Annotated in this window: 38 protein-coding genes and 2 tRNA genes (1 of these 40 running past the window's edge); 15 read left to right on the plus strand and 25 right to left on the minus strand. The window is 31.4% G+C overall.

The window, feature by feature from the left end; all coding sequences use genetic code 11:
- Positions 1 to 4247 (minus strand): PKD-like domain-containing protein (locus BLU40_RS16265; RefSeq protein ID WP_175454820.1); only part of this gene is annotated, 4247 nt, incomplete at its 3' end.
- 481 nt (positions 4248 to 4728) lie between these two features.
- Between BLU40_RS16265 and pdhA the strand changes: the two genes are divergently transcribed.
- The 3 genes from pdhA (at position 4729) to BLU40_RS16280 (ending at position 7743) form a co-directional block, all read left to right on the plus strand.
- Positions 4729 to 5721 carry a pyruvate dehydrogenase (acetyl-transferring) E1 component subunit alpha gene (gene pdhA / locus BLU40_RS16270; RefSeq protein ID WP_090126192.1) on the plus strand — a complete coding sequence of 331 codons (993 nt, stop codon included), beginning with the start codon at positions 4729 to 4731 and terminating at the stop codon, positions 5719 to 5721.
- The gene (locus tag BLU40_RS16275; RefSeq protein ID WP_090126195.1) at positions 5721 to 7379 is read left to right on the plus strand and encodes a pyruvate dehydrogenase complex dihydrolipoamide acetyltransferase; all 1659 of its coding nucleotides are present in this window, start codon (positions 5721 to 5723) and stop codon (positions 7377 to 7379) included. Before pdhA ends, BLU40_RS16275 begins: the two co-directional genes overlap by 1 nt.
- Positions 7380 to 7455: 76 nt before the next feature.
- The gene (locus BLU40_RS16280) at positions 7456 to 7743 is read left to right on the plus strand and encodes a hypothetical protein (protein WP_090126198.1); all 288 of its coding nucleotides are present in this window, start codon (positions 7456 to 7458) and stop codon (positions 7741 to 7743) included.
- 565 nt (positions 7744 to 8308) lie between these two features.
- Here BLU40_RS16280 and BLU40_RS16285 read toward each other — a convergent pair.
- Positions 8309 to 8560 carry a type B 50S ribosomal protein L31 gene (locus tag BLU40_RS16285; protein WP_090126201.1) on the minus strand — a complete coding sequence of 84 codons (252 nt, stop codon included), beginning with the start codon at positions 8558 to 8560 and terminating at the stop codon, positions 8309 to 8311.
- A gap of 118 nt (positions 8561 to 8678) precedes the next feature.
- Between BLU40_RS16285 and BLU40_RS16290 the strand changes: the two genes are divergently transcribed.
- The 5 genes from BLU40_RS16290 (at position 8679) to BLU40_RS16310 (ending at position 14023) form a co-directional block, all read left to right on the plus strand.
- The gene (locus tag BLU40_RS16290) at positions 8679 to 9716 is read left to right on the plus strand and encodes a glutaminyl-peptide cyclotransferase (protein WP_090126337.1); all 1038 of its coding nucleotides are present in this window, start codon (positions 8679 to 8681) and stop codon (positions 9714 to 9716) included.
- A gap of 61 nt (positions 9717 to 9777) precedes the next feature.
- Positions 9778 to 11307, plus strand: coding sequence for a hypothetical protein (locus BLU40_RS16295; RefSeq protein ID WP_090126204.1), 1530 nt, complete (start codon positions 9778 to 9780; stop codon positions 11305 to 11307).
- Positions 11307 to 11987 (plus strand): SDR family NAD(P)-dependent oxidoreductase, encoded by a 681-nt coding sequence (locus tag BLU40_RS16300; RefSeq protein ID WP_090126206.1) that lies wholly within the window; start codon positions 11307 to 11309, stop codon positions 11985 to 11987. The genes BLU40_RS16295 and BLU40_RS16300 overlap by 1 nt, the downstream gene beginning before the upstream one ends.
- 1 nt (position 11988) lies before the next feature.
- On the plus strand, positions 11989 to 12585 hold the full coding sequence (locus BLU40_RS16305; RefSeq protein WP_090126209.1) for a SprT-like domain-containing protein: 597 nt from the start codon (positions 11989 to 11991) through the stop codon (positions 12583 to 12585).
- A 10-nt stretch (positions 12586 to 12595) separates the two neighbouring features.
- Positions 12596 to 14023, plus strand: coding sequence for a DUF389 domain-containing protein (locus BLU40_RS16310; RefSeq protein ID WP_090126212.1), 1428 nt, complete (start codon positions 12596 to 12598; stop codon positions 14021 to 14023).
- On the opposite strand, the gene BLU40_RS16315 is transcribed toward BLU40_RS16310, so the two are convergent.
- The 5 genes from BLU40_RS16315 to BLU40_RS16335 all read right to left on the minus strand — a co-directional run bounded on the left by BLU40_RS16315 (position 14020) and on the right by BLU40_RS16335 (position 18313).
- Positions 14020 to 16431, minus strand: coding sequence for a TonB-dependent receptor (locus BLU40_RS16315; protein ID WP_090126214.1), 2412 nt, complete (start codon positions 16429 to 16431; stop codon positions 14020 to 14022). The two genes, BLU40_RS16310 and BLU40_RS16315, sit on opposite strands and share 4 nt — an antisense overlap.
- Before the next feature lie 113 nt (positions 16432 to 16544).
- Positions 16545 to 16625, minus strand: a tRNA-Tyr gene (locus tag BLU40_RS16320).
- Positions 16626 to 16669: 44 nt separating this feature from the next.
- Positions 16670 to 16742: transfer RNA gene (locus BLU40_RS16325), tRNA-Lys, on the minus strand.
- Between the two features lie 63 nt (positions 16743 to 16805).
- Positions 16806 to 17573 (minus strand): ABC transporter ATP-binding protein, encoded by a 768-nt coding sequence (locus BLU40_RS16330; RefSeq protein WP_090126217.1) that lies wholly within the window; start codon positions 17571 to 17573, stop codon positions 16806 to 16808.
- Positions 17573 to 18313, minus strand: a complete 741-nt coding sequence (locus tag BLU40_RS16335) for an MlaE family ABC transporter permease (RefSeq protein WP_090126220.1) — start codon at positions 18311 to 18313, stop codon at positions 17573 to 17575. The genes BLU40_RS16330 and BLU40_RS16335 overlap by 1 nt, the downstream gene beginning before the upstream one ends.
- Before the next feature lie 129 nt (positions 18314 to 18442).
- Between BLU40_RS16335 and pafA the strand changes: the two genes are divergently transcribed.
- Entirely contained in the window at positions 18443 to 20128 is a 1686-nt protein-coding gene (gene pafA / locus BLU40_RS16340; RefSeq protein WP_090126223.1) for an alkaline phosphatase PafA, read from the plus strand.
- A 72-nt stretch (positions 20129 to 20200) separates the two neighbouring features.
- Here pafA and BLU40_RS16345 read toward each other — a convergent pair whose 3' ends face one another.
- From BLU40_RS16345 to porU, 5 genes are read right to left on the minus strand one after another with little or no spacing between them, the layout of a single operon-like run.
- The gene (locus tag BLU40_RS16345; protein ID WP_090126226.1) at positions 20201 to 21268 is read right to left on the minus strand and encodes a 3-oxoacyl-ACP synthase III family protein; all 1068 of its coding nucleotides are present in this window, start codon (positions 21266 to 21268) and stop codon (positions 20201 to 20203) included.
- 32 nt (positions 21269 to 21300) lie between these two features.
- Positions 21301 to 21684, minus strand: coding sequence for a group III truncated hemoglobin (locus BLU40_RS16350; protein ID WP_090126228.1), 384 nt, complete (start codon positions 21682 to 21684; stop codon positions 21301 to 21303).
- Positions 21684 to 22166 carry a cytidine deaminase gene (cdd, locus tag BLU40_RS16355; RefSeq protein WP_090126231.1) on the minus strand — a complete coding sequence of 161 codons (483 nt, stop codon included), beginning with the start codon at positions 22164 to 22166 and terminating at the stop codon, positions 21684 to 21686. The genes BLU40_RS16350 and cdd overlap by 1 nt, the downstream gene beginning before the upstream one ends.
- A 16-nt stretch (positions 22167 to 22182) precedes the next feature.
- Entirely contained in the window at positions 22183 to 23328 is a 1146-nt protein-coding gene (gene porV, locus BLU40_RS16360) for a type IX secretion system outer membrane channel protein PorV (protein WP_090126234.1), read from the minus strand.
- A 35-nt stretch (positions 23329 to 23363) separates the two neighbouring features.
- Positions 23364 to 27182 (minus strand): type IX secretion system sortase PorU, encoded by a 3819-nt coding sequence (gene porU / locus BLU40_RS16365; protein WP_090126237.1) that lies wholly within the window; start codon positions 27180 to 27182, stop codon positions 23364 to 23366.
- Positions 27183 to 27349: 167 nt separating this feature from the next.
- On the opposite strand from porU, the gene gldJ reads away from it, so the two are divergent.
- Both gldJ and BLU40_RS16375 read left to right on the plus strand, forming a co-directional pair.
- Positions 27350 to 29056 (plus strand): gliding motility lipoprotein GldJ, encoded by a 1707-nt coding sequence (gldJ, locus tag BLU40_RS16370; RefSeq protein ID WP_090126240.1) that lies wholly within the window; start codon positions 27350 to 27352, stop codon positions 29054 to 29056.
- A 66-nt stretch (positions 29057 to 29122) separates the two neighbouring features.
- A complete protein-coding gene (locus BLU40_RS16375) occupies positions 29123 to 30379 on the plus strand; it encodes a UDP-N-acetylmuramoyl-tripeptide--D-alanyl-D-alanine ligase (protein WP_090126243.1) in 1257 nt (418 codons plus the stop codon).
- Here the strand turns inward: BLU40_RS16375 and BLU40_RS16380 are convergent.
- From BLU40_RS16380 to BLU40_RS16440, 13 genes are all read right to left on the minus strand, one after another.
- Positions 30365 to 31225 carry an N-acetylglucosamine kinase gene (locus tag BLU40_RS16380; protein WP_090126246.1) on the minus strand — a complete coding sequence of 287 codons (861 nt, stop codon included), beginning with the start codon at positions 31223 to 31225 and terminating at the stop codon, positions 30365 to 30367. The genes BLU40_RS16375 and BLU40_RS16380 overlap by 15 nt on opposite strands.
- Before the next feature lie 92 nt (positions 31226 to 31317).
- Positions 31318 to 32322, minus strand: a complete 1005-nt coding sequence (gene gap / locus BLU40_RS16385; protein WP_090126249.1) for a type I glyceraldehyde-3-phosphate dehydrogenase — start codon at positions 32320 to 32322, stop codon at positions 31318 to 31320.
- 25 nt (positions 32323 to 32347) lie between these two features.
- A complete protein-coding gene (gene pfkA / locus BLU40_RS16390; protein ID WP_090126252.1) occupies positions 32348 to 33334 on the minus strand; it encodes a 6-phosphofructokinase in 987 nt (328 codons plus the stop codon).
- Positions 33335 to 33627: 293 nt separating this feature from the next.
- On the minus strand, positions 33628 to 35505 hold the full coding sequence (locus tag BLU40_RS16395; RefSeq protein WP_090126254.1) for an alpha-amylase family protein: 1878 nt from the start codon (positions 35503 to 35505) through the stop codon (positions 33628 to 33630).
- Positions 35506 to 35509: 4 nt separating this feature from the next.
- Positions 35510 to 37627: a glycoside hydrolase family 97 protein gene (locus tag BLU40_RS16400; protein ID WP_175454821.1), complete on the minus strand. Its 2118-nt coding sequence runs from the start codon at positions 37625 to 37627 to the stop codon at positions 35510 to 35512.
- Between the two features lie 122 nt (positions 37628 to 37749).
- Positions 37750 to 39411, minus strand: a complete 1662-nt coding sequence (locus tag BLU40_RS16405) for an alpha-amylase family glycosyl hydrolase (RefSeq protein ID WP_090126257.1) — start codon at positions 39409 to 39411, stop codon at positions 37750 to 37752.
- A 3-nt stretch (positions 39412 to 39414) separates the two neighbouring features.
- On the minus strand, positions 39415 to 41835 hold the full coding sequence (locus BLU40_RS16410) for a glycoside hydrolase family 31 protein (protein WP_090126260.1): 2421 nt from the start codon (positions 41833 to 41835) through the stop codon (positions 39415 to 39417).
- A gap of 206 nt (positions 41836 to 42041) precedes the next feature.
- Positions 42042 to 43010: an alpha/beta hydrolase gene (locus BLU40_RS16415; RefSeq protein WP_090126263.1), complete on the minus strand. Its 969-nt coding sequence runs from the start codon at positions 43008 to 43010 to the stop codon at positions 42042 to 42044.
- A 161-nt stretch (positions 43011 to 43171) separates the two neighbouring features.
- Positions 43172 to 45034: a glycoside hydrolase family 13 protein gene (locus BLU40_RS16420; RefSeq protein WP_090126266.1), complete on the minus strand. Its 1863-nt coding sequence runs from the start codon at positions 45032 to 45034 to the stop codon at positions 43172 to 43174.
- Between the two features lie 82 nt (positions 45035 to 45116).
- Positions 45117 to 47423, minus strand: a complete 2307-nt coding sequence (locus BLU40_RS16425) for a glycoside hydrolase family 65 protein (RefSeq protein ID WP_090126269.1) — start codon at positions 47421 to 47423, stop codon at positions 45117 to 45119.
- 3 nt (positions 47424 to 47426) lie between these two features.
- On the minus strand, positions 47427 to 48083 hold the full coding sequence (gene pgmB, locus BLU40_RS16430; protein ID WP_090126272.1) for a beta-phosphoglucomutase: 657 nt from the start codon (positions 48081 to 48083) through the stop codon (positions 47427 to 47429).
- 1 nt (position 48084) lies between these two features.
- Positions 48085 to 49425 (minus strand): MFS transporter, encoded by a 1341-nt coding sequence (locus BLU40_RS16435; protein ID WP_090126275.1) that lies wholly within the window; start codon positions 49423 to 49425, stop codon positions 48085 to 48087.
- A 145-nt stretch (positions 49426 to 49570) separates the two neighbouring features.
- Entirely contained in the window at positions 49571 to 50590 is a 1020-nt protein-coding gene (locus BLU40_RS16440) for a LacI family DNA-binding transcriptional regulator (RefSeq protein ID WP_090126277.1), read from the minus strand.
- Positions 50591 to 50937: 347 nt separating this feature from the next.
- On the opposite strand from BLU40_RS16440, the gene BLU40_RS16445 reads away from it, so the two are divergent.
- The 4 genes from BLU40_RS16445 to BLU40_RS16460 form a co-directional block, all read left to right on the plus strand.
- A complete protein-coding gene (locus BLU40_RS16445) occupies positions 50938 to 53847 on the plus strand; it encodes a SusC/RagA family TonB-linked outer membrane protein (protein WP_090126280.1) in 2910 nt (969 codons plus the stop codon).
- Positions 53848 to 53858: 11 nt separating this feature from the next.
- Complete coding sequence (locus BLU40_RS16450) at positions 53859 to 55739, plus strand: RagB/SusD family nutrient uptake outer membrane protein (RefSeq protein WP_090126282.1); 1881 nt, start codon at positions 53859 to 53861, stop codon at positions 55737 to 55739.
- A 14-nt stretch (positions 55740 to 55753) separates the two neighbouring features.
- Entirely contained in the window at positions 55754 to 57070 is a 1317-nt protein-coding gene (locus BLU40_RS16455) for a SusE domain-containing protein (RefSeq protein WP_090126285.1), read from the plus strand.
- A gap of 88 nt (positions 57071 to 57158) precedes the next feature.
- Positions 57159 to 57671 carry the beginning of an alpha-amylase family glycosyl hydrolase gene (locus BLU40_RS16460; protein WP_090126287.1) on the plus strand. Its footprint extends 2778 nt past the window's final position, so the window shows 513 of its 3291 coding nt (coding positions 1–513); it begins with the start codon at positions 57159 to 57161; its stop codon lies off the right edge, out of view.

Consider the following 57671-nt stretch of genomic DNA (forward strand, 5'->3'; position numbering starts at 1 on the left):
ATGGTATACTCAATGTCTCCTGGTGCTGTGATCTCTGTTACATTTGCTGTTTTAACTGTTGTAAAGAAACCGTCTGTTCCTGGATCTAAATTGATAGGTACTGCAACACTTGAATCTTGAGAAGTTCCAATTTCATTAACATTAACAGTAGCCGTATTATCAATATCACCGTCACCTCCACCATTAGAATCTATATCAGCTTGTAAAACCGTATAAGAACCTTCATAAACCCAGACCTCACTAGATTCAAGAATACTATTATTATTAGAATCCCCACTTTGTAATACTAAACTAACAAGAGGATCAGTAACAGTAACTCCGGTTAAATAACCATCTCCTGTATTTGAAACTGTAACTGTATAAATAATAACATCCCCAGCTTCATCTATAGAACTAACATTAGCACTTTTAACAATCGTTAAACCTGTATTCGGGTTAATATTAACCGTTATTGTAAAATCACTTCCTAAACAACTACCTACAGAAGTTGGTGTCACAGTATAAACAACTGTTTGAACTATACCTGAAGTGTTAATTAAAGTATCTGTTATTGCTGACACTGTAGAAGCTACTAAAGTTTCACCTAAAACATTAGCATTATCTGTAGCATACCAGCTAAAAGTATTTCCTGAAATATTAACATTATTAGCTAATGCATCACTTAATGTATCTCCACTATTAATCGTATATGTATCATTAGAACCAATAGGTAAGGGATTAACCGTCACAACTCTATCTGCTGATGTGGTTCCACATAAGCCTGTTGACGTTGCTGTGATAGTTGCTGTTCCACTAAATCCAGCTGACCAGTTCATAACTCCTGTAGAACCATTTATTGTTCCTGCTCCTGCTGGTGATACCGAATAAACTATTCCTGTACTATTAGTAGCTGTTGCTGTATAAGTTTCATTAACTGCATCTTGACAAACTGTTGTTGCTCCTGCTGTAAATACTGTTGCTGCCGTTGATGGGTTTACTGTTACAACTCTATCTGCTGATGTGGTTCCACATAAGCCTGTTGACGTTGCTGTGATTGTTGCTGTTCCACTAAATCCAGCTGACCAGTTCATAACTCCTGTAGAACCATTTATTGTTCCTGCTCCTGCTGGTGATACCGAATAAACTATTCCTGTACTATTAGTAGCTGTTGCTGTATAAGTTTCATTAACTGCATCTTGACAAACTGTTGTTGCTCCTGCTGTAAATACTGTTGCTACCGTTGATGGGTTTACTGTTACAACTCTATCTGCTGATGTGGTTCCACATAAGCCTGTTGACGTTGCTGTGATTGTTGCTGTTCCACTAAATCCAGCTGACCAGTTCATAACTCCTGTAGAACCATTTATTGTTCCTGCTCCTGCTGGTGATACTGAATAAACTATTCCTGTACTATTAGTAGCTGTTGCTGTATAAGTTTCATTGACTGCATCTTGACAAACAGTTGTTGCTCCTGCTGTAAATACTGTTGCTGCCGTTGATGGGTTTACTGTTACAACTCTATCTGCTGATGTGGTTCCACACAACCCTGTTGATGTTGCTGTGATAGTTGCTGTTCCACTAAATCCAGCTGACCAGTTCATAACTCCTGTAGAAGCATTTATTGTTCCTGCTGCTCCTGGTGATACCGAATAAACTATTCCTGTACTATTAGTAGCTGTTGCTGTATAAGTTTCATTGGCTGCATCTTGACAAACAGTTGTTGCTCCTACTGTAAATACTGTTGCTGCCGTTGATGGGTTTACTGTTACAATTATTTCTACTCGATCACTCTCACAACTATTTGCATTTGTTTGACTAACATAGTATGAAGTTGTCCCTGCAACTGCCGTTGATGGTGTTGGAGCTGTTGAATTTCCTGTTCCACCTGATGAATTAGAATACCATAATAAGTTGGACCCACCTGCTGTTAAAGCCACAGCTGTATCTCCTTCACAATATGTTACCGCATTTACTGTTGGTGCTAATGGTAATGCATTTACAGTAACAGTAATTGAAGATCTATTGCTCTCACAACTATTTGCATTTGTTTGGCTAACATAATAAGTTGTTGTTCCGGTGGTTAAAGTCGAAGGTGTTGGAGCGGTTGTACTTCCTACTCCTCCTGTCGCATTTGTATACCATAATAAATTTGAACCACTGGCCGTTAAAGTTGCTGCTGTTTCATTTAAACAATATGCGACAGAACTATTAACTGTTGGCGCACTAGGTTTATCAACATTAATAGTAACTACTCCTGAATCATTTTTAGAATTCGCAGGACACAAAATTCCTCCCCCTCCATTGTCTCTTACCACATATGTAAAAGTAACATCCGTTAAAGGTGCTGCTCCATTATATGCAAAATTAATTATTCCATTTTCTGCATCTGTAATTGTTGCAGTCCCCATTGCTGGATCTACTGAAATTTGATCTAAAATTAAATCGTCTCCATCCGCATCAGAATCATTACCAAAAACGCTTATATCTATATCTACATTTTGATCTTCACATAGTGTCACTTCATCATTTGTAGCAACTGGAGCATTTGGATTCTCCAAACTTTCAGCCAAATCTGTTGTCATATAATAATGGTTTGTTCCACTAATTGAACTAGGAGTTACAACTGCACTCGCAATCAACCTCTCAATTTGACCTGTTGAAGATTTATACCTATTAGGGTAATGCACCTCAATAATATATAATTCATCTGCTCCAAGAGGCAACCCAAAATGCGCATATTCTGCTAATTGCGTACCATGACCATACGCACCACCAACATCTCTAATACCACTAACAACATTACCCTCACAATCTTTAATAACAACATTTGCTCCAAGAGCAGAACGATCTAAATGACCTGCCAATGTTCCATCCGCTGCTCTATCTTCTGCCACATGTACATATATATGGTTTAATTTAGATGTACCTGAAAGATTATTAATCCATAATTGATTTTGGCCTCCAATATTCATATAAATATCTAAATCTCCATCATCATCCACATCCACCATTGTAGAACCTTCTCCATTTTGATTTTTATTAAACTCTTCCGAATCTAAAGTAAATGAAAAAGCACTTCCAGAATTCACATTTCCAACTGGACTATTTATATTATTTATATATAAATAACTTCTATTATTTCCAGAGAAAAATAAATCAATATCACCATCGTTATCAATATCTCCACCTGTTAAACCATCAACATCTGTATTATTACCAATACTTAATGTACCAATAGGTAACAATGTCCAAACTCCAGGGCCATCATTTCTCCAAATTTTATTACCATCATTATCTGTCCAGACTGCATCTAAATCACCATCATTATCTAAATCCCAAAGCCCATTTGCCCCTTTATTACTATTTTTAGCTTGTGCTAAATCTTCACCATTTATAAAAAAACCTCCTTGATTTAAAAAGAAATCATTTTCATCTCGTTTTCTATTAAATAAATCTACCCAACCATCATCATTAACATCGGCTACAACACTATAATCACCATCGGTAGATTGCTGATTTATACCAAAACTAAAATCTCCTGTTTCACCATGACTAGAACCTGTATTTGCTGGAGTGGTTAAGTGAGTAAATAAATCATTGTGATTTGGATTTACATTAGTATGTGTAGTGTGATCTATTTGATTATTCAACATTATTTCAACACCATAATCATGATTATCAAAAAAGATATCTAAATCTCCATCTCCTTCCAAATCAAAAAAACCAGCTCCTTCAGCATTCACATGGTTTTCAACTTCCCAACATTTTGTTCCTGGGCATTCTGGATTATCCCCATTATTATTATCTATAATATACGCTCCAACTCCTCCGTATCCATCACCAAAAATCCCAGTAGCTGGGTCTTGTAAAAAAACTACCAATCCAGGAAATGATGTATTCACCATGAAATCTGAATAACCATCATTATTTAAATCTCCCCAAACAGCTTGACGTTCTCTCATACGATCGTCCAATTGTGGAGCCAAAGTTTGAGTTACATCCGTAAATGTATTATTCCCATTATTTCTATACAATTTAGACCCTTTAACAAAACCTGTTTCACTAGTACATACTAATAAATCTAAATCTCCATCATTATCAAAATCAGCCCAAGCATGTCCTCCATCCTTACTCCCTTTTGCATTTATACCAAAAGAACTGGCATCTTCAGTAAAAGTAGTTTGCGAAAAAATTGTTAAATTAAAAAACAATAAGCCTATTACCAATAAACTTATTTTCTTTCGAGTTGTAGTATTTCTTAAATCCATCTTAAGTTGAATTATTTTATGTAAAATCAATGCACCTCATAATATGACATAACTGTATATATAAATACAATTACACTTTAGCAATTATTATCCTTTGAGGCTCTAAATATTATCTTATAGTCTTAAACTATATGGGGAAATTTATTTTATCCGTGGGGACAGATGATAAAATTTCTAATACAAATATACTACAAAAGCTTTAAAGCCAAGACGTAAAGACTATTATATTTAATTATTTGCTATAAATATTTTATAAATGGTAACATTTAAATTATAAACGGACCTCAATTTAACTCCCGCCACACATCTACATAGCTAACTGTTTTTCAACTACTTAAAACTCCCTAATCTTTAATAACAGTTGAAAAACCAAATTAACTTACGAAAACGTTATAGTTAAAAAAAAACCAAGCATTTTTCCTTTCTTTAGTTCAAAATGCTATTTTTGCGAATCGACGTAAACAAATATTCTTTACTAAAAATGAAAAAATTTACAAAAAGCACTTACATCAATTGGTATAAAGACATGCTGTTTTGGAGAAAGTTTGAAGACAAACTTGCAGCTCTTTATATTCAACAAAAAGTAAGAGGTTTCCTACATTTATATAATGGTCAGGAAGCAGTATTAGCAGGTGCATTGCACGCAATGAAAGAAAATGACAAGATGATTACTGCTTATCGTAATCACGTACAACCAATTGGTTTAGGTGTTGATCCAAAAAGGATTATGGCTGAATTATTAGGTAAAGACACTGGTACCTCACGTGGATTAGGTGGTTCTATGCATATTTTTTCTCCAGAGCATAATTTTTATGGTGGACATGGTATTGTTGGAGGTCAAATTCCATTAGGTGCTGGATTAGCTTTTGCTGATAAGTATTTTGAAAGAGATGGAGTTACTTTAACTTACTTTGGTGATGGTGCAGCTCGTCAAGGATCTTTACATGAAACTTTTAATATGGCAATTAACTGGAAACTACCTGTAGTATTTATTTGTGAAAACAATGGATATGCAATGGGAACTTCAGTAGAAAGAACTGCAAATCATGATGATATTTGGAAATTAGGTTTAGGGTATGAAATGCCTTGTGGACCTGTTGATGGAATGAATCCTGTTGCTGTTGCTGAAGCTATGCATGAAGCTATTGAAAGAGCTAGACGTGGTGATGGACCTACTCTATTAGATATCAAAACATACAGATATCGTGGACACTCTATGAGTGATGCTCAGCATTATAGAACTAAACAAGAAGTTGAAGAGTACAAAAAAATTGATCCAATTTCACAAGTTTTAGACGTTATAAAGTCTAAAAAATATGCTTCTGAAAAACAAATTAAAGAGTGGGATCAAGAAGTAAAGGATAAAGTTGCAGAATGCCAAAAGTTTGCTGAAGAATCTCCATTCCCAGACAAACAATTGTTGTATGATGTAGTTTACGAACAAGAAGATTATCCATTTTTAAAACATAGATAATGGCAGAAATTATAACAATGCCCCGATTAAGTGATACAATGACAGAAGGAGTTGTAGCAGAATGGTTAAAAAAAGTTGGCGATAAAGTTGAAGAAGGAGATATTCTTGCTCAAATTGAAACTGACAAAGCAACCATGGAATTTGAATCTTTTAACGAAGGTTATTTATTACATATTGGATTACAAGAAGGAGAAACTGCCCCAGTTGATAGCTTACTAGCCATTATTGGTGAAAAAGGTGAAGATATTTCTGCTTTATTAACTGGAAGTGCTACTACAGCACCTGCTGTTACTGAAGAAACTCCTGCCGCACCAGTTGCGGAAGAAGTAACAAATTCAACAGAAAAAAAACCTGAAGAAGAAGCTTTTGTGGTGCCAGATAATATAACTGTTGTGACTATGCCTAGATTAAGTGATACCATGACTGATGGTACAGTTGCTTCTTGGTTAAAGAAAGTTGGTGACTCTGTTTCAGAAGGAGATATTCTTGCTGAAATTGAAACTGACAAAGCCACTATGGAATTTGAATCTTTTAACGAAGGAACATTACTATATATTGGTTTAGAAGAAGGAGGAAATGCTCCTGTAGATTCGTTATTAGCTATTATTGGTGAAGCAGGAACAGATGTTACTGCGGTTGTTGAAGGTTTTAAAGTTGTTTCAGCTCCCAATACAGAAGCTCCAAAAGCTACAACTGCAGAAGAAAAAAAATCTGTAGCTCCAGCTCCTATCGAAACTAAACAAAGTACAACTACTACTGCTACTAAAAAAGTTAGTGCAGTTAATTCTGAAAATGGACGAATTAAAGCCTCTCCGCTAGCTAAAGCACTTGCTGAAGAAAAAGGAATTAACTTAGCTAAGGTAATTGGTACAGGTGAAGGTGGAAGAATTGTAAAAGTAGATATTGAAAATTACAATCCTGTTGTTGAAGTAGATTCTAATCCATCAACTACTGCTGTTGCTGCTCCAGCTGGAGAAGTAAGTCAAACTGAGGTTAAAAATTCTCAAATGCGTAAGGCAATTGTAAAAGCATTAGACCATTCTCAAAACACAGCAGTTAACTTTACTGTTACTATGGATATTGATATGGATAATGCTATTGCATCTAGAAAGTTAATTAACTCTATACCAGATACTAAAGTTTCATTTAATGATTTAGTTGTAAAAGCTACAGCTATGGCATTAAAATCTCACCCACAAGTTAATACAGAGTGGACAAACGAACAAACTATTTATAACAACCATATTTCGGTTGGTGTAGCGGTTGCTATTGAAGATGGTTTAGTTGTACCTGTTATTCCTTTTACAGACACTAAGAGTTTAACTCAAATTGGTGCTGAAGTAAAAGATCTAGCAATAAAGGCTAAAAACAAAAAATTAACTCCAGATGAAATGTCTGGTTCTACTTTTACTGTTTCTAACTTAGGTATGTTTGGTGTAGACCACTTTACGTCTATTATTAATCAACCAAATTCTGCAATTTTATCTGTAGGTGGTATTAAACAAAAGCCTGTTGTTAAAAACGGAGAAATTGTTGTTGGTAATGTAATGACTTTAACATTAGCTTGTGACCACAGAACTATTGATGGTGCTGTTGGTGCTGCTTTTATGAATACTTTAAAACAGTATATTGAAAATCCAGTTACTATGATTGCATAGTTAAGCTGAATAAATAAATTTAAAAACCCATTGTTTTCGCAATGGGTTTTTTTATACCTTTATTAAAAAAATTAGAATGAATCCATATTTCTCTGCAATGAAGAAGCGTGAAAAATCAATTGAAAATCACAAGGCTTCGATTAGAAAAAAAACACAAAAAAATAAGGAGCTTTATTTAGGGCAAAATGGAAAAAATCAAAAAGAAGAATATACTTTCCCTAAAATGAATAATAGTCAGTTTCAAGAATTTAAGTCTAAATTAGAACAAGAAAGAAAATCTGAAAAGACAAAAACTCGAGTGATTATTATAGTTGTTTTTATAATTGCCACTGCTGTTATGATTTACGCGAAAAAATATATTTAATTTACAGTAACTAATTTTTAAGTTTAAACCCTCTTCATTAATTAATCGTAAAAGCTAAGCAATCATAGTAACTCAGTTTTAATCTAACGAGCCTAACAATACGCATAATTAATCTTCTATAGGATTTAGTTATTATCAAATTAGCATTACGTAGTATATTACAAGCTTTTCTAATAAATACAAGGAATATAATATGTTTATACTTTTCAAGTTAGGTTAATAACTAACTTTATACGCGTTTGATTTATTCAATATCTTTATTTTAAGATAATTTTGATTATTACAAAAAGCAAATGGATTTATATCCTTAAATGTGCTAAATTACAATCACTCAATTTATATATAAAGAAGTATTACTATTAATATAACAAACTCTAAGCCATTTAATAAACTCTCTAACTCCTAATCGCGTTAGGGATTGAAGCGGCATCCTTTTTTTTATGAAACAGCGTGAAATAAAAAAAAGATATAGCGTAAAGCCCGACCCGAAGGGAAACACCCAAATTATAGTCAAAAAAAAACCTCCACTAATTGTGAAGGTTTTATAATATTTTTAAAAGTAAAATTACTTTTTGAATTTAGCATATTTGTTTTTGAACTTGTCAATACGTCCAGCAGTATCTATTAACTTAGATTTACCTGTGTAAAAAGGGTGAGAAGTTCTTGAAATCTCTAGTTTTACTAAAGGATATTCAACACCATCTACTTCTAAAGTCTCTTTAGTGTTCACTGTTGAACGAGTTAAAAACACATCTTCATTAGACATATCTTTAAATGCTACCATTCTATAATTCTCTGGATGTATACCGTTTTTCATCTTAACTCGTTTTAATTCTGTTTTTATTTTTGAGACTGCAAATTTAACTATATTTTTGAAACTTCAAACAAATAATTTACTTTATTTACATAAAATTATAAAAAAAGCTATTTCAGTTATGCTAAACAAAACTATTATTAAATTATTTGCTATTGCCTTAGTGTTAAGTTCTTGCAACAGCGAATATAAGTTTATTTTAAATTCTCCCAAAAAAATTCAGTCTAATAAAGCTTTAAAAATTTCGATTTCTGAAAAAGATAACAAAGCCATTGATTCTGTAGTTTTTTCTATTGATAATAAAAAGGTGGTTTCGAATGGAAACTCGGTAGAAATAGACATTAACAATTATAAATTAGGAAAACATACGGTAAGCGCCTTAATTTTTTACACTGATAAAACTGAGAAAATATCGAATCCTATTTATTTTTTAGCTGATGCTGGTCCAGATGTTTATACTGTAAAAATAATTAACACCTACCCTCACGATCAAAAAGCCTATACGCAAGGTTTAGAATACCACAATGGTTTTTTATATGAAGGAACGGGTAGAAACGGAACATCTTACATTAGAAAAGTTGAGTTAAAAACTGGTAAGGTGTTACAACAAGAAGATTTAGATAAAGCTTATTTTGGCGAAGGTATTACCATTTTTAACAATAAAATACACCAATTAACTTGGCAAGCTGGTAAAGGAATTGTTTACGACTTAGATACTTTTAAAAAAGAGAAAGAATTTAAATACGCCAAAAGTATTGAAGGTTGGGGCTTAACACATAACGGAGAAAAACTGATTAAAACTGATGGTACTGAGCGTATATGGTTTTTAAATCCTGAAACGCATAACGAAGAAACTTATATCGAGGCCTACACAAATAAACGTAAAGTTGAAAAACTAAACGAACTTGAGTTTGTTAACGGTTTAATTTACGCAAATGTTTGGCAACAAAATTCAATTTTAATGGTTAACTCTATTAATGGAAAGGTTGAAGGCGTTGCCAATTTAAATGCCTTAAAAATTGAAATTGAAAAAACACAAAAATTAGTGGATCAAGATGAAGTTTTAAACGGAATTGCTTACGATAAAGAAAATAACCGTTTATTTGTTACCGGTAAACATTGGAGTAAGCTTTATGAAATTGAATTGATTAAGAAGTAGTTTTTGGTTGAAATTTTCTATTAGTTACTAAATAAATTTTTACATTTACAAAAACTCAAAAATGCGTAACAACATAACCTTGGTTCTAATTTTGTTTGTTGTTGTTTTTTCTTCTTGCAGAAAAGATTTCGACACGGTTTTAAGTTCTGGTAAACTTGCTTTTTCTAAAGATACCGTATACTTAGACACCGTTTTTACAAATATTGGCTCTAGCACCTACAATTTAAAAGTATATAACAAAAGTAGCAAAGCAATTTCTATACCTACATTAGGTTTAAAAAAAGGAGAAAGTTCTTTTTACCGTTTAAATGTAGATGGCATTGCTGGTAAAACTTTTGAAAACGTAGAAATACGAGCAAAAGATAGCATGTATATTTTTATAGAAACTACTATTGATTACTCGCAAATTACCGATCCCATTTATACGGATGCTATTGTTTTTGATAGTGGCAATAATTTACAAGATGTAAAATTAATTACACTTGTTGAAGATGCTTATTTTTTATACCCTTCTAAAAATGCTGAAGGCGTTATTGAAACTATAAAAACAGGTATAGATGGCGAAGGAAATGACTTGCGTATACAAGGTTTTTATTTAGAAGGAAATACTACTTTTACCAATGAAAAACCTTACGTTATTTATGGCTACTATGCCGTACCAGAAAACAATACACTAACTATTGATGCTGGTGCAAAAATTCATTTTCACTCAAATTCTGGTTTAATTGTAAATAAAAACTCTAGCCTTTTAATTAATGGTAAAATAGATAGCAAAGTTACTTTTGAAGGTGATAGATTAGAACCTTCTTTTAGCGATATTCCAGGGCAATGGGGTGCAATATGGCTACGAGCAGGAAGCAAAAATAATTCAATTAAAAATACTGTTATTAAAAATGCTTCCATAGGTATTATTATGGATTCTATTGGAAGTAACACTACTCCTACTTTAACACTAAAAAATACCGAAATTTACAACAGCTCTAACTATGGTTTACTAGCTAGAGAAACAAACGTTAAAGGCGATAATGTTATAATTAACAATAGCGGGCAAGTATCTTTGGCTTGTATTATTGGTGGTACTTATAACTTTACACACTCTACTTTTACAAATTATTGGAATAACAGTTTACGTGAATACCCAAGCGTATTAATAAACAATTATTATACATACCAAAATGGTGAAACGCAAATTGTACAAACAAGAGATTTAGTAGCTGCTAATTTTACAAATTGTATTATTGATGGAAATAGAGGCATTGAATTTTTAGTTGAAAAAGTTGAAGGCTCACTATTTAATTTCAACTTTAAAAACAATTTAATTAGATTTAACGATTATAATAACTCCTATACAGCTATTGCTGAATATAATTTTGAAGACTCAACACATTATTCGAACAATATTTTAAATGGTGAAGCTGATTTTAAAAACCCAAACAATAACGAATTAATTATTGGTAAAAACAATGAGGGAATTGGAAAAGCTTTACCTGAAGGAACCACAGAAAGCCCAATTGATGTTTTAGGAGTTACTAGAGCTAACCCTGCAGATATTGGAGCGTACGAACACACCATTTTTGAAGAAGAAGATTAATGAAAAATATAATAATTACAGGTACAAGTAGAGGAATTGGGTTTGAATTGGCTCAGTTATTTTCAAAAAACAATTACAATGTTTTGGCATTATCTAGAAATGCTGAACCTATCAACGCTTTAAACTTAAAAAACACAACGAGTTTATCTGTAGATTTATCAGTTGAAAATGATTTAAAAAAGGTTACTGATTTTGTATCAAAAAATTGGAAACAAGTTGATGTTTTAATAAACAATGCTGGTAAATTAATTAGCAAACCTTTTACAAATTTATCTTCAAAAGATTTTTTAGATGTTTATAATGTAAATGTATTTGCTGTTGCCGAATTAACTCGCCTATTAATTCCATTTTTAAAACCAAAAAGTCACGTTGTTACCATAAGCAGTATGGGAGGCGTACAAGGCAGTATGAAGTTTCCTGGCTTAGCAGCTTACAGTTCTGCAAAAGGAGCAGTTATTACATTAACCGAATTATTGGCTGAAGAATATAAAGAACAACAGATTGCATTTAATGTTTTAGCACTTGGAGCCGTACAAACAGAGATGTTGGAAGAAGCATTTCCTGGGTATCAGGCACCAATTTCAGCAAATGAAATGGCTGACTATATTTACAACTTTGCTTTAACTGGAAATAAATTTTATAACGGAAAAATATTAGAAGTTTCTTCAACAACTCCGTAATATGATTCAGCAACTTTCTCCGTTTTTACCTTCAAAATCTATTCATTTAGTTGAAGAAATTTTAACTAATAACCCAATTGAAATAAAAATAGTTAACCAAAGAGCTACTAAACACGGAGATTTTAAAAGAACTTTACAAGGTAGGTATCTAATTACTATAAATAATAGTTTAAATAAATATCAATTTTTACTTACTTTAATTCATGAAATTGCTCATTTTACAACCTATAAAAAATATAGAAATGTAAAACCACATGGCATTGAGTGGAAACGAAATTTTCAGCACTTAATGCTGCCTTTTATTCAACCAGAAATTTACCCTTTAGATATTTTACCACACTTGGCTAATTATTTAAAAAATCCAAAGGCAAGTACAGGTTCTGATGTTAACTTAACACGAGCTCTTTTAAAATACAATGCAAATTCAACAAAAAATTATATTTTTGAAATTGAACAAAACAGCATATTTGTTTACAATAAAAAAACTTATAAAAAAGGAAAAAAACGTAGAACTCGTTTTGAATGTTTAGAATTAAAAAGTAAAAAGCTATATTTATTCAATCAAAATGCTGAAGTTGAACTAATAAAAGAAATCTAATTATTTAGTTATGGAAAATGAAAACAACCCTCAACCTGTTGAAAACTCAACAAACAATACCGCTAATAATAACATTAAAGGTATTTGGGTTGAAACAAAAAAATTCTTTATTGAATTATTAGACATTAGACACGATACCGATAAGAAAGGTACAATACAAGATATTAAAGACAATATATCTATGAAAGGCCATACTGCTTGGGTATTAGTTTTTTCCATTCTAATTGCATCTATTGGTTTAAATGTTAGCTCTACTGCTGTTGTAATTGGAGCCATGCTAATTTCTCCACTAATGGGGCCAATTTTGGGTGTTGGTTTATCTATTGGAATTAATGATATTGATACTTTAAGACGCTCTCTTGTAAACCTTGGTGTAATGGTTGGTTTAAGTTTATTAACCTCAACACTATTTTTTATATTTCCAATTTTTCAAAATGAAACTCCAGAAATTTTAGCCAGAACTGCGCCAGATGTTAGAGATGTTTTTATAGCTATTTCAGGTGGTTTAGCCTTAATTATTGCATTAAGTAGAAGAAGTCAACAAACAAATACTATTGCTGGTGTAGCAATTGCTACTGCGCTTATGCCGCCACTTTGTACTGCTGGTTATGGAATTGCAACTTTAAACTTTGCCTATTTTGGTGGAGCCATGTTTTTATTTACCATTAACACTATTTTTATTGCTTTAGCAACCTTTGTAATTGTAAAATTTTTACGATTTCCAATGCTTAAATATATAAATTCTGCTAAAAGAAAACGTATTGCTAGGTTAGCTTCTTTTGTTGCAATTATTGTTTTTTCAGGTAGTATTTATTTGTTTTTAAACCTTTTCCAAGAAAATCAATTTAAACAGCACGCTCAAAATTTAATTAATGAAATTAAAGATAGTGGCATTAGTATTATTGACGAAGAAGATGATAATATAAATTACGAAGAAAAATCTATTAAGCTAATTGTTTACGGAAATAAGCTATCTAAAGTTGAAATAAATAAATGGAATGAAAAACTTATTGACCATAACTTAGAAGGCACAAAACTTAACTTTTACCAAGGTTTAGACGATAGTGATTTAAGAAATGAAGTTAAAAACCTTTCTGAATTATATACTCAAAACCAAAAAATTATTTCTTCAAGAGATGAAACAGTAAAAGAAAAAGAAGAAAAAATTAAACTTTTAATGGCTCAATTAACTAAATATGAAAAAAATGAAATTCCATTTATTCAAGTAAGTCAAGAAGCTAAAATAAACTACAATGGCCTAGAAAATATTAGCTATGCTAGATTAGTTCAAACAGATTTTAATAAAGTAGATACTCTAACCGTTTTTAACGCTAAATGGTACGATTCAGTTCCAAATACAGCCAATCAGAAAATTTTACTTCAAAAGTGGCTTAAAACGCGTTTAAATTTGGATACTCTACAATTAAATAACAACTAAAAGTCTACAATAAACCCAAATCTTGGAAGTACGTTTCCAGAATTATTTTCAATTTCTTCGAGATTGTATTTTGATGCGTCGGTAGAATTTATAATTTTATTTCCATTAGCATCTACCATAGGTATTAATAACGCTTGAGATTGCGATTCACTTGCATATACATTTTGTATATCTACATAAAAATTAAGCGACATTTTTTTCCAATACCAAGTTTTATCTACTCTAAAATCTAATTGATGGTATGTATTATAACGTTCAGTATTTAAGTTTGAATAATCTAAAATTCCGCTATTAGAAACATCATAATTTACAATTGTAGAAGACGCATCCAAATCGTAAGGTGTATACGGTTGCCCACCAACTAAACGAAACTTACCTCCTATTTCCCAATTTTTATTTAATTTTTTTCCTGCAGTTACCGTAAGTAAATGTTTATTATCCCAAGACGAGGCAATGTATTTATTTGCTGCATTTTGAAATTCACTTTTAACAAACGTATAAGACAATATTCCGTACAAACCATTGTACGATTTTTTTTGCGCCAATAACTCAACACCATAAGCTCTGCCTTTTGAAGTTGAAGTAACTTCCTCATTACCAACAACTCCAAAATCAGCTCCTAAGTTTGCCAAACTTATTTGATCTCTAACAGAAAACGGATAATTTTTATAAGCCTTATAAAATCCTTCAAAAGAAATTTTTGAAGTAGAATTTGGACTCAACTCTAAGCCAGAAACATAATGCGTAGCTGTAATATATTTTAATTCATTATTTTTATTTACCAATTCATTTGCCAAATTTCTATAACCTAAAATGGTATATGAAGGTAACTGATTATAAATACCTGTTGAAGCATTAAAATTCAGTTTATTATTTAGTTTGTATGTTAATGAAATTCGTGGAGAAAACTGATTGAATAAATTCTCCATTTCATTATTATAATCAACACCATCAAACCTAAACCCAGCAGAAATACCTAATTTTGAATTCAAATATTTTTTTGAAACTTGACCAAACACATTGTATTTAAGCATATTTAGTTTTGAAGAAAAATCAACAATAGAAACTCCATTTGAGTTTGCTATTTGCTGAAAAGTATTATTAATGTACTTAGCTGTTTCAAATCCAATTCCAACATTTAATTTGTAATTATTTTTTAGGGTTGAAGTATTTTCGAATCTAAACTTATTTTCAATTTCTTTAGATGAATAATTCAACAACAAATCTGTTAAAGCACCAGTATTATTAAAATATTTCTGAGCCTCATTACTCCATTTGTTTCTACTTAAAACATATTGCTGCGTAGATTTTTCGCTATAATGCTTATACACAAGTCCAACTGTATAATTCCATTGTTCTTGCACAGGAATATTACTTAAAATATATTTATTTCGCTTAAAAGTATCTTCATCTGTAACATCATCATTCACATCTTCATTTAACTTAAAATTATCTATAGCTCCCAATCCAATAATTGAAATTTCATCGGTTGCAGAAATTTGATGTTTTACTTTAAACTGAAAATCATTATAAGTAGGTAAAAATGGCAATTTAATTAGTTTAAATAAAAACTGAAGATAAGATTGACGCATAGAAGCCGTAAAAGTAGTGTTTGAGCCTATTGGACCATTTAACGTTACTCCAGCATCAGAAGTTCCTAAAGTAGCTCTAGTATCCAATTTATTTGGATTTCCATCCTTTTGGGTAAACTCTATAATAGAACTAAGCGCATTTCCTCTATTCGCTGAAAAAGCACTTGTATAAAAATCTACCTTCCTAATTAAGTCGGCATTCATAATACCAACAGGTCCACCTGATGAACCTTGTGTTTGAAAATGATTTATTACCGGCACTTCAATACCGTCTAAATAAAATTTATTTTCTGAAGGCGAACCACCACGAATTATTATATCGTTTCTAAACCCCGGATTAGAAGCAACACCTGGTAACGACTGTAAAACTTTTAAAACATCTCTATTACCTCCTGGATTTTTTTCAATTTCAGCAATTCCCAAAGTTTGTACAGAAAGTGGATTTTCAACAGACTTTTTAAACAACTTACTTTGTATAACCACTTCATCAAGTATTTCATTACTTTGAGAAAGCTCAATTAGTACATAAGGAGATTTTTCATTAGTAACCAAATAATCACTTGTAGTAATTGTATTATAACCAACTAAAGATGCTTGAAGCTTTACATAACCTAGAGGTACTTTCTGAATAGTAAACACACCCAACTCATTACTTGTAACTCCAATAGTTGTTCCTTCAATAATTATAGCCGCAAAAGATATTGGTTCTCTTGTTTGAGCATCGATTACTTTTCCTTTAACAACACCAGTAGACTGAGAAAAAACTATAACTGTTTGTAGTACTATTATTAAAAAAATGAAAAGCTGCTTCTTCATAATAAAACTTATTTTAATACAAATATAATTATTTTGTTTAATTTTTTATGAAATTTATTAGACAATTAGTTTTTACACATAAAAAAAGCCTCAAACAAATTGTTTGAGGCTTGTGGTGAGAGAAGGATTCGAACCTTCGAAGCTTGCGCAGCAGATTTACAGTCTGCCCTCGTTGGCCACTTGAGTATCTCACCATTAGTTAAAAACTAAAAAACTTCTCAAGCTAGAGAAGTTTTAGTGACCTGGCTGGGGCTCGAACCCAGGACCACCTCCTTAAAAGGGAGGTGCTCTACCAACTGAGCTACCAGGTCATTGTTTTTCCTTTTTAGCGGCTGCAAATATATAGGTTAATTTCTAACAAACAAACATTTTTTCTATTTTATTTCACTTAAATATGCTTCTCTAACTTTTTTAAATAAGTTAGAAGAATATACAAAATTTACAACTGCTTCATTTTCAGTTTTAAAAATCTCTTTATTGGATCCTTCCCAAGCTTTTACTCCATCTTTTAAAAAAATAATTTTTTCTCCAATTTCCATAACAGAATTCATATCGTGAGAATTTATTACAGTAATCATGTCGTATTCTTTTGTTATTTCTTGAATTAAATTATCGATTACAATTGCTGTTTGAGGATCTAAACCAGAATTTGGTTCATCGCAAAACAAATATTTCGGATTCATAACAATTGCTCTTGCAATTGCAACACGTTTTTGCATTCCTCCTGAAAGTTCTGCTGGAAACTTTTTATTAGAATTAGGTAAATTAACCCTTTCAAGTACCTCATTTACTCTTTTAAGCATTTCTAATGGCGTACTTCTTGTAAACATTTTTAAAGGAAACATAATATTTTCTTCAACAGTTAAAGAATCATACAATGCTCCACCTTGAAAAACCATTCCTATTTCTTTTCTAAGCTGCCTACGCGACTTTATATCTAATTCGGTATGTTTTCTACCATCAAAACAAATAACACCACTATTAGGCACGTGTAAACCAATTAGGCATTTTAAAAATACTGTTTTACCAGATCCGCTTTGCCCAATTATCATATTGGTCTTTCCTTTTTCAAAAGTTGTTGTAACCCCTTTTAAAACTTCGGCCCCATTAAAACTTTTAATTAAATTTTGTACCTCAATCATTATCCTAAAAGCATTTGAGTTAAGAAATAGTTTAATAAAATAATTACAATACTAGACCAAACTACAGCCTGCGTACTAGCTCTACCAACCTCTAAAGAACCTCCTTTAACATAGTAACCGTGATAAGCTGGCACTGTAGCTATAACAAAAGCAAATACAATTGTTTTTATTACCGCATACTTAATAAAATAAGGGTTAAATTCTAGCTGAATACCATAAATATAGTCTTCACTAAAAAATAAATCGGTTAACAAACCTGCATAATAACCTCCTAAGATTCCTAAAAACATTGCTAGTAAAACAAGTAATGGGTAAAAAGTTAATGCTGCAATTATTTTTGGCAGTACTAAATAGTTTAAAGAATTAATTCCCATAACCTCCAAAGCATCAATTTGCTCAGTTACTCGCATAGTTCCAATGCTTGATGTAATAAATGACCCTACTTTACCAGCCAGAATTATAGACATAAATGTTGGTGCAAATTCTAAAATTAAACCTCGTTTTGTAGCGAAACCAATTAAATATTTTGGTATAAATGGACTATCTACATTTAAAGCCGTTTGTATTGCTACTACTCCACCAACAAAAAATGAAATAAAAGCAATAATACCTATAGATTTTAAACCTAGGTCTTCTATCTCTCTAAACAAAGTTTCTCTAAAAACCGACCATCTTTGAGGCTTTTTAAATACTTGCTTTAGCATAATAAAGTACTTTCCTATATGCTCTAAATAATTCATTAACTATTCTTTTTTCGCTAAAATATTAAAATTAAACTATGTAATTTCTTTTTGTAACATAAATTTAATAGTAGCCCACAAAAAAAATATTAATTTTAAAGTCTTATTTTTTTAAAGTATACTATAAAAATGAAAAAATATATAATTCTTGTTTTAACGTGCTCGTTATTTATTCAATGTATTGCAATAAAATCTAAGTCATCCAATACCACTATTAAAACAAATTCTACTAAGGTTGTTATTAAAAACAAAACTACAAACCCAAAACTAATGATTGGTATTGTTGTAGACCAAATGAGATATGATTACTTGGTAAAATTTCACAACAAATTTGGAGAAGGTGGCTTTAAACGATTAATGAATGGTGGTTATCATTTTAAAAATATACACTTTAACTATATACCAACATATACAGCAGTTGGTCATACTTCTATTTACACAGGAACAACACCAGTAAACCACGGAATTATTTCAAACAATTGGTACGACAAATACGCAAAAAAAGATATTTACTGCGTAGATGACACAAACTATCAATCCGTAGGAGCAAAAAATGGAGGTCAAAAATCTCCTTACAGAATGGTTAACACTACCATTACAGACCAATTGAAATTAGCTCAAAATATGAAAGGTAAAACAATTGGAGTTGCTATTAAGGATAGATCTTCGATTTTACCCGCAGGCCATACAGCAAATGCAGCTTATTGGTATGAAGGAAAAGATGAAGGTAAATTTATTACTAGCTCTTTTTATATGAAATCTTTACCAAAATGGGTAAACGACTTTAACAACAGCGGTAAAGTAAATGACTACTTAAATAAAACTTGGAATACATATTACAATATTTCTACATATACCGAAACATTACCTGACAACAATCCTTATGAAATGATATTCAAAGGAAAAAACACACCAACATTTCCTTATAATTATGCTGAATTAAGAAACCTAAATGGGAATTTTAGTTTAATAAATTATTCGCCTTATGGAAATTCAATTACTACAGATTTTGCAATTGCAGCTATTGAAGGTGAAAATTTAGGAAAAAGTGAATTTACAGATTTTTTAGCTATTAGCTATTCAAGCACAGATTATATTGGCCATAAATTTGGTGTAAACGCAAAAGAAACAGAAGACATTTATATTCGTTTTGACTTAGAATTGAAACGTTTATTAGAATATTTAGACTCTAATGTTGGTATTGATAATTACACCTTATTTTTAACAGCAGATCACGCTGCTGTTCAAGTACCTTCTTACCTTAAAGATTTAAAAATACCTGCAGGATATTTTGATGGCCAAGATTTTAAAAGAGAAGTAAATTCTATTACTCAACAGTTTTTTGGTGCTAATGAATTGATAGAAAACATATCTAATTATCAAATTTTCCTTAATAAGAAAAAAATAAATGATTTAGGTTTAAACCAACACACGGTTTCACAAAAAATTGTAGATGAAATTATAAATTACAAAGATGTTTATAAAGCAGTTACAGCTTACACTCTACAAAATACAAGTTATAATAACGGAATACTTAAAACCTTACAAAATGGTTACAATCAAAAACGATCTGGAGATGTATTAATTATTCCATTTCCATCGGTAGTTTCTTATCCAAAAGCAGGCACAACACACGGATCGGGTTATAGTTACGACACTCACGTACCGCTAATATTTTATGGTAAAGGCATTAAAAAAGGTGAATCTCAAGAGTTTCACCCAATAATTGACATTGCACCAACATTAGCTCGTTTTTTAGATATAGAAAACCCGAATGGAACTACAGGAAAGCCAATTTTAGACATTTTTAAATAAAACATTACCTTAACAAAAAAGAGGTTAAACTTTAAAGTTTAACCTCTTTTATATTTCTATTTTAGAAAATGTTTAGTATCTATAAACTATTGCATTAATACTCATTCCTGCACCTACAGAAGCAAAAATAAAGACATCTCCTTTATTAATTTCGTGATTTTCAATTTCTCCCCTTTTAACTAAATCAAAAAGAGTTGGAACGGTTGCAACAGAACTATTACCCAATTCTCTAATACTCATTGGCATAATATGTTCTGGAACTTTTGATTTAAACAACCTATAAAAACGTTTTACAATTGCTTCATCCATTTTTTCGTTTGCCTGATGAATAAAAATCTTTTTCACTTCAGAAATATCTACACCTGATTTATCTAAAGCAACTTTCATTGCTGCTGGCACATTAAATAAACCGTATTCATAAATTTTTCGACCTAACATTTTTATATAACTCGTATCCGATGTATCAGCTTCATTATAAGATTTACCGTAATACAAATAATAACATTCATCTACCGTATCTGTTCTTACTGCGTGACTTAAAATACCTTCTTCAACTTCTTCTTTAGCTTCAATTATTGTAGCTCCCGCACCATCAGAAAAAATCATAGAATCTCTATCAAACTTATCAACTACTCTAGATAAAGTTTCAGCTCCAATAACTAAACATTTTTTTGCCATACCAGACTTAATAAAAGCCTCTGCTTGAATAACGCCTTGCACCCAACCTGGACAACCAAATAAAATATCAAATGCAACACAACTCGGATTTTTAATTCCTAATTTATGTTTTATTCTAGCGGCAATACTAGGCAACATGTCACTTTGAATACTATTAGCTTTAACTTCTCCAAAATTATGAGCTACAATTATATAATCAATCTCTTCTTGATCAATACCAGCATCTTCAATTGCATTTTTTGAAGCAAAATACCCTAAATCTGAAGTTGTCAAATCATCAGTTGCGTACCGCCTCTCCTCAATTCCTGTAATTGCTTTAAATTTTTCAATAATCACCTCATTTTCTTGTTCAAAAGGCGAACCATCTTCATTTAAAAAGTTATGATTTATAAAGTCTGAATTTTTTTTTATGACTGAAGGAATGTAGTTTCCTGTACCTGTAATAACTGATTGTATTTTCATTATTTTCTATTAGAAAACAAAAATAAAATGTATTAATTATTCTGTTCTGAAATTTTAATTTTCATTACGATGGCCACCGACTCTGCACGCGACTTTATTGCGTGTGCATTTTCACCAAAAAAAAGATCATCAACAGAACTCTTAAACCTTGACAACCAAATATTAAAGTGATTTTCAGTTATTGGATTTTTCTTATTCATTTCTAAGTGAGGCTGCATTGCATTTTTACGATACCCACCAGAATAAAATAGGATGTTATCCCAAAAATTTACTAGTACTTGTAAATGCTCCTCTAAAAGATCTGGATTATTAAATTCATTAAAAAAATGCTTAATCTCTGCATCATTCATTAACTTAACATAGAAAGTCTTAACAAGTAGATAAAGATCCTCTCTATTTTCGATATCTTTCTTCATTAAAGAAAAGATTTATCAAAAGCTATAGGCAGCAAATCTAATACTGAATTTGTTTTTATAATTTGTCCTTCTTCACCCATAAAATATACTTCTATTTTATCTCCTTGTTTTAATTCATATTCAGACAAAGTTTGCCTACATGCTCCACAAGGTGCCACAGGCTCTTTTAAAACTTGTGATGATGAACTAGCAGCAATTGCTAATTTTAAAACTTTTTTATTTGGGTATTGAGATGAGGCATTCCAAATTGCAACTCTCTCTGCACACATTCCTGATGGATACGCTGCGTTTTCTTGATTATTTCCAGTAACAACTACATTATCTTCCAAGAGTAACGCACAACCAACTTTAAACTTAGAATATGGTGCGTAAGCTGTTTCCTTAATATTTTGAGCCAAACTCATTATTTGCTGAACGTCTTCAGCTAATTCTTTAGTAGAATTAAATACAGTAATCTCTGTTTTAATTTCAACTTTTTTCATACAAAAAAATTATTGATTAATAATACTCAAACATATCTCCAAAATCAAACGCTAACGAAAAACGCAACGTATTTTCTAATGGATTTCCAATATCCGAAGCATTAAATAAATATGACATGTCTAACCTGGCACTCTTAAACTTAAATCCAGAACCTAATGTAAAATACTTTCTATCTCCTTTTACATCACTCTCATTAAAATAACCAGCTCGTAATGCAAAAGCATCATCGTACATATACTCTGCACCTAAAGCCCAAGTAAATTCTTTCATTTCTTCGCTAAATCCACCTGGCGCATCACCAAAAGATTTAAACATACCACTAAAAAAACCAACATCTTCTTGAATATATTGTGGGTCTTGATCTTCGTCTGCAATATTAATACTTGGTGTTGGCACTAATAACTTATTAAATTCTGCATTAACGGTTACACTATTGTAGTTATCTAAAATAAATTCGAAACCACCACCTAATTTTAAATTAGTTGGGATGTAATTTTCTTGACCATCATCAGAATATGAAACTTTTGGACCAATATTAGAAATATTAAATCCACCTCTCCATACTCCATTAAAGTCTCCATAATTATTTTCTTCAGATTGAAAATAACCCGAAACATCAACAGCAAAAGTATTAACTGGTTGAATTGATGAGTTTGCAGATTCAATTCCTAAATCAGATCTCATATAGCGTAAAGAAACACCCATTGAGTACAACTCACTTAATTTTATAGAGTATGAACCATCTAAAGAAAACTCATTTAACTTTTCTGTTCCTTCAGGAAAACCATTATTATCTGTTAATTGAATTTCACCTAAATTAAAATATTTTAAACTCGCTCCCCAAGCACTTCTATCATCAATTCTATTTACTAAGCTAAATCCACCTAAAAAAACGTCGTCAGTTAACTCTCTTAACCAAGGCGTATAAATTACACCAACCGAAAACTGATGTGAGTTAAATGCCATTTTTGAAGCATTCCAGTGTTGCGAAAATGCATCTGGCGATGTTGCTACTCCAATATCTCCCATCCCTCCTGCTCTTGCATCTGGTGCAATTAACATAAATGGAGTTGCTGTTGTAATTGGATTTGGGGCGTCTTGTGCATTTAATTTTACTACTGACACTAAAACTATTAGGGCTGCTATAATTACTTTTCTCATCAATTATTATTTTAACTTAACAAATATCTTAAATATTACTGAAGAATAACTAATTTTTCAGTTTTTTCTGCTCTTGTATTCGAGTTTAATGATTTTACTTTTAACTTATAAATATAAACTCCTTTTCCTATTCTAGATCCAAAATCATCCAAACCATTCCAACTTATGGATCTAGACAAGTTTCCTTCAGACTGTACAGTTTCATTTATTGTTTTAACCAACTTACCTGACACTGTAAAAATTTGAACTTGTACTTCTAACAATTCATTTGGTTTATTATGATTAAACCAAAATTCGGTATAATTAACAAATGGATTTGGATAATTTAATACATTAGTTAATTCTAAACCTCCATCTCCAACCACAAAAAAAGTTAACGTTGATTCTGTTAAATTATTGTACGTATCCCAAGCTTTTAAAGTTATTGTATGTAAACCTGGTTCTAAATCTCTTAATTGATAATTAACTTTCCCCTCGGTATAATCATTTAATTCTGTTTGATAATACTCATTTAAAATTATTGGATTCGATAAATCTCCATCTAAATAAGCTACAATATCGTGATCTACAGCTGTAATTGAAGTGTTTATTCCGTTTTCGTCCTCAAGAACCGCAATAAATAAAGGAGACTGATTGGTATTTCCTCCTTCAACAAAAGACAAATCGTTCATATACAATTGTACGGTTGGACCAACATTATCTTCTGGTGCATTTTCATTTACTCCTCCAACAACAACATCAAAACTATAACCAGATTTGTCTATTTTTTTATTATCTGCATAAAAACTTAATTTTCCCTTTCCGTAGGCAATTTTTAAATCTTTTGGCGCAACAAACTCAACACTAAAAACTCCATCTTTAACAGTAGCTCTACCTTTAAAAATAGTACTTTCAATCACATCAAAATCCATTTTAATACCAAAGTTACCATTATCTAAAGTTGTTTTTATATTTCCTTTATCAAAAACAGTAATTGCTAATTCTCCATTAAAATCATCAACTAAATTATTTGACACATCTAAAACTTGACCTTCAAATTTTACTTTAGACAAGGCTTTAATTGTATCTAATGACTGAGTTACATCAACATCATTCATTTTAGTTATAGATATATTTGGTTTTGGAACCGCCAATTTCATTGCTGGATCTCCTAGATAGTAAATAAAATAACGCTGACTAGTAGTAAATTTATTTTTAGTAATCATTAAATTTTCAGCAATTGAAAAGCCTTCATTATTAAATTCTAACAGTGGCTTTACCAATTCCAAATTAAATGCTTGCCCCACAGAAATATACACTTCTCTGGTAGTTGTAATTAATGATGAAGCTCCACCTGTTTCATTCCATAACACATATTCACCTGCGGTAGTTTTAGCAGGGTTATCAAATCTAGAAAACTCACAAGTTACAGTAACAAATAATGGCAATTTATTAGTATTGTTCCAACTTTGAATTTCAGAAACCTCTAAAATTCTTTCTGAAGCCCAACCATATACTCCGCCGTGCCCAAAATAATCTACAAGTAAAACTCCTTTTTCCACTTGATTAGAAATTTCTGTATTAACACTTGGATATATTGCTCCACCTGCTGAAATTTCTTGTTGATACGCATCTGCAAAAACCTTTTTTAAATTAAATAAAGGTTTATTTAACGTAATATCATCACCAATACTCTCCATATTAGATTGCAGTACACCCTCACTATCACTATCTAAATCATCTGCTACTAACATAATATTAGTTCTCCAACTTCCAAAGGATTCATTATTACTGTAACCTAAAATTTTATCAATTACTTTTTCTGCCTGATTTACATCTGTAACTGGAATTCTACCAGTTACAACGTCTTGCTTATCAATAGCATTCATCAACCCTTCATTTTCATCCATCATACCATAATAATCGTCTGTAACAAACGAACTTGCCAAATTAAAACTGGCAAAAGATTCATAAACAGGTACTACGTTATTATTTCCCGCAATCCTATCTTTATAATCGTAAGAAGCATCACCTAAAAAGCAAACATATTTTATTTTATTGGTGGTTGAATGGTCATACAAATTTTTAATAAAATCTCTAATTGCTGTTACGTCTGGGTTACCTGATGAAAACTCATTATAAATTTCATGAAGAGGAACAGCTATCGCATTAAGACCTGAGTTTTCTGTATGAAAATCGACCAGCCTTTGAGCCTGACCTAACAAATAGTCTTGTGTAACAACTAAGTAATCAATATTAACTAAATTATGTAAGTTTTGATTTTCTACTCTAGATTCATTTAATTTTTTTGGTTCAAAATAATCATTACTGTTCAAAACCAAATATTCTTGTAAAACACCACCTTCTGCTATAAATTTAAAATTACCCGTTGAAGAAATATTCTCAACCAAACTTGGCGCTAAAGGATTTGTTATGTTCCACAAAAAATCTATATTATTACTATTTGTTATGGAGTACTCATAATTTTCTGAACCTGTTGAGTTAGCAACATCTAAATTCCTAAACATAAATTGAGAACCTGTTGCTATCAAATTTTTCTCCCCCAAAACCTCGATATAATCTAAATATGCTTTTGCTGAAGGATTCCCATTGTTGTTATAATCCAATTCAACTTGAACAATATTGTTGTTATATAAAAAACTTGAACTTTTTAAATTCGCATAGGCTTCAGTTAAACCATTTGCCGCATTAAAGTTTAGCGAAAAAACATTAGCTCCACCAACATTTACATTCATAGAAGATGATAAAGCAGATTCAGCAACCGCTCTTACCCTAACAGTAATATCTTTAGAAGTATTAATATTCTCAAAAGGAATATCAAAAGTTTGTGTATTATCTATATTAAAAGCTTCCCCGAACCACTGACTCCCTGCCGACAACAAATTAACCTCCTCCTTTTCATAAAAAATATAATCATGATATGATGTAATTGATTGAGCAGAATTAGAAACAATTTTTGAAGCATTTTGAATTCTTTTCCCTTCTGAATTACCTACCGTGATAAAATAAACAGATTCCTCACTATAAATATTGTATTCATGTTTATAAAAACTTAAGTCGTTGCCAGTTGTATTCCAAGTATGAGGTCCTCTAGCATAAAAAAGAATATAATCTCCATCATTAAAAACTCCATCATCTTCACCTTCAATATAAATAGAGTTTTCTTGTAAACCATCAGGCCTTTCAACATTGTTAGCATTTGGCAACATTGCTCCTCCATTACCATAAATTTTAATTTGTTTTGGATCTATATTATTTACATCGATACCTAAACTTTGTAAAAAAGATTTATTTATTTTATAAACTCCTGTTTTTTCAATAGCAAACTTATACCATAAACCATTTGATAAAACAGAGTTTTTTATTGTTGTTGTTTTGCTTACTTTACTATTTACACCTACTAAAGATGGTGTATATTGAAGGTCAAAAGAAATTAATCTTTTATATATATTTTTTTCCTTAATAATAGGAACTATAATAAATGATGCAGTAGAAGTTTCTCTTTGTTTTACAAACTTTAATTCAACAAAAGGTTTTAACCCCAAATTAGAAGAAGCATTTCTAATATTTGCTGTCGGGACAAAGCTTTCATAAACAGGGTTTATTATTTTGTAATTTTTTAATCTTAAATTATTACTTATAATCCAATCACTATAATAATAAGGTAGTAAGTTTTCGTTTATTAAATGACCTTTTACAAGACTTGTGCTAATTTCAGTGTCAGCATTCAAACGAAACTGAACATTATCTTGCCATTCCAACTCAAAATGTTTCAGCTCATTTTGTTGAGCCACAATATAATAATTACTTATAAAAATACACACTATAAAAACAATACTTCTATACAATTTCATCTACCTAATAACGTCTATTTTATATTATTATTTTTTTATACAATACAACAATACATATAATAAAGGATAAAAACAATCGTTAATAAGAAACATAATTAAATTTTTTTCTTGCAAAAAAATTAATTTAGTGTAAATTGCGAAACATTAAAACCCTATTTAAGCTTAAAATGGAAATGGAAAAAATATTTAATATTACTAAAATAAGTTTACTTGCCGTTGTAACAATATTTTTTGTTAGTTGTCACGACAGATCTTACAAAAGTAATTCTTCACTAACAGGCTGGAATTCAAAAGACAAAGCGTCTGGAGGATTCTCATCAAACACAAGTTTTAAAGGTCAACAAGCCCCTCCTGGAATGGTTTTAATTGAAGGAGGTACTTTTACTATGGGGCACGTACAAGACGATGTTTTATTTGATTGGAACACTACACCTGTTAAACAACAAGTTCGTTCATTTTATATGGATGAAGCAGAAGTTACTAACTCTGAGTATTTATTTTACTTAGAATGGATGGAAAAAGTTTTTCCTCCTAGCGATGTAAACTATCAAGATATATACGAATCTGCAATACCTGACACTCTAGTTTGGAGAGAAGTTTTAGGTTTTAATGAATTATTAACTGAAAACTACTTGAGACATCCTGCGTATGCAGATTATCCTGTTGTTGGTGTTAGTTGGGTGCAAGCAAATCAATATTGTAATTGGAGAAGCGATCGTGTAAACGAAAAAATATTAATGGATAAAGGTATTCTAAAATCTTTATTCTCTCAAGATTCTCTTGAAGTTCGTGGACAAAATCATTTTAACACAGACACGTATTTAGCAAATCCAAATTTATTATTCCAAGGAGATTCTACTATTTATAAAAAAGGATTACCTACAAAGGTTAAACGTAAAAGAGGTGACCCTAGAACTTCTAGAGATGCATTTTCTGGAAGACACGTAAAAGTTTCTGATGGAATTTTATCTCCTAAATTTAGACTTCCAACCGAAGCAGAATGGGAATATGCAGCTAAAGCTGTTATTGAAAATAGAGAATACAACAACATTAGAGGACGAAAAAAATATGCTTGGGATGGTAAATACACCAGAAACAAATCTAAACGTTTTAAAGGTGACCAACTAGCTAACTTTAAACAAGGAAAAGGAGATTATAGTGGTATACCTGGATGGAGTAATGATGGTGCCGATATAACTATTGCAGTTAAACAATACGACCCAAACGCATTTGGTTTATATGATATGTCTGGTAACGTTGCTGAATGGGTAGCTGATGTTTATAGACCAATTATTGATAATGATGCAAATGACTTCAATTATTTTAGAGGGAATATTTTTACTAAAAAAATGATTGATGCTGAAGGTAAAGTTGTTATTGTTGATGATATTACTGTTGAGTATGACACGTTAGATAACGGTAAATTAGTAGCAAAAGCATTACCAGGAAGTGTTAAATACATACCAATTTCAAGAAGAGATGCTTATATGCGTAACAATTATGAAAAAGCATATAATGTAGATGCACAAGATGGTGATTTAGCCTCTTCAAAATTATTCGACAAAGATGAAGATGAGCTAGATGTTAAGCCGCGTATGTATAACTCACCTATTAAACCTAGAGTTATTGGAGAAAGCGGACTACATATGCAAGAATATGATGAAGAGCATAGAACAACATTGGTAAGTGACAAAACTAGAGTTTACAAAGGTGGATCTTGGAAAGATAGAGAGTATTGGCTAGACCCATCTCAAAGAAGATTTTTACCAGAATATATGGCTACAAACTTTATAGGTTTCCGTTGTGCAACGGATAGATTAGGTCCAATGACTTATAAACGTAGAAAACCTACTACAACAAAAAAAAGATATTAAATTAAAACTCATAAAATAATTTATAACCTCACTAATAATTTAGTGAGGTTTTTTTATATTTAAAAAATGAAAATTAAACAAATTCACAAGCTATTTATTGAGTCAAATCTAGTTGATACTGACACTAGAAATATTAGAAAAGGAAGCTTATTTTTTGCTCTAAAAGGAGATAATTTCAATGGTAATAAATTTGCAGATGACGCTATAAAAAAAGGTGCTAGTTATGCTATTATAGATGAAAAAAAATATGAAAGCCTAAACACTATTTTAGTAAATAATGTTTTAGAAACTTTACAAGAACTTGCTAATTTTCACAGAAAACAATTAAACATACCAATAATTTCCTTAACAGGCAGTAATGGAAAAACCACTACCAAAGAGTTAATAAACTGCGTACTTTCAACAACATATAAAACCTCAGCAACTAAAGGTAATTTAAACAACCATATTGGTGTACCACTTACACTGTTAAGTATGGATTCTTCAACAGAAATTGGAATAGTTGAAATGGGTGCAAATCACTTAAACGAAATTGAGTTTTTAAGTAATATTGCTGAACCAAATATAGGCTATATTACAAACTTTGGAAAAGCTCATTTAGAAGGTTTTGGAGGTGTTGAAGGTGTTATTAAAGGAAAGTCTGAATTATATGATTTCCTTCGTAAAACAGAAGGTAAAGCTATTGTAAATTCTAATGACGACTTGCAAATAAAACAAAGTAAAGGAATTGAAACTATTGAATTTAATTCTAACCAAATTGAACTTCTTGAAGTTAATCCTTTTGTAAAAGTTAAATACAAAAACAAAATAATTCAAAGCAAGTTAATCGGTAGCTATAACTACACAAATATATCTGCTGCTATTGCTTTTGGAAACTATTTTAATGTAGAGCTATCTAACATTAAAAATGCTATTGAAAACTATTTCCCTACAAATAATAGATCGCAAATAATAGAAAAAAATAGCAATCAAATTATTTTGGATGCCTACAATGCAAATCCAAGTAGTATGAAAGTTGCTCTCGAAAACTTAAACACACTCAAAACTTCATCTAAAATAGTATTTTTAGGAGATATGTTTGAACTTGGAGAAACAAGTAAATATGAACACCAAAGCATTGCCAAACTAGCTACATCATTTAATTTTGATAAAGTGTTTTTAATAGGAAAAGCATTTTCTACAACTAATGTAAAAAATGCCTTTGTATATGATAGTTTTGAAAGCTTAAAAAAATCTATTGATATTAATACTATAACCAACACTACAATTCTAATTAAAGGATCTAGAGGTATGGCATTAGAAAGAATATTAACGCTTTTCTAATTTAATTTTTTCTTGATGATATGTTATTAAACCATCTATTGGTCTTCTAACTACGTTTCCTAATTCAACTAAATAGTATCTGGCAACGTCTTCAATAATATCTTTTGCAAAGTATGCAATAGAACCAACAAAATGTACAGGTACTTTTTTTGATTCTTTGTAAGGTAAAATTCTATTTTGAAAGAAATCTTTTACTCCTTTATGAAGTACTTTATTAAAGTATAAAGTTCTATCATTCTTCAACATAAACTCAGCAAAATGCGCTAAATATGTATTCGGATTTTCTTCTTTATAGATATTTCTTTTAATAGTATCTGAATCTAAATTGTATTGCTCTTTAAACATTTTAGCAATAGATTTAGGCATTTTTTTGTAGTAATAATCTCTTAGTAATTTTTTACCAAAATAATTACCACTTGCCTCATCCATTAAAATGTATCCTAAAGAATCTATTCTAACATCAACATCTGTTCCGTCAAAATAGCAACTATTAGATCCTGTACCCAAAATACAAACCATTCCTGGCTCTGTAGTTACAGCATAAGCAGCAGCATACGTATCTTCTTTTACTACAACTTTAGCATTTATAAAAAATGATTCGAATATAGACTTTAAAAGTGCAGTAGGTTTTTCTGTACCACAACCAGCACCGTAAAAATATACTTCAGTTACTTTTTCTTTATAAGTTTTAAACTCTTCGTTTTCGTTAATTCGACTATTCATCAAATCTACTGAAAAAACTGCGGGGTTTAAACCTCCTGTTCTTGTTTTAAGTACAACTTCACCTGAAGAATCAAGTAAAATCCAATCTGCTTTTGTAGAACCTCCGTCTGCTATTAAAATCATATTTTAGGTGTGTTTTAATAAAAATTTAACCTTGAATATACTTTACAAAAGTACAAATTCAAGGTTAAATCTATAATATATTATTGTGTAAATTATTTAATCTCAGCAATTTTAGTTGCTAAATCAACTAATTTAGTTGAGTAACCAAATTCGTTATCGTACCAAGTAACAATTTTAAAGAAGTTATCACTTAATGCAATACTTGCTTCAGCATCAAATACAGAAGTTCTTGGCTCAGATACGAAATCTTGAGAAACAACAGCTTCTTCAGTATAACCTAATACACCAGCCATTTCGTTTTCAGAAGCTTCTTTAAGTGCAGCTTTAATCTCATCCCAAGAAGCAGCTTTTTCAGTTCTTACAGTTAAATCAACAACAGATACATCTTGAGTTGGTACTCTAAATGCCATACCAGTTAATTTTCCGTTTAATTCAGGAATTACTTTACCAACAGCTTTTGCAGCTCCAGTTGAAGATGGAATAATGTTAGCTAAAGCACTTCTACCACCTCTCCAGTCTTTTCTTGAAGGACCATCAACAGTCATTTGAGTTGCAGTTGTAGCATGTACAGTTGTCATTAAACCTTCTAGTAAACCAAATTTATCGTTAATTACTTTAGCAACAGGTGCTAAACAGTTAGTAGTACAAGAAGCGTTAGATACGATTGTATCTTCAGCAGTAATTTTATCACTGTTTACTCCCATAACAAACATTGGTGCATCAGCAGATGGTGCAGAAATAGCAACCTTTTTAGCTCCAGCAGTAATGTGTTTTCCAGCTCCTTCTAAGTTTGTGAAGATACCAGTACAGTCTAAAACTACTTCAGCTCCAACAGCATCCCATTTTAAATCTTCTGGGTTACGTTCTGCAGTAATTCTAATTTCTTTTCCGTTTACAACTAAGTTTCCATTAGCTATTTCAACAGTACCATCAAATCTTCCGTGTACTGAGTCATACTTTAATAAGTAAGCTAAGTGATCTACATCTAGCAAGTCATTAATTCCTACTACTTCTACATTTGGTCTGCTAGCTGCTACTCTAAAAGCAATTCTACCAATACGTCCAAATCCGTTAATTCCAATTTTAATTGTTGACATTTTAATCGTTTTATAATTATAATATTTAAACTGAAGTTATTTCAGCTACTTTAAGTAATTCTCTATTTATATCGTGGTTCATTTTTATGGCTTTGTTTAAACCAACTGTAGTAACTTGATTGTTTGTTACACCTACCATAACTCCAGTAGATCTATCTAATAATGCTTCAACAGCAGCAACACCTAAACGGCTTGCTAAAACTCTATCATAACAACTTGGTGAACCTCCACGTTGCATATGCCCTAATACTGACACTCTAATATCGTAAAAAGGATATTTCTCTTTGATGTAATCTGCAAGTTCAAAAACATTTTTACCTATTTTATCTCCTTCAGAAACCACAACAATACTTGATGATTTTCCTTTTTCTCTACTTGCATCTAAAGATTCTTCTAATTTATCAATTCCTAAATCTTTTTCAGGAATTAAAATTTCTTCAGCTCCAGCTCCAATTCCGGTATTTAATGCTATAAATCCTGCATCACGCCCCATAACTTCAATAAAAAATAATCGGTTATGAGAACTTGCTGTATCTCTAATTTTATCAATTACTTCAACAACTGTATTTAAAGCTGTATCGTAACCAATTGTATTATCTGTTCCGTAAATATCATTATCAATAGTTCCTGGAATACCTACAACTGGAAAATTGAACTCTTCAATAAGTTTCATTGCTCCAGTAAATGTTCCATCTCCACCAATAACAACTAATGCTCCTATTCCAGCATCTTTTAATTGCTTATAAGCTTTTTCTCTTCCTTCCTCAGTTCTAAACTCTTGAGAACGAGCAGATTTTAAAATTGTTCCTCCTTTGTTAATTGTATTACTAACATCACGAGCAGACATATCTTTAAAATCACCTTCAATAAGTCCTTCGTATCCTCTATAAACTCCTATGCAATCTATTCTATAATATGTACATGCTCTAACAACGGCACGTATTGCAGCATTCATACCTGGAGCATCTCCTCCTGATGTTAAAACTGCGATTTTTTTAATTGGTTCTTTCATTCCTAAATTTTATAGTTCAAATTTACTCTTTTTATGCCTTTTTCGCCTACAAATCAGTCTATTATTCACTAAAACGATTTCGCAATTTCGCACAAAAAAAGAGCTCATTTTAGAGCTCTTTTTACATCTGTAATTCTTTTATTTTCAATTTATTAACACAAACAACACATTCCTGTTAACTTTTAAGGTATTTTCATTTAAATTTCAAAAAATATTGTTTTTATAGGCAACTTATAAAGTTCAATAAATAAACACCTTTTTTAATACTAATTTCATCAATTATTAACAAAAAACTATTCCTTTTCTACCTTCAAAATAAAAGATTCTAATGGCTTTATATGAGTAGCTATTATTCCTACCCCATTTTCAACTTTTAGTTCAAGTTTTCGATTAAAATCTAGTTGATTTTGCAAATTATAGCTTCCATCATTCATTTTCCATTCTGAAATTACTTCTGAAGGAATTTTCAACTCAAATTCGCCTAAATTATTTGCATCGAAATTACTTACAATCAGTAATTTCTCATTTTTAGACCAACGAACAAACGAAAATATTTTATCTGAATAGTTTTCAGTTTCAGATCTATTAAAGTGATGTATTTCTTTATAATTACCCATTAACGCATCACTTTTTATGGTAAAGTTTAACAATCGTTTATAAAAATTACGTAATTCTATTTCTTCTGAAGTAGATTTTCCGCCATCAAATTTTCCTTCATTCATCCAACGTTGATGCGCTGGAACACCTATATAATCAAAAATTGAAGTTCGTGTAGGTTTACCAAACCCAGCATCTTCATTTCCTGGTTCACCAACTTCTTGTCCAAAATAAATCATAGTTGGAGAAGTACTAATTGTTGCAGAAACAACCATAGCTGGTTTTCCTTTTTCTGCCGAACCGGCAAAATCTGGGCTTGCAATTCGTTGTTCATCATGATTTTCTAAAAAGTGAAGCATATGATGCTCTATATCTGCTAAATCAGCTTGTATACTTGGTAAATTATCGGTTAAGCCTCTACCTTGCATAATATTTTTAATCGTATCATACAAAGCAACTTTATCATACAGATAATCCATTTTCCCTTTGTGAATATAATCTCTATACAAACTAGGATTGTATACTTCTGCCAATAAAAAAGCATTTGGATTTTCCATTTTTATGGACGAATTCATATAACTCCAAAATTCAACAGGCACCATTTCAGCCATATCATACCTAAAACCATCAACACCTTTTGCTGTCCAATACAGTGCAATATCTTTGAATTTAACCCAAGAATTTGGCACTTGTTTATCTCTCCAAAATTCAAAATGTTTTTTATAGTCTTCATTTTCAAAACCTTGTGGCAATTCATCAAAATCTTTTCTACCATCTGGTGAAACTCCATAGTTTACTTTTATAGTTTCATACCAATCATAAAAACCTGGTTGTGATGCTCTAGAACCGTTCCCTGTCCATTTTGGAGGGGTTTCATTGAACTTCCCATCAACTAAAGGATGTTTCTCTCCTCCTATTGGTTTATATCCATTTTGCCACTCTGGTAATTTAAAATCTTCTCCCGGATTGTAGTAAAAATTATTATTTACGTCGTATTGTTTTGTTTTATCATCATCAGCACCAAAATCAGTTACTCCTTTAGGGTTAGAGTTTCCTTTATAATTACGTGCAACGTGATTTGGAACAATATCTATAATCACTTTCATTCCTATTTTGTGCGTACGCTCAATTAATGCTTCAAACTCTTCTAATCTATTTTCAACATTAACAGCCAAGTCTGGATTTACATTGTAATAATCCTTAACAGCATAAGGAGAACCTGCTCTACCTTTTACAACTTCAGGATCATCGTTCGAAATTCCAAACTTTGTATAATCTCTAATTACATCGTGGTGAGGAACTCCTGTATACCATATATATGTTACACCTAAATCTTTTATTTCTTTTAAAGCTGTCTCAGTAAAATCATTAAATTTTCCAACTCCATTTTCTTCTATTGTACCCCAAGGTTTATTGGTTGTGTTTGTATTTCCAAATAAACGCGTAAAAACTTGGTAAACGACTTCCTTGTTTTTTTTCACTTCTATATTATTTTTTATCTCCTTTTTTTCTTGATTGCAAGCTGCAAAAATAAGAGTTAAAGCTATTATACTTGTAATTATTTTTGTCTTCATATCCTTATTTCTTTATTAAACTAATTGCAAAACCACCGCCTTCAACTAGGTGCAACTTTTCTTTTGAATGTTTATTAATTTCTATTGTTCTAATATTTAAATTGGTTGGATTGGTGTTATAGTGTGCTTTTTTTCCGTCTTCATAAATATTAGCCGTATAGGTAACTCCTTCATCTAAAAAAGAAAAATCAATCTCCAAATCACGAGAATTTTCATCAGTAATTCCACCAACAAACCAGTTTTCAGAAGCTCGCTCTTTACGAGCAATTGTTACATAATCTCCAATTTCACCATTTAAAACTTCAGTTTGTTGCCAATCTACACCAACATCTTTTATAAATTGTAATGCCGGGTTTCCTTCATAATGTTCTACTAAATCCGCAGCCATTTGTACCGGACTGTAAATTACCACATACAAAGCTAATTGCTGTGCAATGGTTGTATTTACTTGATTGTCCTTTTTATATTCATTAAATTTTATATTGAAAATTCCCGGTGTATAATCAATCGGACCAGCCAACATTCTTGTAAATGCCACAATTGGCAAATGCTCTGGCGGATTTCCTCCATCGCTAGACCAAGCGTTAAATTCTTGTCCTCGTAAACCTTCTCTAGAAATTGTATTAGGATACGTTCTACGCAATCCTGTTGCCTTAATTGGTTCGTGCGCATTGATTGCTACTTGATATTTTGCTGCTTTAATTACAGCATTGTTATACTGATTTACCATATACTGACCGTGGTGAAATTCTCCTTTCGGAATAATTTTTCCCACATAACCGGTTTTTACTGCGTGAATTCCTAAACTTTGCATTAACGCATACGCAGTGTCTTGTTGTTTTTCATAGGTTTGAGTAGCTGCAGAAGTTTCGTGATGCATAATTATATCTACTCCTTTTTCTTTTCCATAACGAACAACTTCCTGTAAATCGTAATCTGGATACGGAGTTACAAAATCGAATACTCCTTCTCTATCTTCAAAACCTATCCAATGTTCCCAACCAGTATTCCAACCTTCAACCAAAACACCTCCAATATTATTTTTTGCTGAAAAGTCTATAAATCGCTTTGTATTTTCAGTAGTTGCTCCGTGTTTTCCGTGAGCTTTTCCGGTATCTTTCCATTTTCCGTTTACATCTTCCATTCCATAATCCCACGACGATTTACCTAAATGCATTTCCCACCAAATACCAGTATATTTCATTGGTTTAAACCACGAAACATCACCTAATTTATTTGGCTCGTTTAAATTCAAAATTAATTTTGAAGCAATTAAATCTTTCGCTTCTTCTTCAATTTGAATAGTTCTCCAAGGTGTATTAAAAGGAATTGTTTGCTTCACTTTATAATCGTGATTTTTTGAACCAACCAACACACTTTTCATTTTAAAACCCTCTAGTTCAACTTGTAAAGTCATTCCAGAATAATCTATTAAACTAGCTTCGTGAAAACTTAAATGCAATCCGCTTTCGGTTTTCATTGTTACTGGCGTATTCACCGCATTATTTGGAATTGAAGTTTGTGCTAAATTCTTGTGACCAGATAATTTAAGTGCATCAATTTCACTAAACTTTGTGGTATTATACAAATGCTCATAAATATCCCAATCACCAGGAATCCACCATACTTTATGATCTCCTGTTAAATTAAACTCGGTATTTTCTTCAGAAACTAAAACTTCTTTTAAATTTTCTTGTTCAGGAAATTCATATCTAAATCCAATTCCGTCATCAAATACTCTAAAAACAATGTTTAATTTTCTATTTAATTCTGAAGTTTCTTGTAATTCAATTTTTAACTGGTTGTAATTGTTTTTAACTAAAAGTTGTTCCCCCCAAGGCATTTGCCATTCTTCATTAAATGAAGATGGTGTTACATTCAAAATTTTAAAACCATTGTGAAATGAAGGTAAATTTTCAAATTCAAAACCTAATTGTGAAGGTTTTACCACCTGATTCTTTTTATGAGAAACTGAATAGGTTGGTACACCTTCAGCACTTAACTCAAAATTGATTTGAATGTTTCCATCAGGAGAAACAACTTCAGTTTTATTTTCGGATGCCGAATTACAAGCAACCAAAAAACTAATTAAAACAACTAAAAAACTTTTTAATATTTTCACTTTGTTATGTTTTTATTCTAAACTTTATTTTATACGTCATTCTGAACTTGTTTCAGAATCTCATCATACAAATACCAATCATTATGAGAACCTGAAACAAGTTCAGGTTGACGAAATTGAATTTACATTTTCTCTAATAACACTATTGAAAATGGCGAATCAATCACTACTTTTCCTTTTTTAACTTGAACTTCCTTACCTGAATAAGCATCTTTTAATAATGTTCCTTCAGCAAAGATTTCTCCAACGTTTACTTGTTTTTCGCCTTCATTTAAATCTAAACCTACAATAACTCCGTCGTTAAATTTTTCTGAAGTATAAGTTCTTTGGAAAATATATGGTTCTTGAGATATCATTTTATGAACTCCTGCTCCAACACTTGGATGTTGACTTCTAAAAACTCCTAATTTTTGCCAGTGCGCTAAAATTTCTTGTGTGTTTTTGTTGTTAGCAATCTCATCCCAATTCATTAAAGAACGAAGGTTTGCATCTCCGTTTGCACCTTCAACAATTAATGGTCTAGCAGATTCGTCTCCATAATATATTTGCGCTGTTCCTGGACTTAACAATAATTTATTTGCAGTTTCAAAAGGTTTTTCTCTGTTTGGATCAAAAGGTTGACCATCATCATGAGAACTTAAATAATTCAACACTCCAAATTCTTTTAATTCATTATTCAAAATTGAATCATATCGAGAAAATAATTCCTCATAAGTATTTTGAGCGGCATTCCATTTGAATTCAAAGTTAATTTGACTTGTAAATTTGTTATCAAAATAGTTTACTTTTTTATCTCCAAAATCAAAGAATTTCCCTCCAGAAATTCCATAATTATATACTTCTCCTACTAAATAAAACGGATTATCATCCATTACTTTTTCAGGATTATTTTTCTTGAATTCAGTAAAAGCAGCATCACAAACTGATTTAAAATCAGACCAAACAGTTTCTTCTGTATGCTTAACCGTATCAGCTCTATAACCATCAATTCCAAACTCTGTAATATAATCTGAAAGCCATTTCATTATATAATACTTTGGAGCTCTTGGATAACCTGTTTTAGCAAAAAAGGCATCTAATTCTTTTACTTCCTGTTCATATCTGCCTTCAGCTTTCCATTTTTCAACTAATTCTTTCGGTAACTCAACGTTCTCTGTACTTTCTGTTTTTACATCAGGTAAGTTTTTAACTAAAGTACACGTAATCGTATTTTCATAATTATCATACTTACATTGTGGGCCAGTTCTCACCCAATTATTTGGATAAACAGGATCAATTTCTGTAACCGGACCAGTATGATTGATTACAGCATCTAAAACAATTCTAATTCCATTTTTGTGGGCAACCTCAACCAACTTTTTTAAATCTTCTTTAGTTCCAAAATTAGGATCTAAAGCTGTCCAATCTCTAGTCCAATAACCGTGAAATCCATACGAAAGCCCAGTTCCTTCATCAACAGCTCCGTGAATTTGTTCTAAAATTGGAGTCATCCAAATTGCATTAATTCCTAAATCGGTAAAATAACCTTCTTCCACTTTTTGAATTACACCTTTTAAATCTCCACCTTTAAACCCTCTTAATTTTGCAGCATTATCTTTTCGGTCAAAACTTAAATCGTTTGAAGTATCTCCGTTATTAAAACGGTCGGTTAACATAAAATATATGTTCGCATTTTCCCAAATAAATGGTACTTCTGGTTTTGTAGGTTCCATAGCTTTGGTTGATTTTTCTTTACAACTTGTTAGCGCTAATAAAACGATTAAAAGGAAACTTAATTTTTGCATTGTTTAAAATTTTATTCTGATTGATTTTTCTTCTGAAGTATTCCAAGTAACTGGAATTACAATATTCTTTCCGTGATTTTCCAAATAAAACATTCTTCTCTTTCCGTTAATTTTCACTCTCTTTGGAACTTTATTTACATTATGAATTATTAATTTAATTTCTTTTGTTGAAGTTTGATAGTTTTCACCTGTCTCAGCTTCAAAATCAATCTCAAACCAACGTTTTTCTTGCTCAGCTTCAAACGCCAGAATTTCATACATTCCTTTTTCAAAAGCATCTTTAGTTTCACCATCATCATTATATAAACTATAATCTACTTCATCAATTCCTTCTTCATAATAAAAATGTAAATCGAACTTATCTAAATTGTATGTTGAAGTATTTTGTATTGGCTGAATCATTGGAATAAATGAACCTCCACGAACATACGTTGGAATGTTTTCTTCTTTTAACTGAACTGTTTTTGTTTGTCCACCATCAACTTTTTCTTCAGTATAAAAATTGTACCAATTTGAACCTTTTGGGAAAACTACTTCTTGCTCTTTAATCCCTGCAGAAATTACAGGACTTACCAAAAATGAATCTCCCCACAAATAGGTTTTATCAACTTCATTTAAGCTCTCATCTTCAAAAAATAATGGTCGCATTAATGGTGCTCCCTTTTTACTATTTTCAAAAGCTAAATTGTAATTATAAGACAACAAACTGTAACGTAATTCAATCGCTTCTTTGGCTAATTGTTTTGTTTTTTCTTCTCTAAAAACAGGTTCTGAAGGAACATCTTCCTGCGCGTGCGGACGATAAATTGGTTGAAAAACTCCATATTGTAACCAACGTGTATACAATTCATCATCTAAATTTGGCCCAGCAAATCCACCTAAATCTGAATGCATATATGCTAAACCTTGCATTCCCATTTGTAATGAGATTTCCATTTGTGGTTTTAATCCGCCCCAAGTTCTATTCACATCGCCAGACCACGGAATCATTCCGTAATGTTGTGCGCCAGAATAACCTGCACGCATTAAAATAAACGGACGCTCATTTGGAAACTCTTTTTCGTAACCTTTAGCAATTAATTTTGCCCATTCGCTACCATAAATATTATGTACTTCATCTGCCGTTCCAGTTGCGTGTAATAAGTCTGAAGGATGCACTTCTGGCTCACCTAAATCTCCCCACCAACCTTCAATTCCGTATTCATTTTTTAAATCTTTATAAATATTCCAAAACCATTCATTTCCTTTTGGGCTGAAAATGTCTATAATCGCTGTATTTCCGAAGTAGAAATCGTAGGTATATGGTTTACCTTCTTTTGTTTTTCCTAGAATGTCTTCTTTAACAGCTTCATCCCAACGGTTTGAAGTTGTTAACACAAATGGCTCGGTAATTAAAATGGTTTTAACACCTTTTTCTTTTAAATCGGCTACCATTTTTTTAGGATTAGGAAATGAATCTCTATCGAATTTTAAATTACCCATAGTTCCTTGAACTTCTTTTCCAAACCAATACAAATCTAAAATTATAGCATCTACTGGAATTTCTTCTTTTTGAAACTCATTTATAGTTTCTATAGTTTCTTTTTGAGAATGATAACCAAATCTACTTGAAAAATTACCCAATGCCCAACGTGGAATTAATGGTTGAAAACCTGTTAACGCAACATAATTTTCAACAACTTCTTCCCAATCGTCACCTGCAATAACTTGGTAGGTTTTTCTTCCTGAAATGGTTTCGTAAGTTAGTGTGTTATTCTTTTTGCTATCAAAATCTAAATAGCCAATTGGAGCATTATCAAAGTGAATGGCATACATTTTTGAAGAATACATTACTGGAAGCGTAAAATTCATTAATTCTGAATGTGTTTCGTAACCATAATGTGCTCTATTGTACAACGGCAATCTATTTCCTCTTCTATTCATTCCTAGAGCTCTTGCTCCTCCACCATATAAAACTTCATCTTCTGTAAGGTTAAATTCTATACTTTCAGTTTCTTTAGCAACAATATTTCCTTTTACCAATTCCATTGGATTATGTGGAACTTTGTAATATCCTTTCTTTTCTGAAATCAGGAAATTATCTTCATAGTAATATGAAACTTGAAAAGGCGAATGATTTATTTTTACTGAAATATCTTTCATTTTTATTTCAGTCATTCCTGAAGTTTCAACAATTTCCATTTCAACAGCTTCTGGTTTTAAAACAACTGCGTGAGAATTTGGATTGAAAGTTTCGCCTTTTGGTATAAATGAAGTTTCTATTATTTCATTTCCGTAAGGTTGAAATCTGTAAACTCCATCATTGGTTTTTACTTCAACATAACTTTTAAATTTGGTTACTTTTTCTAATTTTCTATTTGGATTTTGTGCGTAGAAAATTGTTGAGAAAATGAATAGTAATATTGTTAGTTTTAATGATTTCATTAATTTCTTATTTAAACTTTTACTTGTTATGTGAGATTCTTCACTATCGTTCAGAATGACAATTTTTTTATCATTCCTGCGTAGGCAGGAATCTATAATACTCACAACAATGTTAACCTCTATATTAATGGATACCTCTTTTCACAGGTATTATATTTTCTTGTTATATGTGAACCTGAATCAAGTTCAGATTGACGAACTACTGATTACTCCTTCAGTAAAAACTCTGCAGGAATTTGAAAACGCTGATTCCAAGAATTTTCTGAATGATCGTGATCTTCAAACTTTAAATTTCTTGAATTTATCTCATCAAAACCTTTAAACTTCAACACCTCATCTACTCTGTGTTGGTATGGTAAATAAAACTTATCTAAAGTTCTTGTTCCGTAATCAAAATAGATTTTATGCGTTTTTGCTGATGGTAAATTTTCTTCCAAATATTTAAAAAACGTTTCTGGAACTGGATTTCCTTCAAAAGGAGTAATTCCAGGCCAATGAGTTGACAAACAAGCTGCACCACCAAACACATTTGAATATTCGCACAAGGCATACATCGAAATTAAACCTCCCATACTTGAACCTGACACAAAGGTATTTTCAGCATTTGTGTATACCGAAAAATTAGCATCAATTACTGGTTTCACTTCTTCAACAATAAACTTTAAATAATTGTCAGAATCTGGTGATTCAAAATTACTTCCATATTGTTTTTTTCCAACTGCAATAATTGAATCTAAAAACTTTTTAGGTAACGTTTCAAATGGTTTTTGCGGATAATAATTTGGATGACGAATATCTGCATGATTCCAAATTGCTACAACAATGGTTTTTCTAATTTTATTTTCAGCCATTAATTGACTCATTATTTCGTCAATTTTCCACTCTTGTTTGTTCCAAGTAGATTCAGCATCAAACAACATTTGTCCGTCGTGCATATACAAAACAGCATATTTTTCATTTTCTGAATAGCCTTCTGGCAACCAAACATCAACTGTTCTTGGACGAACATATTTAGATTGCAAAGTATCAATTCTTTTTATAGTTCCTGAAGCTAATTTTCCAGTGTATTCTGAAAATTGGATTTTTAAAACTTCATTTTTAGGTTCAACTTTTTTTTCTTGTTTACAAGAAAATGTGATTATTGCTAATAAAAAAAGGATTGTTAGTTTTTTCATTGTTTCCTGTTTTTCTTTATGGATTCATGCTTACGCAGGAATGACAATTATCTAATTTTTGTCATTTTGAAAGTAACGAAGTGAAACAAAGAATCCCAATTAAATTAATAACAAATTTGAGATTTCTCGTCGCTAGTACCTCGCTCTGTCGAAATGACAACTTATAATTTTGTAGTTAAAATAGTAACTCCATTCGCTTTTACTTTCAGTTTTTCTTTCCAAGTAAAAGTTTTATTCGTTAAAATATTTTTAACTTTTTTTCCTTTTAAACCTATCTCTTCAAAACGGTTTAAATCTAATTCGTACTCTTCTTCGTTTTTATTCAAAATGAAAGTTACAATTTCATCTCCTTTAATTCTAAACAATGTATACGTTGCAAAATCTGGAGCAAAATGAACTGTTTTTCCAGAATGAATTGCTTCACTTGTTTTACGATAATTTAGAATTGTTTTTAGAAAATCCTGCATTCCTTTTTGATCTTTTGAAAGACCTTTTCCTGTAAATGCATTAACTTTATCGTTTTTCCAACCACCAGGAAAATCGGAACGAATTAATCCGTGATCTCCAGGTTTTGCAGTGTCTTCCATTAAAATTTCTGTTCCGTAATACAATTGTGGAATTCTTGGAAGCATTAACATATAACTTACTGCCATTTTTGTTTTAGCAATATCTTCTTTAGTTTCAGTAAAAATTCGACTTTTATCGTGATTATCAACAAAAATTAAAATATCCTTTGGATTTGTATAATGAAAATCATTTGCCAAACCTTCGTACATTTTTACCAAACCTGTATCCCATTTTTCTTCTTCGTTTACAGCTTCAATAATGGCTCTTTCCATTGGGAAATCCATTGAAGATTTTAAGTTAGACTTGTAACCATCTTTGTTATTTGCTCCATCTTGCCAATAACCAACCAACAGCGGATTGTAACTCCACTCTTCTCCAACAATTGAAAAATTTGGATATTCTTTCATAATTTCTCCAGCCCAATTACTCATAAAATGTTTGTCTGGATATGGATACGTATCTTGTCTAATTCCACCTAAATCTAAGGTTTCAATCCACCAAATACTATTTTGAATTAAGTACGTTGCCAACAAAGGATTGTTTTGATTTAAATCTGGCATTGAAGACACAAACCAACCTTCATTCATTAATTTTTTATCGCTTTTTGAAGCGTAACTATCTTGATTAGTAGTTCTTCTATGGTTTGTATTTACAAATTTACCTGCTAAATGTTCTTCTTGAAAATTTACCCAATCGTTTGTTGGTAAATCTTTCATCCACCAATGTTCTAACCCAATATGATTTGCTACTTGGTCCATTACCAATTTCATATTACTTTTTTTCAATTCTGAAGACAATTCTTTATAATCTTCTAACGAACCAAAACGAGGATCTACTTGATAAAAATCGGTCATTGCATAACCGTGATATGAGCTTTCTTTCATATCATTTGTTAACACAGGAGTTGGCCAAACAGCAGTAAAACCCATATTTTGAATATAATCTACGTGATTGGTAATTCCTTTAATATCACCACCGTGACGCGCATAATCGTGTTTTCTATCTATACCTTGTTCGTTTAAACCTTCTACAGAATCGTTTGAAGTATCTGCATTTGCAAAACGGTCTGGAGTTATTAAGTAAATTACATCTGAACTATTAAAACCAATTCTATTTTTTGAATCTTTTTTTCTTTCTTTCAACTCATAATCTACACTAAAATTATTTCGCTTACCTTTCTTTTTAAAATCTATTTTAAAAGTTCCGGCTTGTGCTTTTGAAACATCTATAGTTACAAATAAATAATTTTTATTTTGCGTTTTCTTAATTTGCTTTATAGCAATGTTTTTATTTTTTATTGAAGGTGTATGTTGCGATATATTTTCGCCATAAACCATTAGTTCTATTTGGTTATGCTCCATACCAACCCACCAGCTTGGCGGTTCTACTCGTTCAACCTTTTGAGCTTGAATATTAAAAGTACATAGCAATAAGAATATAAAACCTAACTTTTTCATTGAGTTTAATTTAAGTTTTTAAAATGGGAATAAAAGGTATAAAATTTTGGTGGTTGAATTAAATTCAACCACCAAAATTTCTTTATAAAACTACTTCAACACTTGGTGTTAAAATAATTTCTTTATTATCTACAATTAGTTTAATTTCATTTTCAGATTCATTAAAGAATTTACATTCTGTTTGAGATTTGTAAACCTTAATAGTATTTCCTCTGAAATTAATTGTGAATGAATATGATTTCCATTCTTCAGGAATTTGAGGGTTGAACGCTAAAATTCCATCTTGCCAAACACGCATTCCTCCAAAACCTTGCACAACAGCCATCCACGTACCAGCCATACTTGTAATATGACAACCTTCGTGAACCTCGTGATTGTAATCATCTAAATCTAAACGAGAGGTGCGTAAATACATTTCGTACGCTTTTGGCATTCTGTCTATTGAAGCTGCCAAAATTGAATGTACACAAGGAGATAAAGAAGATTCGTGAACTGTTATTGGTTCATAAAAATCGAAATGACGTTCTAATTCTTCCTTTGAAAATCTATCTTCAAACAAATACATACCCTGAAGTGTATCTGCTTGTTTAATATAACAAGAACGCAAAATACGATCCCAAGACCATTTTTGATTAATTGGTCTTTGTGAAGCTTCTAATTTATCAGTTGGGATTAATTCTTTATCCAAAAATCCATCTTGCTGTAAATAAACATTGTGTTCTTCACTATATGGAAAATACATATTATCTGACACTTTTAACCACTCGTATGTTTCTTCTGCAGTTAAATTTGCTTTTTCAATAACACGGTCAAAATCTTCTTTGTAGTCTTCTTTTACTTTATTTAAACATTCAACAGTATACTCAATACACCATTTTGCTAAATAGTTTGTATAGTAATTATTGTTAATGTTATTTTCGTATTCATTTGGTCCTGTTACACCTAAAATTACATACTTGTCTTTTGCTGCTGAATAATTAGCACGTTGGTGCCAAAAACGAGCAATAGCAATCATTACTTCTAAACCAAATTCTGGAATATAAGCAAAATCTTGTGTGTAATTTACGTAGTTATAAATACCATAAATCATAGCTCCATTACGGTGAATTTCTTCAAACGTAATTTCCCATTCGTTATGGCATTCTTCACCATTCATAGTAACCATTGGATACAATGCAGCTCCATTAGTAAATCCTAATTTTTCTGCATTTTCAATAGCTTTATCTAACTGATTGTAACGGTATTTCAATAAGTTTTTTGCAACACTTTGATCTTTTGTTGCCATATAAAATGGAATACAATAAGCTTCCGTATCCCAATAAGTACTTCCTCCATATTTTTCTCCAGTAAACCCTTTTGGACCAATATTTAAACGAGCATCGGTTCCCATATAGGTTTGATTCAATTGAAAAATATTAAAACGGATTCCTTGTTGCGCTTTTACATCACCTTCAATTACAATATCCGCTGTTTTCCAAATTTCGTCCCAAGATTTAATTTGAGATGCTAGCAAAGCATTAAAACCTAAATTAGCAGCTTTTTCAACATTTAAAAATGAAGCTTCTACCAAATCTGCAATTTCATAGTTCATAGAACTCGTGTACGAAGCATATTTATAAATAGTAGCTACATCACCTTCTAAAACTTGTAATTTATAGGTGTGCGTAATTTTTTTCTCTTCTTTTGAAGTTTCTTTAGTTGCCGAAACTTCTTTATTATTAATAGCAAACGAAACTTGCATAGCTGTTGCTACGTGAAATTCAGTTTTTAAGGTTTTTGAAAGAATACACGCATTGTTATCCCCGTCAATTACTTCTAAAATTTCCCAGAAAAATTCATCATAGTTTGTATCTTCATTCATAATTCCTGAATCTACATACGGTGCAAATTCTATTGCTCCTGAAAAGTTAACAGCTTTTACACTGTATTCTATTGCTCCAACTTCGTTAATTTCTACTGAAACAAAACGTTTTGTTGTAACCTCAACTTTTTCTCCAGAAGGAATTTCAGCAGTAAAAGAACGACTTAACCAACCTTCTTTCATATTTAATTCACGCTTAAAATCTGAAATTTTACACGTATTTAAATCGAATGTTGTTCCGTTAATTTTAATATGAATACCAATCCAGTTCGGTGCATTTAACACTTTTGCAAAATACTCAGGATAACCGTTTTTCCACCATCCAACGCGTGTTTTATCTGGGTAATAAATACCTCCAATATAACTTCCTTGAAAAGTTTTTCCTGAATAATCTTCTTCAAAATTGGCACGTTGTCCCATAGAACCGTTACCTATACTAAACAAACTTTCAGATGCCTCTACATTATCAGCATCAAAGCCGTTCTCTATAATAGACCATTCACTAGGTACTATATAATTCTTATTCATTTTTTAGTTTATTAGTTGATTTAAAAATTCAGGAGTAAATCCTGTCATATCACCAAACACAAAATCAGCATGACCCAATACTTCTTTTTCTCCTATACCTACACAAGTCATATTTGCTGCTTTTGCTGCTTCAACTCCTGCTATAGCATCTTCTACTACTACACAGTTTTCAGTTTTCATTTCTAATTTTTTAGCTCCAATTAAAAATACTTCTGGATCTGGTTTTGCTTTACTAACATCGTTTCCATCAACTATTGCTGAAAAACGACTGTATAAACCGACCTTTTCTAAAATTAAAGGAGCATTTTTACTTGCTGAACCTAATGCATAGGTTATTTTATTTGCATCTAAATAGTTCAACAAATCATTTACACCAGGTAATATTTCATCAGAAGTCATTTTATTTACAAAACCTAAGTACTCTGTATTTTTTTGTACTAAGTATTTTTGTTTTTCTTCTTCTGAAATTTCAACCTTACCAATATTTAATAAGATTTCTAATGATTTAACTCTACTAACACCTTTTAATAGTTCATTATGCTCTTCAGTAAATTCGAACCCTAATTGGATTGCTAAATTTCTCCAAGCCAAAAAATGATATTTTGCAGTATCTACAATTACACCATCCAAATCGAATATAAATGCTATTTCTTTTTTCATTTTAATTATCTGTTATTACTTCGTCATCTACATCTTTTACTCTTACTACTAACATTGCTGCAATTAATAATGAAACACCACTAATTACAATAGCAAATATTGGATTTCCACCATAAACATACTTTACAATTGGCCCTCCAATTAGTGCGTTTATAATTTGAGGTAATACAATAAAGAAATTGAATATACCCATATAAACACCCATTTTTCTAGCTGGAATTGAACCTGCTAAAATTGCATATGGCATTGCTAAAATACTCGCCCAAGCAATACCAATTCCAAACATTGAAAGAAATAACCAGTTTTCATTTGGCACAAAATAGATTGAAATTAATCCTAGACCTCCACAAATTAATGAGAAAGCATGTGTCTTTTTTCTACCCAGTTTTTTTGCTATTGCAGGTAAAAAGAAAGCATACACAGCAGAAACAGCATTGTAAACCCCAAATAGAATTCCAACCCAATCACCTGCTTTTTGAAAAGCATCTCCGTGATCATCTAATGATAAACCGTAAATATGATGTGCAATTGCCGGTGTAGAAAACACCCACATTCCAAATAATCCAAACCAAGAGAAAAACTGAACAGAGCTCAATTGTTTCATTGTCAAAGGCATTTTCTTAAAATCAGAAAATATATTTAACAAACTCGATTCTTCCTCTTCCGGCTCTTCATCCTTAGACATTAAAGCTACTTCCTCTGGAGAATATTCTTTTGTTGTAAATACAGTTACTAAAATACTGATAACCAAAACCGAAGCTCCAATTATAAAAGACCATAATAAATTTGTTGGTACTGCTCCAGGCTCAGCTTCATTTACAACTCCAAACCAATTTGTAAGCACATACGGTAACCAAGATCCAATAACCGCACCAATACCTATAAGCACAGTTTGAATACTAAAACCTAATGTACGTTGATCTGATGGTAATAAATCTGCAACTAACGCTCTGAATGGTTCCATTGCTACATTAAACGAAGCATCCATAATCATTAACATACCAGCACCAACCCATAAAGCAGGCATAAATGCTGTAAACATATCTGCATTTGGCATTAAAATTAATCCCAGTGATGCTAACAATGCTCCTGTTAAAAAGTATGGTCTTCTTCTTCCTAGTCTAGTCCAAGTTTTATCGCTATAGTACCCAATTATTGGTTGAACAATTAAACCTGTTAAAGGTGCAACTATCCAAAACCAAGATAATTCGTGTACGTCGGCGCCAAAAATTTGCAATATTCTACTGGCATTGGCATTTTGCAAAGCAAAACCCATTTGAATTCCTAAGAATCCGAAACTCATATTCCAGATATCCCAGAAACTTAGTTTCCGTTTTTCCATAATGTTAATATTAAAATAGTATTACAACAATGCAAAGCTAATTTAGCCTCGATTGTTTATGTGAAGTGTGAAATAATGTAATACTTGTAAAATTGCTTTTACTTTGCAAATATATAAATAAATTATTGAGTTTATAAAATATTTATCATCTTTTTGTTGATTCTCTAATTTTTAAATTGGTTGAAATCACTTCTTTGTGATATTCTTTACCTGCAGTATGTTCTATTCTATTAATTAATAATTCTGCTGATTTTTGTCCCATTAAAAAACCGTGTTGAACTACCGATGTTAAAGGCGGTGAAGTAAATTCAGAAATTAGTCCACTTGTAAATCCAAGAACTGCAATATCATCCGGTATTTTATATCCTTTTTCTTTGGCAATTTTCATTGCAATTGCAGCGTAAATTTCATTCACTGCTAAAATTGCATCAGGCGCTTGCTCCAATTCAAAAACTTTTTCAATCTGCTCGTACAAATCCTCAGCATCATCTAACTTAAACACATAGTCTTCATCTACATCTAAACCTGCATTTTGCATAGCTTTTCGGTAACCAACTTTTCGCAAAGCTCCAACAGTAATAAAATCTTGAGTGGTTAATAAAGCAATTCTTTTCGAACCAATTTCTAATAAATGTTCTGCTGCGCTATAACCTCCTCCAATATCGTCAATAATAACTTTATCGCATTTTAAGGCATCATTAACTCTATCAAACAAAACCAATGGAAAATCTTCTTTTATTAGTTCTTCAAAATGATGATAGTTATCTTTTTTCTGTGTTCCACGTGCAATTGAAACTATTAAACCATCAATAGTTCCATTTGCTAAAACACTAATATTCGCAACCTCTTTTTCAAACGATTCGTTAGATAAACAAACCATTACATTATACCCTTTTTCATTAGCATACACTTCTATTCCGTCTATAACGGTAGAGAAAAAATGATGCACAATTTCTGGTATAATAACACCAATTACTGATGTTTTTTGATTTCTAAGTTGAAGCGCTAAACTATTAGGTTTATAGTTATAATAATCTGCAAAGGCTTTGATTTTATCACGTAATTCTCCACTAATTTCATTACTATTTTTTAAAGCTTTAGAAACAGTTGAAATTGAAACTCCAAATTCTCTTGCTATTTTCTTTAACGTTATTCTTTGCTTCATTTAAAAATTTTGAATTAGTAACTAATCTTACACCTTGTTTTACAAAGATAAAATTAATGTTTACAACAGTCACATACAAACATAATAAAAATAGCTAGTTTAATTTAAAATATAAAAAAATACACCTTAAAAAAATGCTATTTTCACAATTTCGTCCTTCAAAAACGAAAATTTACTCTAACGTTGTAGTAAAAAAGTTATGAACACGAAAACGTTGTAGTGACATTAAAAAAGACCGCTTCAATTGTTAAGTAAATGTTAAGTCCGTAAATTCACATAGTGAAATGTAAAGTAATTGTAATACAAATTTTTAAAACAAACCTTAATTAATAATTAACTTAAAATAGATGAAAAATTTTAGAATTTTTTTGTTTAGTGTCATACTTCTATTTCCTTTAGCAATGTTTGCTCAACAAGCAGTTAAAGGTAAAGTAACAGAAGCTTCCAGCGGCTCGGGCTTACCTGGTGTTGACATTTTAATTAAAGGAACCACTATTGGTACCTCTACAGATTTTGATGGAAACTATATTCTTGAAAATGTTAAAACTGGAGATATTTTAGTTGTTTCTTATATGGGATTCAAAACCCAAGAACTAACAGTAAACTCAACTACTATTAATGTTCAATTAGTAGAAGATACTGAATCTTTAGATGAAGTTGTTGTAATTGGATATGGATCTGTTAAGAAAGAAGATTTAACAGGATCTGCCGATTTAATTACTTCGGATGATTTTAATAAAGGAAACGTAGTTTCTGCTCAACAATTAATAAACGGTAAAGTTGCGGGTGTTTCTGTAACATCTGGTGGTGGAGCTCCTGGTGAGGGACAAAACATTGTTATTAGAGGTTTAGGATCTTTATCTTTAACTAGCTCTCCTTTAATTGTTGTTGACGGTGTTCCATTAAACGATGGTGGTGTTGGAGGTTCAAGAAATGTATTAAACCTTATAAATCCTAATGATATTGAAAGTATGGTGGTATTAAAAGATGCCTCTGCTACTTCAATTTACGGATCTAGAGCTGCCAATGGTGTAATTATGATTACTACTAAAAAGGGTAAAGACACAGAATTTAAATTTAACGTAAATTCTTCAACTACATTATATACTGCAATTGATGAAGTAGATGTAATGAATGCCGATCAGTTTAGTAATTTAATTGAACAAACTGGTGATGCTGATGCGATTGCAAGATTAGGAAATGCTGATACAAATTGGCAAGATCAAATTTATGTTGGAGCTATTGGTACAGACCATTCAATTAGTGCTTTAGGTAATGCTTGGGGTGTTCCAATGAGAGCTTCTGTTGGTCACTCAGACCACGAAGGTACTTTAAAAGGAGATGAATTTAAACGTACAACGGCTTCATTAAACTTATCACCTAGTTTTTTAGACGATCATTTAAAAATTGAATTAAATGCTCGTGGAATGTATACTGAAAACAAATTTGCAAATAGAGATGCAATTGGAAACGCTGCTTCTTTCGACCCAACACAATCTGTATATGACGAAAATTCAATTTTTGCCGGTTATTACGCTTGGACAGGAACAAACGGTTACCAATTAAACTTGGCTCCTACAAACCCTGTTGCTCAATTAGCTTTAAACCAAGATACTGCTGAAGTTAGAAGATTGGTAGGAAATGCAAAAGTTGATTATAAACTTCACTTTTTCCCAGATGTAACTGCAACTGTAAATGTTGGTTTAGATAAATCTAATAGCCACGGTAGAAATATAACTTCAGAGTTTATGCCAACTTCAGATACTAGTTGGAATGGTTCTAGAACTGCATTTACGCAAGAAGCTACAAATAAATTATTTGATGCTTATGTAACTTATAACAAAACATTTAACGAAGACCATTCTCTAAATTTTGTTGTTGGTCATTCATACCAATCATTTGAGTTCGACAACTATAGTTATGATAGTGAAGATGAAGAAGATGGTAATACTTATGAGTTTATTGATAAATCTAAAAATGTATTATTATCATACTTTGGTCGTTTAAATTATGATTATAAAGGAAAATATTTAGCGACTGCTACTTTAAGAGCAGATGCTTCGTCTAAATTAAATCCAGACGATCGTTGGGGATACTTCTCTTCATATGCTTTAGCTTGGAATATTCATAAAGAAGACTTTATGGAAGATGGTATTTTTAACGAATTAAAATTACGTGTTGGTTATGGTGAAGTTGGTAATGTAAATGGATTAGCAGATTACAAATTCTTAACAAGTTATTTAGCTAGTCAATCTACTGCTAATTATCAATTTGGAAATTCTTTCTATCAAACATACAGACCAGAACCTCTTAACGAAGAATTAAAATGGGAAGTTGGTAGAACTTTTAATGTAGGTATAGATTACGGACTTTTAGATAGAAGAATTACAGGTTCTGTAAATGTATATTTGAAAGAAACACAAGATTTAATAGCTTCTTCATTCGTAGATCCTTTTACAAATTTTGGAAACAGAATTGAAAAAAATATTGGAGATATGGAAAATAGAGGTATTGAATTTGTTATAAATACAACACCTGTTAAAACTGATGACTTTGAATGGAATGTAAACTATAACATTTCTTTTAATGATAATGAAGTAACCAAATTACCTTTCGACCAAGCTGTTGGAGGAATTAGTGGTGGAGTTGGTAACAACGTTCAGGTACATACAGAAGGTGAAGCACCATACAGTTTCTTAGTTTACGAACAAGTTTACGATGCTACTGGAAGCCCAATTGAAGGTGTTTTTGTTGATAGAAATGGAGATGATATTATTAATGATAACGATAGATACATTAATAATAATCCTTATGCTGATGTTTTAATGGGATTAAATACCAACTTTAGATATAAAAACTTTGATTTAGCAATTGTAACAAGAGCTAGTTTAGGAAATTACGCTTACGACAACGTTGCTTCAAGCACAAGTTATTTAAGAAGAGCTACAGAAAATAGCATTTTAACTAACCTACATACAGATCAATTTAACTCAGGTTTTGTAAACTCTACAGAAAATAGCCTACTAAGTGATTACTATATTTCTGAAGCTTCGTTCTTCAAAATAGATAATATTACCTTAGGTTATAACCTACCTAATGTTTTTAAAGATACTGCATTAAGAGTTTATGGTTCAATGCAAAATGTTGCTACCATAACAGATTACAAAGGATTAGATCCTGAAATAGATGGTGGTATAGATAATAATTTCTACCCAAGACCAAGATCAATTGTTTTTGGTGTTAATATTGACTTTTAAAAATAAAAGAAATGAAAGATATATTTAATAAAATCATATTTTCTCTTGCTATCTCAATGTTCATTGTATCGTGTCACGACGACTTAGATCAATCACCAATAGATCCAGATAGTTTTACACAAGAGGATGTTTTTGCTGATGCAAGCACAGCAAAAGGAGCATTAGCTAAACTATATGCTAGTTTAGCATTAACCGGACAAGAAGGACCTGCTGGTCAACCTGATATTGCAGATATTGATGAAGGTTTTTCTCAATACTCTAGAATGTTATTTAACTTAAATGAAATTACAACAGATCACGCCGTAGTTGGTTGGGGAGATCCAGGGTTACCAGATTTACACGGTTTATATTGGTCTAGTAGTAATGACTTTACTGAAGCAATGTACTCACGTTTAGCGCAAGTTGTTTCTTTTAGTAATTCATTTATTGCGAATGCTAGTGAATTATCTGAAACTGAAGTGGAAGCGTATATTGCTGAAGCTAGATTTTTAAGAGCTTTTGCATACTATAACTTAATGGATATGTACGCAAATGTACCTTTAACAACTGTAATTTCTACAGAGTTACCAATGCAAAGTAATAGAACCGAAATATTTGCTTTTGTTGAAGCTGAATTATTAGAAATTCAAGATATTTTATTAGCAGGTAATGAGTATGGTAGAGTTGATCAAGTTGCTGCTTGGGCTTTACTTTCTAAATTATACTTAAATGCACAAGTTTGGACAGGAACAGATCGTTTTGCAGACTGTGTTATATTTTCAGACAAAGTAATGAGTTCTTCATATTCAATTAATATGAACGATGCTAATGGAAATGGATCTGCTTACGACGAATTATTCTTAGCAGACAACAATACTAATGGTGCGCAAGATGAATTTATTTATGCTTTAAATTTCGATGGATTACAATCTCAAACTTACGGTGGAACAACTTTCTTAGTTCACGCTGCAATTGGAGGAAATATGGATGCTTCAGAATTTGGAGTTAACGGAGGCTGGGGAGGTCTAAGAACCACTAAAAGTCTTGTTAATAAATTTACTGTTGATACTGATGCTTTAAACGCTTCTTTAGGAACTCAATCTGATTGGGGGCTTGTTGGTAGCGCTACTCCAAACGGCTGGGATGGTCCTGATGCTGAAATGCACGAAACTGGAACAAACCAATACGCAATTTATGTAACTCTTGTGGATGGTGAGTTTAAATTCAGATTTGCTGAAGACTGGGGTAACAACTACGGAGATAATGATGCTGATAATACTATTGAACCTGACGGAAGCAACATTGCTGTTACAGCAGGAACTTATTATATTACTTTAGATCTTGATACTTTAACTTATACTATTGATCTTTATTTAGGAGATAAAAGAGGTATGTTCCACTCTGATGGGCAAAACCTTGAAATAGAATCTATTCCTCCTTTTGAAGATGGATACGCTGTTAAAAAGTTTAAAAATGTAGATTCAAACGGAAACCAAGGAAATGATGCTGGTGGAGATTTTGTTGATACAGATTTACCTTTAATTCGTTTGGCAGAAATTTACTTAAACTATGCTGAAGCTGCTTTAAGAGGCGGTGGTGGTGATTTAGGAACTGCAGTAAATAAAATTAACGAATTAAGAACAAGAGCTTACGGAGACACTTCTGGAAACATTTCAAGTTCAGATTTAACTTTAGATTTTGTATTAGACGAAAGATCAAGAGAATTATATTGGGAAGGTCAAAGACGTACAGATTTAGTACGTTACAATTACTTTACAACTGAATCTTACTTATGGCCATTTAAAGGTGATGAAGTTAATGGTCTTTCTGTTCCAGACTACAGAAATATATTCCCATTACCTATTAATGTTTTATCTACAAATCCTAACCTAACTCAAAACATAGGTTACTAAAAAATTAGAATAAAATGAAAAAATTAATAAACAAAACTGTCATATTACTTAGTTTCCTATTAGTTTTAGGAGCTTGTGATGACAAAGAAATTATAGAACTAAATCCTGATGCTAATACAGAAGTTAGCTTATCAACTAGCGCTGTATTATTAACAGAAGATACTGCAACAGATGAAATACTTACAGTTTCTTGGACAGATCCTAATTTTGGTTTTGATGCAGCTGCATCATATCAAATACTAATGGATTTTGCTGGTGGAGATTTTTCAGCACCGCAAATATCTGCAGTTGGATCTAGTCTTTCAAAAGTATTTACTGTTGAAGAATTAAATGGTAAATTATTATCATTAGGTATTAAACCTACTGAAGAAACAGATGTAGAACTAATAGTTCAAACAACTCTTAGTGATGCGCAAGTTATGCTTTCAGAGCCTATTACTTTAACCGTTACTGCTTACTCATCTCTTTTAGATTTATCTACAGCTTGGGGTGTTGTTGGTAGTGCAACTCCAGGTGCTTGGGGTAATGAAAACATTCCAGATATTCCTTTCTACACAACTTCTACACCAAATGTATTTGTTGCATATGCAAATTTACGTGATGGAGAAATTAAGTTTAGAAAAGATAATTTATGGACAGAGAACTATGGAGACACCGGAATGGATGGAACTTTAGATAACGCAGGAGATAATATTACAGTTTCTGCTGGTTCATATAAAATTACTATTAACCTAGATGCTCTTACTTGGGAAATGGAAGAATATACTTGGGGATTAGTTGGAAGTGCTACACCAAATGGTTGGGATGGACCTGACTTTAAATTAGAATACAATTCTTACCAAGATAATTGGGTTGGAATGGTAACTCTAACTGATGGTGAATTTAAATTTAGATTCAATAATGATTGGGGATTAAATTATGGAGATACTGGTTTTGATGGTTCTTTAGAAACTGGTGGTGACAACATTGCTGTTTCAGCAGGACATTACTTAGTAACTTTCGATTTAAATAACCTAACATATACTTTTGAAGAAACAGATGTTTGGGGACTTGTTGGAGATGCAACACCAAATGCTTGGGATGGACCAGACACTAAGTTTATTCCAGATTTTGGTATTAACGAAGGTTATTACTACATAAATGGTATCGAATTAACTGATGGAGAAATTAAAGTTCGTCAAAATGATGCCTGGGGATTAAATTATGGTGACGATGGAAATGACGGTTCACTAGAAGCTAATGGAGCTAATATTCCTGTAACCGCAGGAACTTATAACATAGAAGTTAACTTTTCTGTTACTCCACCTACAATAGCGGTTTACGCTTGGTAATAAAATTTATATTTTTAATAAAGGCTGCTTATTAAGCAGCCTTTATTTTCTACTACTAAAATACTTCTCAATTATAAAATTATTACAAATGAAAAAAGCAATACTTTTCTTATCAATACTATTTTCATTTAACCATGTATTTTCTCAAGTAACTACAGTACCAACTGTGCCTACTGCAACAAATGAAATTACTATAACTTTAAACACTACTGGTACAGGTTTAGAAAACTATACTGGAGATATTTACGCGCATACAGGTGTAACATATGGTGGTGCTCAATGGCAAAATGTTATAAGTGACTGGGGAGAAAATGACCAACCTAAATTAACTCAAGACACTACAAACTCTAACTTATATACATTAGTAATTACTCCTAATGTTTATGATTTTTATGGAGTAGCAACTACAGAAACTATTACTGAATTATGTTTTGTTTTTAGATCAGAAGATGGTTCACTACAAACAAGTCCTAATATTTTTGTAAAAATTTACGAAGAAGGTTTAAATATAGCCTTTACTTCACCTACCAATTACTCGGTATATAATTTAAATGACAATATTACTATTTCTGCAGAAGCTTCTATTAATGCAGATTTAGAA

This window comes from Lutibacter oricola (assembly GCF_900106565.1).
Taxonomy (GTDB): Bacteria; Bacteroidota; Bacteroidia; order Flavobacteriales; family Flavobacteriaceae; genus Lutibacter; species Lutibacter oricola.

Excerpts from the sequence above, each read along its gene's own strand:
- BLU40_RS16450 (WP_090126282.1), top strand. The coding sequence starts at position 53,859 with ATGAAAGATATATTTAATAAAATCATATTTTCTCTTGCTATCTCAATG.
- pafA (WP_090126223.1), top strand. The coding sequence starts at position 18,443 with ATGAAAAAATATATAATTCTTGTTTTAACGTGCTCGTTATTTATTCAA.
- BLU40_RS16440 (WP_090126277.1), bottom strand. The coding sequence starts at position 50,590 with ATGAAGCAAAGAATAACGTTAAAGAAAATAGCAAGAGAATTTGGAGTT.
- BLU40_RS16380 (WP_090126246.1), bottom strand. The coding sequence starts at position 31,225 with ATGATTTTAATAGCAGACGGAGGTTCTACAAAAGCAGATTGGATTTTA.
- pgmB (WP_090126272.1), bottom strand. The coding sequence starts at position 48,083 with ATGAAAAAAGAAATAGCATTTATATTCGATTTGGATGGTGTAATTGTA.
- BLU40_RS16275 (WP_090126195.1), top strand. The coding sequence starts at position 5,721 with ATGGCAGAAATTATAACAATGCCCCGATTAAGTGATACAATGACAGAA.
- BLU40_RS16280 (WP_090126198.1), top strand. The coding sequence starts at position 7,456 with ATGAATCCATATTTCTCTGCAATGAAGAAGCGTGAAAAATCAATTGAA.
- BLU40_RS16330 (WP_090126217.1), bottom strand. The coding sequence starts at position 17,573 with ATGATTGAGGTACAAAATTTAATTAAAAGTTTTAATGGGGCCGAAGTT.
- BLU40_RS16305 (WP_090126209.1), top strand. The coding sequence starts at position 11,989 with ATGATTCAGCAACTTTCTCCGTTTTTACCTTCAAAATCTATTCATTTA.
- gldJ (WP_090126240.1), top strand. The coding sequence starts at position 27,350 with ATGGAAATGGAAAAAATATTTAATATTACTAAAATAAGTTTACTTGCC.
- cdd (WP_090126231.1), bottom strand. The coding sequence starts at position 22,166 with ATGAAAAAAGTTGAAATTAAAACAGAGATTACTGTATTTAATTCTACT.
- BLU40_RS16455 (WP_090126285.1), top strand. The coding sequence starts at position 55,754 with ATGAAAAAATTAATAAACAAAACTGTCATATTACTTAGTTTCCTATTA.
- BLU40_RS16295 (WP_090126204.1), top strand. The coding sequence starts at position 9,778 with ATGCGTAACAACATAACCTTGGTTCTAATTTTGTTTGTTGTTGTTTTT.
- BLU40_RS16300 (WP_090126206.1), top strand. The coding sequence starts at position 11,307 with ATGAAAAATATAATAATTACAGGTACAAGTAGAGGAATTGGGTTTGAA.
- pdhA (WP_090126192.1), top strand. The coding sequence starts at position 4,729 with ATGAAAAAATTTACAAAAAGCACTTACATCAATTGGTATAAAGACATG.
- BLU40_RS16290 (WP_090126337.1), top strand. The coding sequence starts at position 8,679 with ATGCTAAACAAAACTATTATTAAATTATTTGCTATTGCCTTAGTGTTA.
- BLU40_RS16310 (WP_090126212.1), top strand. The coding sequence starts at position 12,596 with ATGGAAAATGAAAACAACCCTCAACCTGTTGAAAACTCAACAAACAAT.
- porU (WP_090126237.1), bottom strand. The coding sequence starts at position 27,182 with ATGAAATTGTATAGAAGTATTGTTTTTATAGTGTGTATTTTTATAAGT.
- gap (WP_090126249.1), bottom strand. The coding sequence starts at position 32,322 with ATGTCAACAATTAAAATTGGAATTAACGGATTTGGACGTATTGGTAGA.
- BLU40_RS16375 (WP_090126243.1), top strand. The coding sequence starts at position 29,123 with ATGAAAATTAAACAAATTCACAAGCTATTTATTGAGTCAAATCTAGTT.
- BLU40_RS16435 (WP_090126275.1), bottom strand. The coding sequence starts at position 49,425 with ATGGAAAAACGGAAACTAAGTTTCTGGGATATCTGGAATATGAGTTTC.
- BLU40_RS16420 (WP_090126266.1), bottom strand. The coding sequence starts at position 45,034 with ATGAAAAAGTTAGGTTTTATATTCTTATTGCTATGTACTTTTAATATT.
- BLU40_RS16415 (WP_090126263.1), bottom strand. The coding sequence starts at position 43,010 with ATGAAAAAACTAACAATCCTTTTTTTATTAGCAATAATCACATTTTCT.
- BLU40_RS16395 (WP_090126254.1), bottom strand. The coding sequence starts at position 35,505 with ATGAAGACAAAAATAATTACAAGTATAATAGCTTTAACTCTTATTTTT.
- BLU40_RS16315 (WP_090126214.1), bottom strand. The coding sequence starts at position 16,431 with ATGAAGAAGCAGCTTTTCATTTTTTTAATAATAGTACTACAAACAGTT.
- porV (WP_090126234.1), bottom strand. The coding sequence starts at position 23,328 with ATGAGAAAAGTAATTATAGCAGCCCTAATAGTTTTAGTGTCAGTAGTA.
- BLU40_RS16405 (WP_090126257.1), bottom strand. The coding sequence starts at position 39,411 with ATGCAAAAATTAAGTTTCCTTTTAATCGTTTTATTAGCGCTAACAAGT.
- BLU40_RS16345 (WP_090126226.1), bottom strand. The coding sequence starts at position 21,268 with ATGAAAATACAATCAGTTATTACAGGTACAGGAAACTACATTCCTTCA.
- BLU40_RS16285 (WP_090126201.1), bottom strand. The coding sequence starts at position 8,560 with ATGAAAAACGGTATACATCCAGAGAATTATAGAATGGTAGCATTTAAA.
- pfkA (WP_090126252.1), bottom strand. The coding sequence starts at position 33,334 with ATGAAAGAACCAATTAAAAAAATCGCAGTTTTAACATCAGGAGGAGAT.
- BLU40_RS16350 (WP_090126228.1), bottom strand. The coding sequence starts at position 21,684 with ATGAAGAAAGATATCGAAAATAGAGAGGATCTTTATCTACTTGTTAAG.
- BLU40_RS16425 (WP_090126269.1), bottom strand. The coding sequence starts at position 47,423 with ATGAATAAGAATTATATAGTACCTAGTGAATGGTCTATTATAGAGAAC.
- BLU40_RS16445 (WP_090126280.1), top strand. The coding sequence starts at position 50,938 with ATGAAAAATTTTAGAATTTTTTTGTTTAGTGTCATACTTCTATTTCCT.
- BLU40_RS16410 (WP_090126260.1), bottom strand. The coding sequence starts at position 41,835 with ATGAAATCATTAAAACTAACAATATTACTATTCATTTTCTCAACAATT.
- BLU40_RS16335 (WP_090126220.1), bottom strand. The coding sequence starts at position 18,313 with ATGAATTATTTAGAGCATATAGGAAAGTACTTTATTATGCTAAAGCAA.